Raw genomic sequence first — 57,671 nt, 5'->3', positions numbered from 1 at the left:
TTGTTTCCTCCTGCAAACTGTCGTTATGCGGATCACAGAGCGAGAAGTGCAATCAGACACATAACTGCTGTTATGATAGAAAATACGGCTACAACTCTTGTTTCTGACCATCCACATAATTCAAAATGATGGTGGATCGGTGCCATCTTAAAAATACGTTTTCCATGTGTTTTCTTGAAGTAAGTTACCTGGATGATAACGGACAGTACCTCTACCAGATAGATCAGTCCTACCAGAAGGATAAACAATGGCATCTGCATCATGTATGCAGCTCCTGCAACAAATCCTCCGAGTGCCAGAGATCCTGTATCTCCCATGAACACCTTCGCCGGATATACATTGAACAGTAAAAATCCCATCAGTCCACCCACAACTGCACAGGTGATCGGCTCAATTCCACTCTTTGTTCCGATAGAAACAACAGTAAAGAATACTGCAACGATCAGTGTCACGCTGGATGCCAGTCCGTCCAGACCGTCGGTAAAGTTTACACCGTTTACCGTTCCGATCACGGCAAAGAAAAGTACCGGGATCGCCAGCCATCCGATATTCAGATAATGATCGGTCCAGAACGGAATACGCATTGACAGGTTTACGTCTGTATAGTTTACAAGGTAATAAGTAAACACTGCGGTTACGACCACCTGCAGAGAAAATTTCTGCCATGGAAGAAGACCGTCAGAACGTCTCAGAACTACCTTGAGGTAGTCATCCAGAAATCCGATGATACCAAATCCCAGTGTCAGAAACACTACCGGGATCACCTTCGGGTAATCTTTTACGTAGAACAGGGATGTTACAACAGTAGCTATCAGAAAAATGATACCTCCCATGGTAGGGGTACCCGCTTTCTTCAGGTGCGACTGCACACCTTCCACACGTTCTGTCTGTCCCATCTTGAGTTTTCTCAGAAACGGGATGATGATCGGTCCCAAGATCACACTGATCACAAAGGAGATCAGTACAGGGATTACAACTTGATAATTCATCCTCACACCTCTTATCATTCTTTTGTTTTTTGTCATGTTTGATTATAAGGCTTTTTGGCGTATTTCGCAACCCTATGTTACGCTTCACTCTTCCTGATTCCTTCCATTTATCCCCATATATGGAAGAACGTTTTCAAAGATCGTCCGCACGACCGGCGCTGCGATCGTTCCGCCATAGTAAATGCCTTTGGGGTCGTGGATAATACACAGTGCCAGTACCTGGGGATTCTCAGCAGGTGCAAATCCAAGAAAAGAGGAGATATAACGGTTTGCACTTCTCGGAAGTGTCTGTGAAGTCGCTGTCTTTCCCCCGATCGTATAACCTTCGATCGCAGCATTTTTGCCAGATCCCTGCGAGACAACTTTTTCCAGAATATAACGGATTTTCTCGGAAGTTTCTTCCGAAAGGACCCCTGTCTTTACCGGATATTCCAGTTCCTGAATGACTTCTCCGTTTTCATCTTCCACCGCTACTCCAAAATGCGGCGTAATTCTTCTCCCACCGTTTATCAGGGAACTTACTGTCGTTGCAAGCTGGATCGGTGTGATCTGAAAAGACTGCCCGAACGAAACAGTTGCCAGTTCTACATTTCCCATATTTTTTGCCTGATGCATGATCGTACCTGCCTCTCCCGGAAGGTCAATACCCGTTTTTTCCAGAAGTCCAAATTTTCGGAAATATTTATAATATTTTTCCACGCCGAGCCGCAACCCTACTTCAATAAATACCGGATTACAGGAATTCTGCGCTCCTTCAACAAAATTCTGGGAGCCATGTCCTCTTCTGTTTGCACAGTGAATTCTCCTGTCATCTACCAGTTTGTAGCCCGGACAGTAAAAACGGTCTTCCATACTCACAACTCCCTCTTCAAGTCCCGCCGCCATCGTTATGATCTTGAAAGTTGACCCCGGTTCATAAGTATCATTCAGACAGGGATTTCTCCACATCTGATTCAGAAGTTCCTGCTTCTTCTCAGAACTTAACCCTGAGGTATCCACTTCTGTATTCAGGGTAAACGGCTGGTTCAGGTCGAATTCCGGTACATTCACACAGGCATAGATTTCTCCATTTTGGGGATTCATAAGAAGAATGGACACTCTCTCCGCTTCTTTCTCTTCCATAACTTTCTTTGCCGCCTGCTGGACATATTCCTGAATGCTGATATCCAGGCTAGTGCGAAGTGTGTTGCCTGCTTCTGGTTCTTCCCGGCTTTCTCCGATTCCATCCAGTTCGATTCCTCTGGCATCCGTCGTTGTGAGAATTTTTCCTGCTTCACCGCTCAAAATCTCTTCATATTGAACCTCAAGTCCGATGATACCCTGGTTGTCTGCCCCTGTGAATCCCAGAACTTTGGAAGCAAGTGAGTGATATGGATAATATCTTTTGTAGTCTTCATCCACTTTCACACCGGAAAGTCCTGTCTTTCGGATCTCATCTCCCACAGCTTTGTCGACATTTGTCTTTATTCTTTCTATAGAAGATACTTTTTCTACTTTTTTTCGGATGCTTTCTTCTGACAGTTCCAGTTTCTGCGACAACAAAGAAATGATTTTCTCCGGTTCTTTTATCTGGCTATGGATAACAGATACCGTACAGACCGTTTTATTCGAGGCAAGAACTTTTCCTCTGGCGTCCAGGATTTTTCCCCTTGCCGCCTTGATGGAACGTTCTCTCTCATGGAGATCCTGTGCTTTCTGGTAATAATAATCCGACCGAAACCCCATCAGATACACAAGCCGTCCTGCCAGCCCAAGCATCATTGCTGCACATAAAAGAAAAACGGTCCAGACTTTGCGTTTATGAAAAGTCCTGTTTTTTTTCATAAAAAAATCCCTCCGGAGGCTGTCATATCATTATATGTCCAGCCCCCGAAGGGAATCACTGCGCTTTAATCCAGTCCTGCTTCTTCGTTGGTAAGTCCTTCGCTCTCCATGTCGTTGTCCTGCATGGTATCTTCCTCATTGTCTTCCGGCGGTCCCGGAACATTCTCATCGGAAATTGCTTCCTTGAGAGTATTATCCGTCTGTTCAGAACTGCTCGCAATAGTAGTAGTTCCCAGATTCTGTGACTTCACATACTGTCCGTTCTCATCTGTAACATATTCTCCGTTGTCCTGAAGGAGATAACCACTCTCATCGATCCTGTTGCCATCCAGATCTACAAGGTTTCCATTTCCATCTGTGAGATTTCCACTTGCATCCACGCTGCTTCCGGATACGTCCACAAGATTTCCTTTGAATCCCTCCCAGAGTTCTGTCTTCGGAATAGTACCGTCCTCGGATTCATCCGGTGTAACATTCAGATACGGAAGAAGTTCTGACAGAATTCCCTGTGCAATGTACTGAGGATATTTACTGTCTGCCTGTTCCTCTGCATTCGGCTCATCGACAACTACATACAGAAGCACCTGCGGATCATCAACCGGTGCAAAAGTAATAAAAGAAACGATATACTTCTTGTTTCCTCGTGGAAGTTTCTCCGCTGTACCGGTCTTACCGCCTGAGCTGTATCCCTGCACCTTCGATGTACGGCTGGTACCTTCCTGTACACTGGCCTGCATGTAGGATCTGATATTTGCCGAAATATCAGAAGAGATCGTCTGCTTGAGAAGCACAGGGTCAATTGTTCTGACCGTTCCACCGCTGCTGTCCTTGATTGCAGTCACAAGATGCGGCTGATAATAACATCCACCATTGATAACAGAACACATCGCACTGATCTCCTGAAGCATCGTACAGGTAAATCCCTGTCCGAATGCGGAGCAGGCAAGCTCTGTCTCTCCCATGGTATCAGTTGTATGGATAACACCGGAACCCTCATTCGGAAGATCGACTCCTGTTCGTGAACCGAAATTAAACAGTGCCTGGGCCTTAAGGAAAGATTCTGTTCCCATTCGCGCTGCAATCTGCATCATGGCATCATTACAGGAGTTCGCTATAACTTCACGGAGCGTTTCTGTTCCATGTGCATCCGGCCACACCGCACATTTAATGTAGGTATCACCATTTGCACCAAATGTCTCTCCACCGTCGCAGTTGAACGTATCATTTACTGTGATCTTGCCTTTCTCAAGGGCTCCCGACATTACAATCGGCTTTACAACTGATCCCGGTTCAAATGCATCTGTTACACAGAAATTGCTCCACATGGCATTGAGAGCTTCTACTGTCTTCTTATCGCTCTTTTTTAGCTCGGCAATTTCTTCTTCAGAATATACCTGAGACATATCCCTCGGATTGTTCAGATCATATCTGTCACCGCCATCCATGGCAATGATCTCTCCCGTTGATGGTTTCATCGCAATTACACCGATGTTCTTGGCTCCCATGCTTGACTTGAAACCATTGACATATTTCTCTACGATCTGCTGTGCGCCTACATCCAGAGAAGTTTCGATACTTTCACCGGAAACAGGCTCCATGATCGTCTGTTCAGCATCTGAATCATTGTTGATATATCCGTATTTACGCCCATCTGTTCCCATCAGGGTACTGTTATAATATCCCTCCAGGCCGACATCGGCTGTTTCTCTTGAAAGCGTAAATCCAATCGTATCACAGGCAAGGGCATTAAAAGGATAAACTCTCAGATAATCCTCCTCAAACCAGATTCCCTGTACATTGGAACGCTCTTCCAGTTCTTTTTCTGAAAGGCCGCTGTCCTCATCTGGATCTGCATATTCCTCGAACGCCTTCTTTTCGTCCATGGTTACTTCTTTTTTGAGGACCTGGTACTGACTGGAGCTTGTAGCAGGATCCGTAAGTCTCTTGCGGATATCATCCTCGTCAAGTCCCAGAACTTCTACCAGTGCATTCACGGTTGCATCTACGTAATCATGATCCTCATCATTGACTTCTTTGCAGTCCATGATCACTGTATAAACCTTCTGGCTTGTGGCAAGGATATTTCCGTTTCGATCGTAAATATCGCCTCTCTTTGCCGGAAGCACACTGCTCTGATATGTCTGCTGTGCCTGCAGAAGCACCCGCTTTTTGTACTTGGTTCCGCTGGTGGCATTAATATAGGTAACTCTGCCTAACAAACAAACTAAAGCTAGTATTACTACTGCAAATAGTCCTACTAGCTTCAATTCCATCGTATGATAAATTTTTCTTTGAGGTTTTCTGGTTTTCCTCGGTCTGGTATTGCTCAAATTCTCACCTCTTGCTTTCAGGAACATCCTGATACTGTCTCACATAACTGCTGCTTGGTACACTGTAGGTTCTTTTCTGCGTGTCAGAAGGATAAGTCATTCCCAAACGCCCAATGGCAATCTTCTTAATCTGGTTCAGATCTGTCTCTGAAGTCACCTGACTCTCATAAGCATCGTTTTCTTCCTTGAGCTGTGACCATTCTGTTTCGAGACTTGCAACATTCTTAATCTTGCCTGTCAGTTCAGCCTTAAGCTGAAGATAATTGACACAGCAGAACAGTACTGCCACACTCATGACTGCCAGAAATGCAACAAATCCGCGCCCCATACTCATCGCAGCCCTCTCTCTGGTACGCTGACGCTGTGGATTTACCTTTGGCTTGCCAGCTGACACTGTCCGTGTCTCAATTCTGTTATTTCCCTGAGAAGGCTTACGGGAAGCCGCCGATCTGCGTGCCGGTACTTCCTGCAGTCTCCTCACTGTATTTCCATCTACATACATTCCTCGGGCATTTCTTGCATTTACCTTGCTTTTTCGGTTTGTAACTGCCCTGTTTGTCCTCTCCATTTACGCCTGTTCAACTCCCTGTATTGGTTTCAGTCTGAAAATCTTCGCTCAAAAATCCTTAGTTTTGCACTTTTTGATCTGGGGTTTTCTTCCTGCTCGGCTGTACCTGGAAGAATCGGCTTTCTGGTGATAACTTTTCCTTTGGATTTTTTGCCGCATACACATACCGGGAAATCGGACGGACATGTACATGGATTTTCATTTTTGCGGAAGATCGTCTTGACAATACGATCCTCCAGAGAATGGAATGTGATAATACAGATTCTGCCTCCGTCATCGAGAAGGTCGATCATTCCATCCAGTGACTCCCGCAGAACATCCAGTTCTCTGTTCAGTTCGATCCGGATTGCCTGAAAAGTCCGCTTCGCCGGATGTCCTCCGGTTGCCTGAATCTTCATCGGGATAGACTGGCGAATGATCTCGGTCAGTTCTCCGGTCGTGCGGAGCGGTGCCTGCTGTCTGGCAGCCACAATGTGTTTCGCTATATTCTTTGCAAATTTATCTTCACCGTAATCACGAATGATACGGTACAATTCTCTCTCTTCGTAACCATTGACAATATCAGCGGCGGTACGGCTCTGTCTCTGATCCATTCTCATATCCAGAGGTGCATCTACCCTGTAGGTAAAGCCCCGTTCCTCATTATCCAGCTGATAAGATGAAACTCCCAGGTCAAGAACAATTCCATTGACTTTCTGAATTCCCAGGTTATGCACTTCATTAGCCATGTAACAATAATTGCTGCGAATGATCGTCACTCTGTCCTCATAGGCAGCCAGCCTTTCACTCGCAGCAACTATTGCATCTTGGTCCTGATCTATGCCAATAAATCTCCCCTTGGCAGAAAGTCTGCGGCATACTTCACTTGCATGCCCTGCTCCTCCCAGCGTTCCATCCACGTAGATTCCTTCTGGCTTAATATTCAAGCCGTCAATGGTTTCTTCCAGTAATACAGATTTGTGTTTAAATTCCATATCCGTCTCCTGTTGGATTTCTTTCCGGCGAATGCTCAAATGATGATACCCATATCCTGCATACTTTCTGCAATACTATCCATATCATCATAATTGCAGTTCTCGCTCCACTTTTCTTTGCTCCAGATCTCGATCCGGTCCAGGTTTCCTGTGAGTACCACTTCTTTCTCCAGACCGGCAAACTCCCTCAGTGTCTGAGGTACAAGAATTCTCCCCTGCCTGTCCAGTTCACAGTTTGTGGCACCTGCTACAAAGAAACGTGTGAAGGTTCGCGCATTTTTATTTGTAAGTGGTAAGGCTCTGAGTTTTGTTTCAAATGCTTCCCATGCATCCATAGGGTAAATTGAAAGACAACCATCCAAACCTTTTGTCAGGATGAACTCTTCTCCCAGGAGTTCTCTGAACCTGGCGGGAATAATCAGGCGCCCCTTCGCGTCTATTATATGATTGTATTCTCCCATGAACATAAAACTCACCTGCTCTCAAAATACACGATTCTCCCCTTCGTGCATTTCAGGTGGAGCTGTCAGGTCTGCCACATTCCCTCCATTCCCCACCACTATTCACCACTTTCTACCACTTATGAAATTATTCTAACCCATTTACTGTTAAATTACAAGTGGGAATCTGAGTTTTTTTGGTGCAGATAAGGCTCTTTTCTGCCCTGAAAAAAGGGAAGATTTTCCCACTTCCCGTAGAAAAATCTTCCCTTTAAATTCTGTTATTTTATCTCGTCTTCTGTTTGTCCGGAATCTGAAATCGGTTTCGGTAATTCGTCTGATTTTTCTGTAATATCTGGCTCTGTTTCAGACGTTGACTCTCCTGTTTCTGAAAAAATCCCCCGAAATTCATCACTGACATCCTCAAAACTCTGCATATTCTGATAACCGCGTGACGACTTTTCTTCGGATGCATACCGTTCCTCCATCCTGCGTTTCTGAAACTTCTCACGTTTCTTTGAAAGAATACGGCGAACTGTTGCAACAATACTGAAAATCACAAAAATGCCAAGTAAAATCGGAATAAGAACAGGGAGATGCGTACCTGGGATATATGGTCTGCCCGACCGAAGCCATTCAATTCCCGCATTTCCCAGAGCATACCCTGCCAGATATCTCATGAAAATCTCACCCTGAAATTTCTTGCGCTTCGTATAGGCAAGAAGAATAACCAGAAGAAGCAGACACCACAGGCTCTCATAAAACCAGAGAGGATGTACCTGAACCCAGGAAACATCTCCGGCTTTGACCAGATGTTTCTGCATCTCTGATGTCAGTTCCATGCTCCCGACTGTCTCTACCGGAATCTGCATCGCAAAAATGCTGTCCGTAGATGTTCCGATAAATTCTCTGCTGAAAAAATTCCCCCAGGTTCCGATCATCTGACTGGATACCAGGCCGATACTGAGCGTATCTGCCATCCTTCCAAATGACAGTTTCCTGATTTTGCAGAAAACAGCCAGAGCAATCACCCCGCCTGCAAATCCGCCATAAAAGGATAATCCACCTGTACGCAGATCCCAGAGAGCACGTGTCGGTTCATCTGCAAAAAGTTTCCAGTTCAGTGCTATATAGCATGCTCTGGCACAGATTACGCCGAACACTACTCCTGGAATCAGTGCTTCCAGATAAAGATTCTGATCCTGATTCTGTCGTTTTGCCTGTAATACAACGACAGTAAGTCCAAGAAGCATTCCTGCCATCACAAGGATTCCATATATCGTGAGCTCAAATCCAAAAACCGAAACAGTTTTACCCACATATCCAAGGTCAATGCCCAGATGTGGAAAACGAATCGACATATTCATAAAACACCTTCATTATACGTTAAATCTGAACAGAATTACATCTCCATCCTGAACAATATATTCTTTTCCTTCCATGCGGACAAGTCCCTTTTCTCTTGCACCTGCATAAGAACCGCAGTCGAGAAGATCTTTGTAATTAACAACCTCTGCCTTGATAAATCCACGCTCAAAGTCTGTGTGGATCTTACCTGCTGCCTGTGGAGCCTTGGTTCCGATCTTGATCGTCCATGCACGTGTCTCATCCTCTCCTGATGTAAGGAAACTCATAAGTCCCAGGAGGCTGTAACTTGCTCTTACCAGTTTCTCAAGACCAGATTCCTTAAGTCCCAGATCCTCGAGGAACATTTTTTTCTCATCGTCATCGAGCTCGGAGATTTCTTCTTCGATCTCTGCACAGATCACGAATACTTCGCTCTTCTGCTCGGCTGCATATTTACGTACAGCCTGTACATGCTCGTTAGATGCTCCATCATCCGCAAGATCATCCTCACTTACGTTTGCAGCGTAGATCACCGGTTTCCAGGTGAGGAGATTATAAGTTCCCATCCATGCTTCCTCATCCTCAGATTCCAGTTCCATTGTGATTGCCATCTGTCCATCCTCAAGATGTGCTTTGACTTTCTGGAGGAAATCAAGTTCTTTGGCAGCTTCTTTGTCCATACGTGCTGTCTTGGTGACTTTGGCAATTCTTCTCTCAAGGATCTCGATATCAGAGAAGATCAGCTCAAGGTTGATGGTCTCGATATCTCTGAGCGGATCGATGCTTCCATCTACGTGGATGACGTTCGGATCCTCAAAGCAGCGTACTACGTGAACGATCGCATCTACTTCACGGATGTTTGCAAGGAACTGGTTTCCAAGTCCCTCACCTTTGGATGCGCCCTTTACAAGACCTGCGATATCAACGAATTCAATGACTGCCGGAGTTACTTTCTTGGAGTGATAAAAATCTCCCAGAAGTTTCAGTCTCTCATCCGGTACAGTAACAACGCCCACATTCGGGTCGATGGTACAGAAAGGATAGTTTGCTGATTCTGCACCTGCTTTTGTCAGTGAGTTAAATAATGTACTCTTACCTACGTTCGGTAATCCAACGATACCAAGTTTCATTGCTCTATTTCTCCATTCCGTTATTTATTTGATTGTATTTTTCTGCTTAATTTTAGCACACGTGTCATAAAAAGTCTATCATTTAGTCTCTTGACATGATCATGAGAAGTTTTCCTGTTTCAAAGGTGACTTCTGCTTCAGGATCTGAGATCTCATTGCTGACAGTCAGACCGCTGTCCTCAACTTTGAGAGTATAGCTGTTCAGAGGATATTTGAAGCCTTTCAGAGTTAGTCCTGTAACCTCTCCTTCGATCGGGAAGAAAGAGACATATTTCCCGAACTGCTCTTCTTTCTTAAGGATCATTCCGCTCTCGATCAGACTCATATAGTTGTATGCGTCAACAAGAACGATCTGTACCTGTTTTATTTTTCCAAGCATCAGAAGACCGAAATTTGCCATCAGATGATCGATGCGGTTTCCTGTCGCCCCCAGGATCATAATACGTTCTGTTCCCTGTTCGATCGCATAATTTGCTGCTGACTGTGTGTCGGAATCGTCCTTCTCTGGCTTCAGTCTGCGAATTTCCGTATGTTTGAGAGTTTCCATATATTTCGCGCCCTCCGCAGAAAGACTGTCAAAGTCTCCCACTGCCACATCCGGTTCCAGATCTGTTCCCATAAAGAATTCCACGCCACGGTCTGCTGCGATCAGACAGGTATTCTCTGTTTTGTTTTTTTTCAAAAAATCGAGGGCAAAATCTTTATGGATATTGCCCCCGCTTACGATGATCGTATCTTTCATATTATGCCTCAATTTAACTTTTCGCTGATATCCTGCATCTTCTGCTGGATTCTCTGTACATTTGATTCAAGATCACCATTAAACACGTAAGAACCTGCAACAAGAAAGTTTGCACCTGCACGCATTGCGGTTTCCATAGTAGAATCATTGATTCCTCCATCTACCTGAATGTCTACATTCAGTTCTTCTCTGTCTATGATCTCTTTGAGTTCCTGAACCTTTTCTGTACATTCCGGAATATACTTCTGTCCGCCAAATCCAGGCTGAACCGTCATGACAAGTACCATATCCACATCTTCCAGGAGATGGCTGATGTCATTGATCGGGGTCGCCGGTTTGATGGAAATACCAACTTTGACACCTGCATCACGAATCAGTTCGATCGCACGTTCCAGATCCTCGCACGCCTCTGCATGAATGGTAATAGAATCCGCGCCGCAGTCTACAAAATCCTGAATATAACGTTCCGGTGCGCTTACCATAAGGTGTACATCAAAAAACATCTTTGATTCTTTGCGGATAGAGCGGATCACCGGCATTCCAAAAGAAATACTCGGTACAAAATCTCCGTCCATAACATCAATATGAAGCCATTTCACTCCCTGTTTCTCCAATGTCTGAATCTGTTCGCCCAGACGGTTAAAATCCGCTGATAAAATAGACGGGCACAACTGATATTCCATTTAATATCTCCTTTTCTCTTTCAATTCTTCATATAAATTAAGATAATCTTCGTACCGGATCCTGCTGATCTCGCCCTGTTCAAGAGCTTCCTTTACTCTGCATCCCGGTTCGTGGATATGACGACAGCCCTGAAAACGGCACTGGTCATCATACTTGCGAAACTCCGGAAAATAGTCCTTGAGTTCCTGTTCTTCCATATCCATAAGATACAGGGAAGAAAATCCCGGCGTATCCATAAGAAATGTATTCTCTCCTACCGGGATAACCTGTGAATGTCTGGTCGTATGCTTTCCTCGTTTGAGTTTCCGGCTGATCTCACCTGTCTCCATCTGAACTTCTGCCTGGAGAAGATTCGTCAGAGATGACTTGCCAACGCCGGAAGGTCCTGCCACGACCGTTGTTTTACCTTTGAGGATTCTGTGAATCTCGTCAATACCCTCCTCCTCCAGTGCGCTGGTGAGAAGAACCTGATATCCACAGCTTTGGTAGGTCTGATAAAGCTCCTGTGTTTCCTTTTCTGTTGCAAGATCTTTTTTGTTAAAGCATATGACTGCCGGAATGTCTGCCTGTTCCATCATGATCAGGAAACGGTCCAGCAGCATGAAATTCGGCTTTGGATTGTCCATTGCAAAAATCACAAATGCCTGATCTACATTGGCAACTGCCGGGCGGATCAGGGAATTTTTGCGGGGGAGGATCCTGGTCAGGTTCCCCTCCCGTTCCTGTTCATTCAATACTGTAATCTCTACATTATCACCAACCAGCGGTTTCTGATTATCCTTTCGGAAAATACCCTTGGCTTTACATTCATAAAGCACTTCGTTCTCTCCGTAAACATAATAAAACCCGGCAATTCCTTTGATAATTTTACCCTGCATGAATTACTCTGCTTTCTTGAAAGTCAGTGGATAAGAACCAAGCTGCTGGAAGTTTCCGTCAATCAGCTCTGATACATACAATGTTCCTTCGCTGACTCCTGACGCACCTGTAATATCCAACGTATACGGGAATGTAATCGCCTCTCCGTCAACCACTTTAGTAGAAGTTGTTTCTCCGTTTACTTCCTGGATCAGTTCCAGACGAATTGCACCACCCTGATATCCATTTGGAGTATTCAGTGTCTGCGTACATTTCCATACTTCGCCGTTTGCAGCAGCTGTGCTCTGCTGCGCCGTATCTGCTGTGGAAGCACTGTCTGTTGTTGTATCTGTTGTAGTTGTTGTATCTGCCGGAGCCTGATTGCCGCTGCTTACTACGATAGAGATCGTTTCATCCGGATTGCCGTATGCGGTGTCCCCATCCTCTGAAGTTGCAGATGGATCCTGTGAGATGACCTGTCCTGCCGGCACTTCACTGCTCTGCTGTTCTGTAATCTGAATGTCTGCCCATTTACCAAGTGCAGTGATCGCTTCATTCTTAGTCATTCCTAATACATCCGGAATCTGTGCAGTATCACCATAATCCAGACCACGGCTGACTGTCAGGGTTACTGATCCGCCTGCTGTCATGCTTGTGCCAGTTTCCGGTGATACGGCCATAACATATCCTGGTTCTGTAAGCGGCCATCCACTGTCATCTGCTTCACTGTATTCTTTCTGTACAGTTACAGTAAGTCCAAGATCTTCCAGTGTCTGCTGCGCATCTACTCCTGTCTGGCCGGAAACATCTGGTACTGTGATTTCCTGCTGACCTTTACTGATATAATATTTCAGAGTTGTATACTGTTCAACTTTGGTTCCTGCCGGAATATCCTGAGAAGAAATTCGTCCCTTTTCCTGCGTGGAGTTCTCTTCTCCCATCATCTGCTTGCCAAGCTTTTCTTCTTCCAGAAGAGCAGAAGCCTCTTCCTCTGTCTTGCCTACCAGAACCGGAACAGTAACCATTCCATCTTCGTCTGCTGTATCTGCTGCCTGTTCTGTCTGCGGTGTGGTTTCTGCCCCATCACTTCCGATGATGCCGGCAGCCTTGCCGATCACAAAAATTGCCCCCACCAGGACAACTGCGCCTGCAAGAAGTGCAACGATAGTTACTGCTGAGTTCGGTCCCTTTTTCTTCTTTTTCCTGTCAGATTTCTTACCAGCCGGAGTTTCCTCATAGTCCTCGTCATCGCTGTCATAATCTGTATCATAAATTTCATCTTCCAGATCTTCTACATCTGATTTCTTTGAAGATGCACGTGGAGTATTCTTGATTTCTCCCAGTTCTTCGTCTGAGATCACCACTGTCTTGGCTTCATTGTCCACGGAAGATAATGTCACAAAATTTCCCTGAGGATCGATCAGTGAATGTTTCAGGTCTGCAATGACATCTTCCATTTTCTCGTAACGGCGGCCAACACTCTTCTGGGTACATTTCAGGATGATCTGCTCCAGACTGTATGGAAGATTCTCTGTGTACACACTCGGCGGTACCATCTCTTCCTGCAGATGCTTGATCGCAATAGCTACTGTAGTATCTCCGTCAAACGGAACCCTGCCTGTGACCATCTCATAAAGTGTGATACCAAGAGAATAGATGTCACTCTTCTCATCACTGTATCCGCCGCGCACCTGCTCCGGTGAGCTGTAGTGTACAGATCCCATCACATTGGAGCTGATCGTATTGGAAGATGCGGCTCTCGCGATTCCGAAATCTGTTACCTTCACTTTACCATCTGTAGAAATGATAATATTCTGCGGTTTGACATCACGGTGTACGATTCCATGGTTATGTGCTGCTTCCAGTCCCATAGATACCTGAATGGCAATACTGGTCGCTTCTTTGATGGAAAGTTTCCCCTTCTTGGCAATATATTCCTTAAGAGTGATTCCTTCGATCAGCTCCATGACGATGTAATATACACCGCCATCATCTCCTACATCAAATACATTGACGATATTCGGATGTGTAAGGCCGGCTGCTGCCTGTGCCTCGCTGCGGAATTTGCGGATAAAAGTTGTATCCTCTCTGAATTCCGGTTTTAATACTTTGACCGCAACAAAGCGGTTGAGTTTATGATCCTTTGCTTTATAGACATCGGCCATTCCGCCGGTACCTATTTTTCCTAAAATTTCATAACGTTCTGCTATGATCGTTCCCGTCTTTAACATTTTTCCACCTCATTCGTGAATGGTTCTACCAGTACAACTGCAATATTATCCTTACCACCGTTCTGGTTGGCTTCTCTCAGAAGTCTCTCACCCTTCTGCGGCAGTTCCTCATTCTGGTTCAGTATAATTTCTTCGATTTTGCTGTCTTCTACCATATTGCTCAGACCATCGGAACACATAAGGATGGTACTGCCCGGTTCCATCTTCAGGTCAAAAAAGTCAATATCTACGGTTCTCTCTGCACCAAGTGCTCTTGTGATGATGTTTTTGTCCGGATGATTTCTCGCCTCTTCCCGCTTGATCTCTCCGAGTCTGACCATCTCTTCTACAAGTGAATGATCCCTCGTAACCTGGCGAATCTTTCCCTGGATGATATACAGGCGGCTGTCACCAACATTTGCCACATATAGATAATGGCCTACGACCGTAGCCACCACGATCGTCGTTCCCATCCCGCGCAGTGCTTCTTCTCTCCTGGCGCATTCAAGGATCTCTGTGTTGGCTTTCTCAATGGCATGACGAATCACCTTGATTGGGTTGAAATCTGCATCCTTTTGAATCTCTTCTACCAAAGTCTGAACGGCATGAGAGGAAGCGTAATCTCCCGCATTATGACCGCCCATTCCATCGGCAACAACGAACAAATTCTGGAGATTTCCTACAGGGGTTTCGGAAACGAACACATAGTCCTGGTTCATCTTCCGCTTCTGCCCTACATCCGTAGCTGAATATACCCTCATGTCACTTCTCACTTTCTGTTTTTTCCATGTAACGTTTTCTTAACTGACCACAGGCACCGTCAATATCGCTGCCCATTTCCCTTCTAATAGTACCATTTATTCCGTATTTTTCAAGATTTATTTTGAAATTCTCAACAGCCTGTCGGGTAGAACGCACGAAAGAACGCTCTCTGACCGGATTGACCGGGATAAGATTTACGTGACAGTTCAGTCCCTTAAGACGGCCTGCAAGCTCTTTTGCATTCTCTTTACTGTCATTTACGCCTGCTACAAGGCTGTACTCAAAGGTGATCCTTCTGCCTGTCTTGTCAAAATAATTCCGACAGGCTTCCAGAAGCTCATCGATCGAGTATTTATTGGCGATCGGCATAAGCTCGCGCCTTTTCTCATCGTTCGGCGCATGAAGAGATACAGCAAGCGTCATCTGAAGTTTCTCGTCTGCAAGCTTGTAGATCTGTGGAACAAGGCCGCAGGTAGATACTGTCAGGTTCCTCTGGCTGATGTGGATACCGCCTTCTTCCGTCAGGATATGTATGAAGCGAAGAAGGTTATCATAGTTGTCCATCGGCTCGCCGGTTCCCATCACAACCACATTGGATATACGCTCGCCAAGTGATGTCTGGATTCTGTAGATCTGATCCAGCATCTCTGACGGAAGCAGGTTTCTCGTAAGTCCGCCGATCGTGGAAGCACAGAATCTGCATCCCATACGGCACCCCGCCTGAGAAGAGATACAGACAGAGTTGCCGTGCTTGTATTTCATAAGAACACTCTCGATCATATTTCCATCAGACAGGCGGAACAGATATTTCCTGGTGCCGTCTATCTTGGATATCTGGACATCCAGTGTCTCCAGAACCGTGATCGGATACTGCTCCAGCTTCTGCCTGAGGCTCTTTGGAATGTTTTCCATTTCGTCGTAAGAAGTGACCAGATGCTCGTGCAGCCAGCTGTAGATCTGCTTTGCGCGGAAAGGTTTCTCTCCGAGTTCTGCCATAAGCCCCTTCAGTTCTTCGACGGTCATTGATTTTATGTCTGTCATTTTTATTTCCTTCTGAATTTTGCCATAAAGAATCCATCCGTTCCGTGAACGCCTGGAAGCAGCTGCAGGTAGCCGAGGCTGGTCGTTTCGGATTTGAGTTCATCCGGAACAAACTCATCAATGCTTTCCAGTTTGAATGGATGGTTGTTCATAAACCACATCATATTTTCTTCGTTTTCTTCTTTGGCGATCGTACAGGTACTGAAGATCAGAACGCCGCGCGGCTTCACATACTCTGCTGCCTTGTCCAGAATGTTTCTCTGGAGGATCACCAGTTCTTCCTCTTTCTGTGCAGTAGAACGATATTTGATCTCTGGTTTCTTACCGATCACACCGTAGCCGGAACATGGTACATCTGCAAGTACGATATCTGCCTTGCACTCAGATTCCACATCGAACACTGTCGCATCCTGCACATGTGCCTGTACATTGATGGAGTCGGTGCGGTGGATATTTTCCTGGATCAGTTCAACCTTATACCGGCTGACATCTCTTGCATCCACGGTTCCAAAGCCTTCCATCTTGTCTCCCAGATGAATGCTCTTACCGCCCGGTGCCGCACACATGTCGATGATATAATCACCTTTCTGCGGGTTTGCGATCTCGGAAACAAGCATGGAGCTTACATCCTGTGCCACGATCTTACCCTCGATAAATGCATCCAGTGCAAGAATGTGGTTATAATCAGAAATCCTGAATGCATACGGAAGATACGGCGCCGGTTCTACCTTTACACCCTGGTTTCGGAGGCTTTCGCAGGTCTCCTCTACAGAATTCAGATATGTACGGCAGCGTACAGTGATCGGTTTTTCTTCCAGAAAATCCGCCAGCATCTTCTCTGTGACTTCCTCGCCATAATCATTCAGCCAGCGCAGAACAAGTGGTTCCGGCATGGAATATCTGACAGAAAGATAACGGACCAGATTTACCTTTCTCGAAGGATATTCAAGTTCATCCATCTGTCTCGCTATCGTCCGGAGCACGCCGTTCACAAAAGGTTTCAGGTTGTAAAATCCCTTTCGCTGGGCAAGTTTCACAGCCTCATTGCAAACTGCGCTGTCCGGCACTCTGTCCATGAATTTCAGCTGATACACCGCGCTCCTGAGGATCTCACGGATCGGCGGTTTCATCTTGTCCACGGTGATCTTTGAAAAAGAATCTATTATATAGTCAATGAGGATCCTGTATTCCAGAGTCCCCTCACAGACTCTGGTAATAAAGGCTCTCTCCTGCTTCGGAAGGAACTGATATTTGGAAAGCGCATTGCGGATCGCAATATGGCTGTGTTCTCCTTCTTCATTGATCTGAAGGAGGATCTCCAATATCATTTCTCTTGTATTGATACCACTAGTCATCTCGTCTTCCTCCTGCCAGTATCACAAGTCTCAAAAGTTGTAAAATAGATGCCGCAAGTGCTGCAACATATGTCATGGCAGCTGCAGTCAGCACCTTGCGGGCTCCCTTTGTCTCATCTGCCCCAAGGATTCCTGTGCTCTGAAGCATCTTGAGTGCTCTTGCAGATGCATTGACCTCAACAGGAAGTGTCACAAGCTGAAACAGCACTGCCAGTGAAAACAGCACGATACCTGCTGTTACCAGCGGGCGGATGCCTGCAAAAAGTCCGATCAGAAACAGCGGCCAGGAAAGACTGCTTCCGATATTTGCTGCCGGAACGATCGCGCTCCGCATCTCCAGCGGTGCATAGTTGGTCGCATGCTGGATGGCATGACCACACTCATGTGCTGCAACTCCGACTGCTGCCAGAGAAGTCTGACCGTAAATATCCTGGGAGAGATTTACCGTCTTTGTCCGCGGATCATAATGATCTGTCAGGCTTCCAGCTACCGGTCTTACCTGTACATCTGTAATCCCGGCACTGTAAAGGATCCTTCTGGCTGCTTCTTCTCCGGTAAGTCCTGATGCGCTTCTTACTCTCTTATAACGGGCAAAGGTGCTTTTGAGCTTTGCAGATGCCGCGAGAGACAGAAGCATTCCGATGATCAGAAGAAGATACGTCCAATCAAATCCATAGTATCCATATCCGTACATATTATCACTCCTTATGATCTGTCAGCATGGTTTCCTCAGTTACCTGATAGCCGCGAAGGAAAGCATCTGTTTCCATACGCTTCTTTCCCTCAAGCTGTACTTCGCGAAGGACGAGAACATCTTCTCCACAGGCTACGTGGATTCCTGTTTTATCCACCGCTGTGATCGTTCCCGGTGTGGTTTTTCCACCATTTGCGCCCTTTTCTACTGTGGATTTCCATACTTTAAGTGTTTTTCCATTGAGGAAGGTGTAGGCGCTCGGCCACGGGTTCAGGCCGCGGACCAGTCTCTCAAGTTCTTCGGCACTCTTTGAAAAATCCATAAGTCCCATTTTCTTGGTGATCATCGCTGCATACGGGGTCGGGCTTTCCTCCGGCTGTTTCTCATAAGTAGCAGTTCCGTTCTCTATAGAAGGAAGTGTCTCCATCAGAAGATCAGCCCCTGCCTGTGCAAGTTTATCAAAAAGACTGCCGCCTGTTTCCTCTGTCTCGATTGGTACAACGATCTTGGAGATCATATCTCCGGTATCCAGACCGGTTCCCATTCTCATGATCGTCACGCCGGATTCTTTCTCTCCGTCAATGACTGCCTGCTGGATCGGTGCTGCACCTCTGTATTTCGGAAGCAGGGAAGCATGGATGTTGATACATCCATATTTCGGAAGATCCAGGATTGTCTTCGGGATGATCTGTCCAAAAGCTGCCACAACGATGATATCCGGTGCAAGTCCTGTAAGTGTCTCCACAAATTCCGGATCACGTACTTTGGCCGGCTGGTAAACCGGAATTTCATGTTTCATGGCTTCTTCTTTGACAGGAGTTGGCATAAGTGTCTTGCCTCTTCCCTTCGGTTTGTCCGGCTGTGTCACAACTGCCGTGACCTCATATCCGGCTTTTACCAGTGCGGCAAGCGGCGGCACTGCAAAATCCGGAGTTCCCATATAAACTATTTTCATAATATGCTCCTTTTTTCGTCTGTTATTCGAAATCCTCAAATTCCTCATCCTCGTCATAGCTGGTTCTGTGAAGTTCTCCTTCTACCAGGTCTGTGTACATCTTGCCATCGAGGTGGTCGATCTCATGGCAGAAAGCTCTTGCGAGAAGTTCTGTTCCTTCGTAGATCACTTCTTCCATGTCTTCGTTCATTGCCTTTACTTTGACATAGTTCGGACGGGTCACCTGTCCTGCCATGCCCGGAACGCTTAAGCATCCTTCGTCTCCTGTCTGTTCGCCGGAGGTTTCAAGAATCTCCGGATTGATCAGGACGATCGGACCATCCCCGATATCAATAACTACGATTCTCTTGAGGATTCCGACCTGCGGTGCTGCAAGTCCTACTCCCATCGCTTCATACATGGTATCAAGCATGTCATCTACTAAAGTTACGATCTTTGGTGTAACTTCCTTTACCGGTTTGCTTACCTTTCTCAGTACCGGATCTCCTTCTGTTCTGATTGTTCTGAGTGCCATTTCTTTCTTCCTTTCTTTTGTCCTTTATATATTAGTGTACTGTATCACTCACATTTCGCAGAATGACGCAGTACACTAGTGTACTGTATCATTGACATTTCGCTAACTGAAAGTCAATGAGACAGCACACTAACTGTAATCAAACTGTATATATAATTTCCGGAAACCGGAATTTACTTCGATATATTTTTCTGCTTTATCCTTGATGTCCATCAGCACACGTTCTTCCTGATGTTTCAGGTAGATGACCTTGTGGTAGACATCGTTGATCTTCCCGACGGATGCATAGGCAGGACCGATCACGTGAAGGTGGTATTTTTCCCCGATCCGTTCTACGAATCGTCCGAGATAATCCATGCCCTGGCTCAAAAGTTCCTCATCTTCTCCCGCAGCAAGGATCGACAGCATATGTGCCGCCGGCGGATAATCCATCAGAAGACGGTAGCTCATCTCCTCGCGGTAAAAAGCTTCATAATCCTGGGTTGCCGCGGTCTGGATACTGTAATGTTCCGGATGGTATGTCTGGATCACTGCCTCTCCCGGCTTATTGCCCCGTCCAGACCTTCCAACTGCCTGAGTCAGAAGCTGAAATGTCCTCTCTGCACAGCGATAATCGGCCGCATTCAGAGAAAGGTCAGCCGCCACTGCACCAACCAGAGTCACATCCGGAAAGTCGTGTCCCTTGACGATCATCTGGGTTCCCACCAGGATATCCGCTTCATGGGCGGCAAAAGATGACAGGATCTGCTCATAACTTCCTTTATTTCTTGTAGTGTCGTAATCCATGCGGAGAACACGGGCTTTCGGAAAAGTCTTGTGAAGGACCTGTTCGATCTGCTGTGTTCCCGCTTTGAAACCGCCGATATAAGGCGAACCACAGGACGGACACTGCTCCACACGCGGTCTCTCATAGCCACAGTAGTGGCAGACCAGCTTTCCATTGTTATGTTCTGTCAGTGCGACATCGCAGTGTGGACACTTAAGAGCCTCCCCACAGGAACGGCAGGAAACAAAGCCCGCGTACCCGCGCCTGTTCAGGAACAGGATGGACTGCTCATTATTTCTCAGACGTTTCTCCAGGGAACCCTTCAGTTTACGGCTCAGGATCGAACGGTTCCCTGCTTTTAATTCTTCCCTGAGATCCACAACCGATACTTCCGGAAGCGGACGATCCTCAAAGCGGGCCGTCAGCTTCGTCAGCAGATATTCGCCGGAAACCGCCCTGCTGTATGCTTCCAGGGACGGCGTCGCTGAACCAAGGACCACATGTGCACCTTCCTGCGCTGCCCTCTGCACAGCCACCTCTCTCGCATGATAACGTGGACTGTTCTCACTCTTATAAGTCTGCTCATGTTCCTCATCAATTATGATAAGTCCCAGGTTGGAAAAAGGTGTAAAAAGAGCGGAACGCGGTCCCACCATGATCTGGATTTCTCCGCGCTTTGCTCTTCGAAACTGGTCATACCGCTCACCCATGGACAATCGTGAATTCAGGACCGAAACCTTGTCTCCAAACCATCCATAAAATCTGCGTACTGTCTGGTATGTCAGGGAAATCTCCGGGATTAGTACGATCACCTGTTTTCCCTGTGCTACTACCTGCTCGATCAGTTTCATATAAACCTGCGTCTTGCCGCTTCCGGTGACACCGTGGATCAATACCGGACGCGGAGTTTCCTTCTGCCATTCCTCCTGGATCTGGCAAAGGACTTCCTGCTGTGCCTCAGTAAGACTTGACAGTTTCTCCCTTGGGATCGAACCTTCCTCTATCGGAATGCGGTAAATTTCATCCTGCTGGATATGGACAAGTCCCTGCTCAACGAGAGGTGCGATCACTGCCGCAGTCATACCCAGTTCTTTCGAAGCTCTGGTATAGTCAAGTTTCGGTTCCTCGCAGAGTGCCCGAAGAAGTCTCGCTCTCGCTTTACATCTGCCTTTTTCGAGATTTTGTGCAAGGGCAAGGGCTTCTTCTCTGTCAATATTGAGAAGAACATAGCGTTTTTCTTTGGATTTGACTTTTTCTCTTACTGGAAGGACCGTCTTGAGTGCCTGTGCCATCGTGGAACCATATCGTTCTTTCATCCATGCAGCAAGGGCGATCAGTTTTTCCTCTGTTGTTTCCTCGCTGCTGCAGATTTCCTTAAACGGTTTGATCTTTACCGGGGCCAGCTTGGGCTCCCGGGAAAGTCCGATCACATAACCTCTGCGCTCATGATTTCCATTTCCAAAAGGAATGGATACCACCATTCCTATATGGATCTGGCTTTCCAGTTCCTGCGGAACGCGGTACTGAAAACTCCGATCCAGTTTCTCATGGGAAATATCTACAATGATATCTGCATACATCATTGATCTTTTTCCTGATCCTCCTTCAGAATCTCTGCAATCAGAACTCTTTCATCCATAGGATACTTCTTTCCTTTGATCTCCTGGTAATCTTCATGTCCCTTTCCGGCAAGGACAATGATATCGCCCGGCTCTCCATGATGGATCGCATAGGCGATCGCTTCCTTACGGTCACAGATCTCTACGTATTTGCCGTTTGTTTTGGCAATTCCTGTCTTGATGTCGTCGATGATTGCCTGTGGCTCCTCGAATCTCGGGTTGTCTGAAGTAATGATAGTCAGATCTGCCATTCTTCCGGAAACCTCACCCATTTCATAACGACGGGATTTTGCACGGTTTCCTCCACAGCCGAACAGGCACACCAGTCTGTGCGGATGATATTCTCTCAGAGTTGTGAGAAGACTCTCCAGCGCCATCGCATTGTGTGCATAGTCGATCATCAGAGTAAACTCATCGGATACCTTGATCATCTCGATACGCCCTTTGACTCTCGCTACTTTGAGAGCTTTGATGATGTTTTCCTGGGAAACCTTGAAATGACGGCAGATGGCGATCGCAGTCAGGGAATTGTAAATGCTGAATTTACCTGGAATATCGATTTCTACCGGGAAGTCCATAAGACCTTTGACATGGTAGGAAATTCCCAGATATCCCTTGCCGCCGACCATATGTGCATCTTCTGCGCGAAGGTCTGCCTCCGGTGAAAATCCATAAGTCTCCAGATTGCAGGTATGGCCTTCGATAATCTTCTCAAAGTGCTCATCATCGCGGTTTACGATGCCGACTTTGCACTGACGGAGAAGCATAGATTTGCAGGCAAGATAATGTGCGAAATCTCTGTGCTCGTTCGGTCCGATATGATCGGGTTCGATATTTGTAAAGATACCGTAGTCAAAAACAAAGCCCTGTGTTCTGTGAAGCATCAGTCCCTGTGAAGAAACTTCCATTACTACACAGTCACATCCTGCATCTACCATCTTGCGGAAATATTTCTGAACGACAAAAGATTCCGGAGTTGTGTTGGCTGCCGGGATCACCTCGTCACCGATGATCGCCTCGATGGTTCCGATCAGGCCGACTTTGTATCCGGCGTTTTCAAGGATGGATTTGACCATGTAGGTGGTTGTGGTCTTTCCTTTGGTTCCTGTGATTCCGATGGTCTTGAGCTGTTCTGCCGGATGTCCGAAATATGCGGCAGAAATGAACGCCATTGCATAGCGTGTATCTTCTACCTTGATCACAGTGACATCCTGCGGTGCTTCCACATCGTCCTGGACTACCAGTGTCTTTGCTCCTTTCGCAACTACATCCGGTACAAATTTATGTCCGTCCACAACTGCACCTTTGATACAGATGAACAGAGAATTCTCGATCACTTTGCGGGAATCATACTCTACAGTACTGACTTCCTGCTCCACGCTGCCCTGGCAGCAGGTATATTCCAATCTCTCTAATAATGATGAAACTTTCATATTTATTCTGATCCTCCTCACTTCGGGATATACTCCATTATAGGATATCACAGGTCGAAGTCTTTTTCAATGTCCGGTCTGTGTCCGTTTTTTATAAAAAGCGGTTCGAATTTTTTCTTGTCATATCCTGTAATGGGCTGTATAATAGTAGCGTAAAATATATGAAACAGGGGAGCTGGCTGAAGCTGGCTGAGAGGAAACTGACTGGTTTCGACCCATAACCTGATTTGGATAATGCCAACGTAGGGAAATACCGAAGATTTTTCAGGAGAATTTCCCCGCGGATTTCTCCTTTTTTTGCGCTAATTTTTCAGACCAGATGTTTCATAATTAACAAAGGAGGTCAAACCAATGTCAAAGAGCAATACACATGCCGCACAGAAGCTCGCCGTTGCCGGTGTACTGACAGCAGCAGCCGTAGTTGGAAGCTTCTTAAGTGTTCCGGTTGCCGGAAGCAAATGTGCTCCGGTACAGCATATGGTCAATGTATTCTCTGCCGTCCTTCTCGGACCGTGGTGGGGGATCGGCATTGCATTCTGTGCAAGCCTGATCCGAAATCTGCTCGGGATCGGAAGTTTTCTTGCTTTTCCGGGAAGCATGGTCGGAGCCCTGTGCTGTGGACTTATGTACCATTTCACCAGGAAATTAAGTCTCACCTGTGCTGCGGAAGCACTTGGAACCGGCGTTCTCGGCGGACTTGCCGCTTACCCGGTTGCACGTTTCGCCATGGGACTTGCCCCTGCCGGATTTACGGTATACATGATCCCGTTCTTTATCTCCACTCTGGCAGGCAGCATCCTCGCCTATGTGCTTCTCCGCATCTTCGAGAAAAGCCAGGTGCTTGACACAGTAATGAGGTAATTTATGGAAAGAAACGAAATTCTGGCTGCGATCCTTAGGAAACAACCAAAGATCCACTGTCTGACCAATCCGGTCACGATGAATGATGTTGCAAACATCCTTCTCGCTGCCGGCGGAAGTGCCGTGATGGCGCAGGATGAACAGGAGGCTGCTGAGATCACTACTTTCTGTCAGGGAACCCTTCTCAACACCGGTGTCCCTGATGAAGCCAAGATCCGGGCGTGCATCCTTGCCGGGAAACGTGCCAATCAGCTTGGTCATCCTGTTGTTCTCGATCCGGTCGGTGTGGGCGGAAGTTCTTTTCGCCGGAGAGAACTCCGGAAGCTTCTGGATCATGTGCATCCGGCTGTGGTCCGCTGCAATCAGGAAGAAGCGGCTGTACTCTGTTCTTTTCATTCGGAACAGGAAACACATTTTTCCCACGGCGGCGTGGAAAGCAGCCTGCATATGGATGCGCAGGACCTGACACAACTCGCGCGGACTGCTGCCAGACTTTATAACTGCACCTTTTTTATTACAGGAAAAACAGATGTCGTATCAGACGGCGAACAGACCATTTTGCTTAGTGGCGGCGATCCAAGGCTCTGCCGGATCACGGGCGGCGGCTGCATGCTCTCTGCCCTGTGTGCCCTGTTCTGTTGCAGCGAAGCATCTGCCTTCGAGGCAGCGTCCACGGCCGGTCAGCTCTGGAAGGAAATTTCAGAGGAAGCCGGAAGACATACAGATCAGAATAGCGGCGGCATCGGACAGTTCCACATGTCACTCATGGATATGACCGAGCAGAAAATATTTTTTTCCGCTCGTTTATAAAAAAATTATTTGCAACAGGAGGAGAACCACTATGAAAAAGAAAACAGTACTGACTATCGCAGGAAGCGATTCCAGCGGCGGCGCAGGCATTCAGGCGGATATCAAGGCGATCACCATGAACGGTGTCTACGCTTCCAGTGTGATCACTGCCCTGACTGCCCAGAACACTACCGGAGTATATGGGATTCTGGAAACACCGGCTGATTTTATCGCCGCACAGATGGATGCCGTATTTTCTGATATTTTCCCGGATGCCGTCAAGATCGGCATGCTTCCGTCCCCGGAGGCTATGGAATGTGTTGCTGCCAAACTCCGCCAGTACAAACCGGAACATATTGTCCTGGATCCGGTCATGGTGTCTACAAGCGGACATCGTCTGATGGAACCGGAAGCCGAAGAAACACTCAAGGCAGAACTTTTCCCGCTGGCAGAGCTCATCACACCGAATATCCCGGAGGCTGAGGTTCTGACCGGACTTCTCATCAATGATGACAGTTCCATGGAACACGCATGCCGGGAGCTTTTTGCAAGATTCCACTGTGCGATTCTTCTCAAAAGCGGACACAGAACCGACCATGCAAACGATCTCCTCTACACCGGAGACGAAACGCTCTGGATCAAAGGTGAACGTATTGACAATCCGAATTCACACGGAACAGGCTGCACGCTTTCCAGCACGATCGCAGCCAATCTCGCCAAGGGATATTCCCTCGGTGATGCTGTTGCCAAAGCCAAGGAATATCTTACAGAAGCACTCCGGGTAAACCTTGATCTCGGAAATGGTCACGGACCGGTAGACCATGCCCTCGGTGGACAGCATACTTCTTATTTTTACAATTAAACACTTTTAAATTTTACATAAACAGGAGGAAACTTATGACTCAGTATACAACTCAGATGGATGCCGCAAGAAAAGGCATCGTAACACCACAGATCAAAACTGTTGCAGAAAAGGAACACATGCCTGTAGAAAAAATGATGCAGCTCGTGGCAGAAGGTAAGGTTGCCATCTGTGCGAACAAACACCACATCTGCCTGAACCCGGAAGGTGTCGGAAGCATGCTCCGCACCAAGATCAATGTAAACCTTGGTGTATCCAGAGACTGCAAGGATTATGACATTGAAATGCAGAAAGTCATGAAAGCCGTAGACCTCGGTGCTGAAGCGATCATGGACCTCTCCAGCCATGGAAACACACAGCCATTCCGTCAGAAACTGACACATGAATGTCCGGCAATGATCGGAACTGTTCCGGTATATGACAGTGTCATCCACTATCAGAGAGACCTCTCTGAACTGACTGCTCATGATTTCATCGATGTGATCCGTCTGCACGCAGAAGATGGCGTTGACTTCGTTACTCTTCACTGTGGAATCACCCGCAAGACTATCGAACAGATCAAGAAGCACAAACGTAAAATGAATATCGTAAGCCGTGGCGGAAGCCTTGTCTTCGCATGGATGAGCATGACCGGCGAAGAAAACCCGTTCTATGAATACTTCGATGAGATCCTTGATATCTGTGAAGAGCATGACGTGACGATCTCCCTCGGAGATGCCTGCCGTCCGGGATGCCTTGCTGACGCTACTGATGTATGCCAGATCGAGGAGCTTGTCCGTCTTGGTGAGCTCACCAAACGCGCATGGGAGCACAACGTACAGGTTATGGTCGAGGGACCGGGACACGTTCCTCTCGATCAGGTTGCAGCCAACATGAAAGTACAGCAGACTATCTGCATGGGTGCTCCATTCTATGTACTTGGACCTCTCGTTACAGATATCGCACCTGGCTATGACCACATCACAGCAGCGATCGGTGGTGCCGTTGCCGCTATGAACGGAGCTGCTTTCCTCTGCTATGTAACACCGGCTGAACATCTGGCACTTCCGAATGTTGATGATGTTAAACAGGGAATCATCGCTTCCAAGATCGCAGCCCATGCGGCAGATATCGCCAAAGGTATCCCGCACGCCAGAGATATCGATGACAAGATGGCTGATGCACGCCGTGTTCTTGACTGGGATGCACAGTTTGCCTGCGCCCTCGACCCGGAGACAGCCAAAGCGATCCGCGACGACCGTCTTCCGGAGGACGACCACAGTGATACCTGCAGTATGTGCGGTAAATTCTGTGCTGTTCGAAGCATGAACAAAGCTCTTGCAGGAGAACACATTGATATCCTGTAATCTGTAATCTTATTTAATCTAGTTTCGCATCCGGCTGCGCACCCAGCCAGCCGCGAGAAGGGAACCGGGGATCATCATGAGCCACAAGACAGGCTTCATGGGATCCCCGGTTTTTGGATGCGTGGAAGCTGCCTGCCCTTTTTTCTCTGCATTCTGGTTTGGTGCACCTTCATCTGAAACTGCCTCTGGTTCTGGTGTTGGTGTCTCTGCTGTCCTGTATACCTCGATCTCAGTCTTTGATGTTACTTTTCGTTCCCCTGTTTCTGTTGTTGTCACGCTGACCTCATTTACAAGTTTCTGGTCTTTCAGTTTCTCCGGAAGCGTCACCTCCGCCAGAAGCCCCACAGAACACCCTGGCTCGATCTTCTCGATCCGTGCTTTCGTCCTGGCTTTGTTCAGTACGATCCCTTCTGCTTCCAGAAACCGCACCGGAACATTCTGAAGCTGAAATTTTTCTGTCGTTACCACGGAGTGAAGTGTCCTCTCCCCAGTGTTTCGGATGCATATCTGAAAAGTGACTTTATCTCCCGGCACTGCCATTGTGCGGTCAGCCGTCTTTGTGACCTGAAAATCTGCTTTGAGCGGGAGGATTTCTGTCTCACTGCTTTGTTCCACTGAGACAAGGCTTCGAAGTTCGCCCGTTTCTTCCTCTTCATACTCTGCAGTTCCATTCAGATACAGGCAGATCTTTCCCGACTGTGTTTCTGGAAGCTGTACAGAAAAATAAAATTCTTTTTTTATCCCTGTTTCCAGCTTTTCCAGTTTCAGGTTCTTTTCCTGGATTTCTGCATCTTCCGCTTCTTCCCATGTTCCCTCCAGCGATGTATCCGAAAAAGTGCTCTGAAGACAGATGTTTTTGAGAGGACATTTGCCCGTGTTTTCCACTGAGATCGTATAGAGCAGTTCTTTCCCTGCTTTGATCTGGGTCTGCTGCGGGGTTATCCACATTTTGTACGATGGTGTCTGATCCTTTTCCTCCGAATCGGTGAACGGCGGTATATCTGTTGCAGTGGGAGATTCTGTAATTTCCGGTATTTCGGTTATTTCCAGAGTTTCCGCTGCTTCCATTGTCCTTATCTCATCCACCACTTCTGCCAAATCCAGCTCCTGTTCTGTCTCAGACTCTTCGGGCGGATTTATTTCTTCCGCATCTTCCAGAAAAATATCACTTTCCGCCAACTCTGCTCCCAGAACCGCACTCCCACTTCCCATCAGAAGCGAACAGGACATGATAAGGGCTGCACCTGTCATTTTCCAGTTTCTCCATATTTTATTTTTCATAAAAACATACTCCTTTTTACTCTGCTTTACTGTTGTTTCTGTCCAGGAATATGTTCACACAGTCATAGGCATCTCCCCTTCCGTTCTGTTTACAGATCTAATCAAAAATGGAATGTTTTCGTCGAACGACGATAAGAAAAAATAACTCTCAAATGGAATCCTGCGAAATAAGATTCCGACTTAATGAATGTAACATGTTCTGCTCAGATATACAAGGATATCCTGTAATTATAAAATTTATTTAAGATTTATTTATAAAATTTCGATTTCTTTTAGAATCCGTACACAGTTTGCACACATTTATTTCTTATAATAGGTCTTGGATAGATGAATAACCACTCTCTATCTCCCCCCTCAAAAAAGTTAAGGAAACAGGTCGCCTGAGTTCAGGCGGCTTTTCCTTATGTCTTTATTTCTCCGGTGCAGGCGGGTATTCATTGCACAGAAGACGGTATGGCGGCTCGTCTTCCTCAATTTCCGGGAAACGACCTACTGGCGGTTCGAAGCGGTTGTCGGTATTGTCATCGTTACACTGGCTGACTTCTCCGATCAGGACTGCACCTGTTCCCGGTTCTACTTCAAAATCATGGTACATTCCCTGCATAATGCTGATGCTCATTCCCGGTTCCAGGCGGACCTGCGTGCCTGCCGGAACTACTCTGGTCTCTCCGTCGATATGGACTGTCACATCATTCTGCTTATCAATAGACTCATCCGGCAGAGAATTAAAAACACGGATCAGGATGTTTCCACCGCCTCTGTTGATGATATCCTCCATCTTGTACCAGTGAAAATGATTCGGAGCGTACTGTCCCTCTTTTAAATAGAGAAATTTTTCTGCGTATGGTTTTTTATATTTATCCTGCATCTTAAGATTTCCGTTACGGATCGTAAACAGTGAAAATCCTACTTCATCAAACTTTCCGAGACCATAATCTGTGATATCCCATCCCAGCATGTTGTCACGGATCTCATCAAACTCATGCCCCTTTGATTTCCATTCTTCCGGCGTGAAATCTGCAAACTTCGGAAGGAAATATCGATATTCCCTCAGCATATTTTCCAAGTCTTTTAATGCTTTGTTGATTTCTGATCTTTTCATAACTGCCGTCTCCTTTTTGTATTATTTTATCCTATCTAGTGTAGTGAGCATAATGCTCCATATGTTTCTGTACTCTTCTCCAGATTTCAAAGCATGCAGGTTCTTCTGTTTCTCCAGATCTTCTACGATATTTTTGCGGGAAGGAAGGGAACTCCATGGTTCTACACACATATAATCTACTTCCGCATGTGGCCAGTGCCAGAATCCCAGATAATCCATATCCGGAAATGCAACTCGAATCTCTTTCTCGCCTTTTTCACTGTTGATCCTTATTTCTTCTGGCATATTTTTTAATACGATCGCATCATTGTCGAACAATGTATGTTCCAGATTCAGGTATCGCCCCTGTACAAGCTGCAATGGTTCATCCTTTTCCAGTACAAAACAGTCCTCTGAAAGAAGGATGCGGCGTGGTTTGGCTCCCTCGCCAAAATCAATTCGATAATCTTCAAATTTCAGGTCATCTTCAAACGGGATCTGAAAACCCGGATGTCCTCCGATGCCAAAATATATGGTTTTGTCATCTGTATTTTTTACAAGATAAGTAATCGAAATTTTTTCATTTTCCAGTTTCCATGTAATATCCAGCACAAATTTAAACGGATATTGTCTTTCCGTTTCCGGTGAATCCTCCAGTCTCAGTGTCAGTTCCTCTTCTTTGTGTTCCACCAGGTTCAGCTCTGCAGTTGGAAGAAATCCATGTATATCCATATGATACGTCTGTCCCTGGTATGTATAACTCTGATCGGTCATCCTTCCTATATAAGGAAAAAGATTCGGTCCTCTGTCTGTCCATGTTGCAGCATCCCCCTGCCAGAGATATTCTCTGCCCTGTGCGTCACGGATCGACTGAAATTCCCCTCCTCTGGATGATATCTCCAGAGTTAGTTTCTGATTTTTGATTGTATAGTTCATGCTTTTAACCTCCTATTCTGTCAGTATATCATGCCAAGGGGATGTATTCTATCTTTTTATTGCAATTCCACGCCCATTCTTTTATAATATAGATAATTATTCACACCAAGTTATACCAAAACTGAAAAGAAACGAGGAATCCATATGAGCGAAAAAACCGTAGTTGTTGCTCTTGGTCACAAAGCCCTTGGCACAACACTTCCAGAACAGAAACTTGCTACCAGAGAAACTGCTAAAGCAATTGCAGATCTTGTAGAAGAAGGCACACGTGTTGTCATCTCCCACAGTAACGGACCACAGGTCGGCATGATCCACACAGCAATGAATGAATTCGGTAAAGCACATCCGGATTACACTTTTGCTCCGATGTCTGTCTGCTCTGCCATGAGCCAGGGTTACATCGGATATGACCTCCAGAATGCGATCCGTGCTGAGCTCATCTCCCGCGGTATTTACAAACCGGTTGCCACGATCCTGACCCAGGTTGTTATCGATCCATACGATGATGCTTTCGGTGAACCTGAGAAGGTGATCGGTCGTGTCCTCAACGCAGAGGAAGCGGAGGCAGAGGAAGATAAGGGTAACTTTGTTACCGAGACTGCACCTGGCGAATACCGCCGTATCCTTGCAGCTCCGAAGCCGCAGCGCATCGTCGAGATCGAGACAGTACGTGCCCTTACAGATGCCGGTCAGGTCGTGATCGCAGCCGGCGGCGGCGGAATTCCTGTTATGGAACAGGGAATCAACCTCCATGGTGCAAGTGCCATCATTGAGAAGGATTTTGCAAGCGGACTTCTTGCAGAGGAGCTGAACGCAGATACTCTTCTGATCCTCACTAGTGTTGAGAAAGTCAGCCTCAACAAAGATACTGACCATGAAACCTACCTCGGTGCGCTTTCCGCAGAAGAAGCACAGAAATACATCGATGAAGGTCAGTTTGCTGCAGGCTCCATGCTTCCTAAGATCGAGGCAGGTCTTTCCTTCCTCAGCAAAGGCGAAAACCGCCGTGCGATCATCACGGACATCGCTCACGCCAAAGACGGCTACAGAGAAAAAACCGGAACTATCCTCAAATAATTACGGTATATCCCCCAACCATATCAGAACGCTGCCCTGTGCATCCCGTGCAGGCGGCGTTCTTCTTTTGTGCATCGTATCAGCGTGTCATTTGTGTCGTTTAATCTAATCTTTCCACTTAGGCACTATTTCGTTAATATATATAGGAAGTATTTACTAGTTTTTTACACGCACAAATGACGATGAGGTGACTTATAATGACAGAATTAAATCCTTTGGATCGTATCCAGGAATTATGTGATGAGCGTAACTGGTCTTACTATCAACTGGCGAAAGTATCCGGAATCGCGTATTCCACGCTCAGTACAATGATAAACAAACATAATATGCCTTCCCTTCCTACTCTGCAGAAACTCTGCTCCGGGTTCGGCATCTCCATTACCGACTTTTTTGATCCAGGAAACAGCAGCAAAGGGCTTACTTCTGACCAGGCACAGTGTCTGAAACTTTTTACTGCACTGAGTCCGGAGGACAAAACTCTGGCGATCACCTATATGAAGGGACTGTCAAAAACCTTATAAAACCATCCAGATCCTGCATTTACGGGCTGCCATGTTACTGGCAGCTCTTTTTTGTCTCTCTCCAAAGCAGTCGCACAATTTTCAAAGTTTTCCCCTCCATTCATTGTTTTTTTCTGTCATTTCCTATATAATAAATAGCAGATTCGATATTTTTTCGCAGAAATGGAGTAGCAAAAATGGAACTAAAAAACAGAACTTTATCTAATTTTGCAGAACTGGTGCGGACCGGCGAATGCAAAAATTACCGTGGCAGGCTCAAAGTCGGCGTTGACCTTGGTACTGCTAATACCGTACTTGCTGTTGTGGACAGCAACAACCGCCCGATTGCCGGAGCTTCTGCTCCTTCCCATGCGATCCGTGACGGTGTGATCGTCAATTATTATGAATCCGTTCAGCTTGTCACCAAACTTAAAAATGAGCTTGAAGAAAAACTCGGCACGGAGCTTCTCTACGGTGCCGCAGCGATCCCTCCAGGAGTTTCCGAGGGCAGTATCAAAAGCATCGGCTATGTCCTCGAAGGAGCCGGTTTTGAAGTAACCAACATCGTAGATGAACCGACTGCTGCTTCTGCCGTGCTCAAGATCACTGACGGTGCAGTTGTCGATGTCGGCGGCGGCACTACCGGAATCAGCATCCTCAAGGATGGCAAGGTCATCTATACCGACGATGAGGCAACAGGCGGAAGCCACATGACCATGACCGTTGCAGGTCATTACAAGATTCCTTACGAGGACGCTGAAGTTCTCAAGACTGACCCTGAAAAGGAAGCTGAGATTTTTCCTGTTATCAAGGCTACTGTTGAGAAGATGGCAACAATCACCGAAAGATTTCTCCAGGGATATGAGGTCCCTGCGGTTTACGTCGTAGGCGGTTCTGCCAGCTTCAAAGAATTCACGACCGTATTCGAGAAGAAACTCAAACTTCCGGTCTACCGTCCTGTCCACCCGCTTCTTGTAACACCACTTGGCATCGCTTACTACTGCGAGCTGCCGCCGGTAACACCTAAGAAGAAATAAATTTCTCCTTATATACCAAAAAGAGTACAGACATGACTTTCACTTTCGTCATATCTGTACTCTTTTTGTATACTTAAAACTCTATCTGCTTACATAGATTTACGCTCTGCGATCTCGGCCATCTTCGCTTCATTCAATCGTGTGTCACCATGAACACGGCTATAGGAAAGATATCCGTTCATACGGTCGATCTTTGTCAGGTTACGTGAGCCGCATACCGGGCATACGTCCATTTCCAGCTCCTGGTGACCGCAGTCATCGCAGTAAGCCAGAGAAAGGTTTACACCCTCATAATAGCCCAGGTCCATCGCTCTGCGGATCAGGGTACGGATGGCTTCTTTGTTGTAGCCGATCGGATAACGGACATACTGGATCTTACCGCCGTTGCAGAGTTCCCAAAAACGTCCCTCCAGATCCTGTTTCTCAATCGGAGTCACATCCTCGGTAACATGGCAGTGGAAGCTATTGCTGACATACGGTCTGTCAGAAACACCCTCTACGATTCCATACATCTTGCGGAACTGCTCAACCTGAAGACCACAGAGGCTCTCTGCCGGTGTTCCGTAGATCGCATAGAGGTATCCGTCCTCCTGCTTGAACTGGTTTACTTTGTCATTGATATATTTCAGTACTTCCAGTGCAAACTGTCCATCCTCGCGGATAGATTTGCCGTTGTAAAGCTCCTGAAGCTCATTCAGGGCTGTGATCCCGAAGGAAGCTGTCATCGGTTTGAGGATCTTGCCGATCTTTTCGTTCGGTTTGAGATGACCGCCGTAGAAACCGCCCTCACAGTAAGCAAGCGGGTTCGTGGATGCTCTCATCTGTCCCAGGTACTCATAGGTGCGGATGTGGAGATTTCGGATCATCTGCAGGTAAAAATCAAGAACCTCGTAAAAATCTCTGCTCTCTGCTCTTGCTTTCGCCAGGATCATCGGAAGATGAAGACTGACTGCACCGATATTGAAACGTCCTACAAATACAGGCTTGTCATTCTCATCTGCCGGATACATGCCGCCTCTCTCATACCATGGACTTAAGAATGCACGGCATCCCATCGGGCTGATAACCTTGCCATACTGCTTGTACATGCTTGCGATATAGCCCTTGCCAGTCAGAGAAAGCCAGTCCGGATACATGGTCTTGGAGGAGCAGTCAACGCCCTCCTCAAAGATGTCCTCGCACGGTTTGCCCGGTCCATGAAGATTCTCATCATACAGAAATACGATCTTAGGGAAAAGAACCGGCTTCTTATGGCCTTTCTTACCCTGACCGCCCTTGTGCACCTGCAGAAGAGAAATATTACACATCTTCTCGAACTGACCTGTACCAAGTCCGAGTGTCACAGTAACAAACGGATAGTCACCACGGGAAGAACCTACCGTATTCAGCTTGTACTCGATTCCCTGCCATCCCTGATCAAAATCTCTTCTGACTTTGTCCAGCGCGTACTCGATAGCTCTCTCTTCTCTGCCGGTCCAGTTCTCGTCGGAGTATTTTATAAATTCGCTGACGTATTTGTCATAACTCTTCTGTGCGTATGGTCCGAGGATCTTGTCGACCTCCGGCACTGTAAAGCCACCGTACTGCTGTGCTGCTGTACTCAGGATGATATCACCCATGACATCAAATGCAGTATCCAGTGTCTTCGGCTCGTTGTACCAGACATTCCCCATCTCGAAACCGCCGCTTAAAACTGCCCCCACATCAAACAGGCAGCAGTTCATCGTGTCCAGTCGTGCAGACTGATCGTGAATATAGATGTATCCGTCCTTGCATGCCTGCAGCTCATTGCGGTTCATAAAAAACTTCCTGTATAATTCCTTGTTCAGTTCGTTAAAGATCAGGCTTCTCTTGGTAGCAACAAGAGCGCTGTCTGTATTTGCATTACTCTTGTCACCGATATAGCGGATTGCCTGGCTCTTGGTATAGACATCATCCATCATATGGATAAAATCCAGCTTGTAGTTGCGGTAATCACGGTAGCTCTTGGCAACCGCCGGATTCACACGCTCCAGTGCGCCCTCTACGATATTGTGCATCTCCTGGATCTCGATCTCATTCTTTCCAAGAGAATCTGCATGTTCCTGCGCGAACTGGCAGATAAATTCCTTCTCTTCATCTGAAAATTTATAAAGAATACGTGCGGCTGATTTATTTACCGCCTTGACGATCTTCTGCGGATCAAATTCTTCTCGCGTGCCGTCTTTTTTGATTACATAGATCATACCTTTGTCTCTCCTGTTTGCTGTAATATAAGGCTTTTCTATTCTTTTCGCCTTCCCCATATCTTGTATTGCTTATGAGAGTATACCACAACATCATGTAAAATAAAAGGGGATATTTCATTTTTTATTGTCTGAAATTTCCCCTTGTTTTTGCCATATTCTGAACATTCGTTTGCACCGCATAAAGTCACCTGTGGACCGTCGTCCAAGCATCATTTACGTGGTCAGATCATGCGGACAGTAACATTTATTTTAGACTCATTTTCAAAATAATGCAAGGTTAAAATTGCAATACCTTTAAATTCTTGCTATAATTAAGCCTAGTAAAATTTGAGGAGGAAATATTATGGATGAAATTAAAATCCCTGCCGGTTATCATTCAGATCTGAATCTGCATGATACACAGGTTGCAATTAAAACAGTCAAAGACTTTTTCCAGCAGACCCTCGCCCAGAAGCTGAATCTTCTCCGTGTTTCTGCACCGGTTTTTGTATCCCCGTCTTCAGGTCTCAACGATAACCTGAACGGCGTAGAACGTCCTGTAAGCTTTGACATCAAAGGACAGGAAGAAAACGCTGAGATCGTACACTCCCTTGCCAAATGGAAACGCTACGCACTCAAGAAATATGGCTTCGCTCACGGCGAAGGACTGTATACTGACATGATCGCGATCCGTCGTGATGAAGATCTCGACAACATCCACTCCGTCTATGTAGACCAGTGGGACTGGGAGAAGATCATCTCCAAAGAAGAACGTACCATGGAAACTCTGATCAACACCGTTCGCTCCATCTACAGCGTTCTCCGCAAGACAGAGAAATACATGGCTGTCCAGTATGACTACATTGAAGAGATCCTTCCTAAAGAAATCGCTTTCGTTTCCACTCAGGAACTGGTTGACATGTATCCTGACCTGACACCAAAGGAAAGAGAATACAAGATCGTCAAGGAGAAAGGTGCTGTCTTCCTTATGCAGGTTGGTAAGACCTTATCCAACGGAGAGCGTCACGACGGACGTGCCCCGGACTACGATGACTGGGAACTGAACGGAGATATCCTTGTATACTATCCGGTTCTTGATATCGCTCTGGAGCTTTCTTCTATGGGTATTCGTGTTGATGAGGATTCTCTTGACTCCCAGCTCACAGAAGCAGGCTGTGACGACCGCAGAGAGCTTCCATTCCAGAAAGCGATCCTTAACAAAGAACTGCCATACACCATCGGCGGCGGTATCGGCCAGTCCCGTATCTGTATGTTCTTCCTCCGCAAAGCTCATATCGGTGAAGTACATGTATCCATCTGGCCGGAATCTGTGCGCAAAGCAGCAGAGGAAGGCGGAGTAAATCTGCTGTAAAACCTTCTTGTTTTTCAGGATTTATAGTGATTTTTCACCAATTTTTAATATTTAAACAATTGACATTCTGTACCCTGCATACTATCATAATAAGAGCATCTGAACTATAAACCAAGCCAGATACACTGAATGAGTATAGAAAGACAGAGGTACTGATTGTGAATATTTTGTTTTTTTTAACACCTAAGAGTGACGTTGCTTATATATTTGAGGACGAAACACTTCGTCAGACCGTCGAGAAGATGGAGCACCGAAAATTCTCCTGTATCCCAATCCTTAACAAAGAAGGTAAATACACCGGAACGATCTCCGAGGGAGATCTTCTGTGGGGAATCAAGCGTCTCAACATCAATATCACAGACCTGAAGCAGATGGAGGATGTTTCCATCATGGCGATCCCGCGCCGTGCCACTTACAAGCCGGTTCATGCGGACGCAGATATGGAGGATCTTCTGGATCGTGCCATCAACCAGAACTATGTTCCTGTCATAGATGACAAGGGGTCTTTTATCGGCATCATCACCCGTAAGGAGATCATAAAATACTGTTATAAGGAAATGAAGGAATTAAGTGCCCTTCGTGCCCAAATGGAAGAAGCCGAATAACAGGATTTTATTCCGTAATCAAATAGAACCGGTTTCCCGTGTGCTTTATCCTGCACCGGAGCCGGTTCTTTTTTATCTTCTTTTATCGTCCAGATCAGTCCGGGATGACCGGCACTGCATCTTTCGGGATCGGGCATACATATCCATCTTTTGTACGTTTTTCAAACTCTGCTCTTGCTTCATCCAGAAGTGAAGTATCTTCAAACAGATCGATCGCGGTCGCTGCGAGGACTTTTCCTGCACACAGGGCTGCTTTATGACCGATCTCTGTGCGGTCACAGGAAACATTCTGCCAGCTGTGTCCCGGGCAGCCGTTTGGCCATGCCGCAACGTGGATCTGTGCTGTCGGGGTCAGCCAGCTTACATCTCCAACATCCGTAGACCCTGCTTTGAACGCATCTTTCTGATAGAGAGGTGTCAGGAATGCATTCATTGCATGTCCATATTCTTTCTGCATCTTCTCCACCTGTTCTTTCGCTTCCTCGTCGTTTTCTGCCGCAACACCAGGAACCGCGCTGTGATCGTAGGTTTCTGCGAGTGCATCCGCGAAAGCATTCTCCTCGTCTGTGTACTGCGGAACGCCCAGTTCTTTGAAGTTTTTATAGAGGACGCGCTCAAGGGCAAAGTTGCTCACGGTATCGGCGAGTCCGTCGATAAATTTCTTCTCGTAAGTAGTCTCCGTCATCAGAGCCGCGCCTTCTGCGATCTTGTCGACACGTTTCTGGAGTTCTACCGCCTCAGCCACATGATTGGAACGTACCATATAGAGGACGCTTGCACGAGGCTGTACCACGTTCGGGCTGCATCCGCCTGCGTCTGTGATCGCATAATGGATCCTTGCCTTGTCGCTCATATGCTCTCTCAAAAACTGCACGCCAATATTCATAAGTTCTACTGCATCAAGGGCGCTTCGTCCCATCTCCGGGGCTCCTGCCGCGTGAGAGGCGATTCCTGTAAACTTGTACTGTGTCTGGATACAGGAGTTGGAGGAACCAGTTGCAACTTCATTGACGTCTTCCGGATGCCAGGTAAGGGCTGCGTCGAGTTTTTTCCAGACTCCGTCACGCGCCATGAATGCCTTTGCAGCACCGCCCTCTTCTCCCGGGCAGCCATAGAGGATCACGGTTCCGGAAATGTCATTTTTCTCAAGATATGCTTTCACTCCAAGTGCTGCCGCAAAAGCTCCTGCACCAAGGATGTTATGTCCGCATCCATGGCCGTTACCGCCGACGTGGATCTCTTTTCGCTCAGTTGCACCTGCTTCCTGAGAAAGCCCTGAAAGCGCGTCATACTCTGCGAGGATTCCGATATACGGACGTCCGTGGCCATAAGATGCCGCAAAAGCCGTCTCGATATTGCTGGTTCCACGCTCCACTTCGAATCCCTCTTTTTCCAGAGCTTCGCAGTAGGTTTCGGCTGACTTAAATTCCTGGAGGGAAAGCTCTGCAAATCCCCAGATCTTATCTGCGATACCGGTGATCAGAGTTTTTTTTTCTTCGATCGTCTGCAGTGCAGACTGTTTTTCTGCTGTCATAATATAATACCTTCTTTCGACATGATTTATCTTTATTCACGAAAAGGCAACCAGAATCTTCCGGTTACCTTCTCGTTGATCTTTGTTGATTTTATAAAACTTTGGATAAAAATTCCTGCAGACGCGGGTTGCTCGGGTTATCAAAGATTTCTGACGGTGTTCCGTCTACGAGAAGTTTCCCGTCTGCCATAAAAAGTACACGGTTTCCAACCTCTCTTGCAAATCCCATCTCGTGTGTTACCACGACCATGGTCATGCCTTCCTTCGCAAGTTCTTTCATAACATCCAAAACCTCTCCTACCATCTCCGGGTCAAGTGCGGAAGTCGGCTCGTCAAACAGCATGACTTCCGGTTCCATTGCAAGTGCGCGGACGATCGCAACACGCTGTTTCTGTCCGCCGGAAAGCTGGATCGGATATGCATTGGCACGGTCAGCAAGTCCTACACGCGCAAGAAGCTCCAGAGCTTTTTTCTCGGCATCTTCTTTGGAAACACCTTTGACCTTCATAGGTGCCAGGGTCATGTTGTCAAGGATCGTCATATGCGGGAACAGGTTAAAATGCTGGAACACCATTCCCATTTTCTGACGAAGATCGTCGATGTTGAGCTTTACAGTCTTGCCGGAAGCGTCCTTGTATTTCTTCTTGGTGATATCCACACCGTTGAAGATGATCTCACCGTCTGTCGGCTCTTCCAGAAGGTTCAGGCTTCGAAGAAAAGTGGATTTACCGGAACCTGACGGTCCGATGACTACCATAACATCACCTTTGTTGATGTTGACTGTCACATCATCCAGAGCCTTGATCGCGCCCCTGTGATAATGTTTCTTGAGGTTTTTTACCTGGATCATACTATCGTTTGTCGCCATGGCTCATTCTCCTTTCGAAATATGCGATCAGTTTGGAGGTCGGGAAGCACAGGCAGAAATAGATCGCTGTTGCTACCAGCAGAGGCTCGATGATGATAAAGGTCGCACCTTTGACTGCGTTTACTGCAGACATGATATCCTGTACACCGATGGTGTATGTAATCGCAGATTCCTTGATGATAACAACGAATTCATTTGCAATCGCCGGAAGGATATTCTTGAGTGCCTGCGGAAGAATGATGTAACGCAGGTTCATTGTCTGAGAAAGTCCCAGAGAACGGGCTGCCTCTGTCTGTCCCTGATCGATGGACTGGATACCTGCACGGATGATCTCACAGAGGTAAGCACCGGAGTTCATTCCAAGTGCAACGACACCAGGGAAAAATCTGTTGAATTTGATAAATCCAAACATCTGGAAAGACGGAAGGTCGATCATTCCGAACACACCATAGTAGATGATGAAGATCTGTACCAGTACAGGTGTGGAACGAAGGATCTCAACGTATGCAGTTGCGATAAAAGAAAGGGGATTGAATTTTGAGAGCCATACCAGCGGTCCTCCCTCTCTCAGATGTCCATTACGGTCTACTGCGAGAGCGCGGAACGGACGGATGTTTGACATACGCATCAGCGCAAGGATCAGTGCGAGCACAAAACCGATCGCAACGGTGAACAGGGATAACAGTACAGTTACCAGAAGTCCCTGTCTGAACAGCTGTGCATATGGGGCAATTTTGCCAAAATTAGATAATTTAATAAAACTGTCCATAAAAATTCCTTTCTTAATAATGTAATAAATTGATCGTCAGCAAAATTCCTCCCCATCAGTTCTGGGGAGGAATCCATTATCCATTGCTTGTATTACCAGTCAGGTTGATCTGCTTATTCAGCATCTTCTGCAGTGTCATCTGTCTCCGGAACTGCACCGTTGTCGTCCAGTGTTCCTTCATATGTCTGACCTGCTGCAAGCTCTGTTGCATCTGCGATGAATTTGTCCATGGAACCGTCATCAAGTGCATCTGCGATCGCTGCGTTTACAGCTTTGAGAAGTGCATCGTTTCCTTTTGAAACACCGATTGCAGATCCTACGGTATCATACGGTACATCACATACGATCACAAGATCCGGATAGTTCTTCTGATAGCTCTCTGCTACTGCTGTCTCGATGAATGCACCATCCATCTTACCTGTCAGAAGCTCTGTGATAAGGTCAGTAACCTTAGGAAGAGATACGATATCAGCATCCGGTGTGTTCTCGTTTGCAAGATCAAGCTGGATAGAACCTGTCTGTGCTCCGATGGAGTAATCCTTGTTGTTTGCATCTTCAAGAGATTTGAACTGATCTGCTTTGTCTTTGACAGTTACGAAGGACTGTCCACCCTGATAGTACAGGTCTGAGAACTCCATAGCATCCTCACGTGCCGGATCTGGGGAAAGACCAGCCATGCCAAGGTCTACGTTCTTCTGAGCAAGTTCGCTTAATACACCGTCAAAGTCCATCGGAACTACTTCCAGTTCCAGTCCCATCTTGTCTGCGATGTACTTAGCCAGATCCATGTCAAATCCTGCCAGTGTCGGGTTGCCGTCATCATCGATAGAATAGAATTCATACGGTGCAAAGTCCGGGCTTGTTGCTACTGTAAGTTTGCCATCTGTAACGGTCTCTACATCGTCTGCTGCAAATGTCGGTACTGCCATAGATACAGTCATAACTGCACCAAGAGCGATTGCTGTGATTTTCTTTAAGTTCATCTTCTTTTCCTCCTCGTTTTCCTGGAATATTTATGCAGAAAAAATGCATAATTCCTCTTCATTTTTCTTATTGTATCATAATCCGCAGAAAATACAAGCAATTCTTTCTTTTAGTGCAATACAAAAATTTTAGCATTGTCGCTTTTTACGCAGAAATGCACTTCTCATACTTGCATATTTTTCTGTATTTTCTTATAATAGAAAGAAACACTTTCATAATTTAAAATATTGCAGTAAATTTTTCCTGTTTTTTCGGATTATTTTCTGTAATCTTTTTTCGAAGGCAAAGGGGGAAGAGTTATGGGAATGAATCAGACACCTGCTTCTGAACGGGTACATATCAGTTTTTTTGGAAAAAGAAATGCCGGGAAATCGAGTGTGATCAATGCTGTGACCGGACAGGATCTTGCGATCGTTTCTTCTGTGATGGGAACTACGACGGATCCTGTATACAAATCCATGGAACTGCTGCCGCTTGGCCCTGTGGTTGTCATTGACACACCGGGGATTGATGATGAGGGCGAACTTGGTGCGCTTCGCGTGCGCAAAAGCTATCAGGTCCTGAACAAGACGGATATTGCGATCCTGGTCGTGGACAGCACCACTGGAAAGGGTGAAGAGGAATTTGCGCTTCTTCATAAATTCCATGAGAAGCACATTCCGTATCTTGTTGTTTACAATAAGATTGATCTTCTTTCTGTCGAAGAGATCAAGAATCTCGCAATGTCAGTCCGCGCCGGGGAAGTTCTGGCCAGTGCAGCTGATGGCATGAACATCCAGGAACTAAAAGAAAAGATCGCCACTCTGAAACCGGAAGATACACACCAGTATCCACTGATCCAGGATCTGATCGAGCCGCTTGATCTGGTGATCCTGGTCGTCCCGATCGACAAGGCCGCACCGAAAGGCCGTCTGATCCTGCCGCAGCAGCAGACGATCCGTGATATTCTGGAACGTGGCGCACTTTCCCTTGTTGTGCGGGATACGGAGTTAAAAAGTACTCTGGATCATTTTCTGGCGCAGGGTGTCTGTCCGAAACTGGTTGTCACTGACAGCCAGGCATTTGCGCGTGTTTCAAAAGATGTGCCGGAGAATATCACTCTGACTTCGTTTTCTATTCTTTTTGCAAGATATAAAGGAGAACTGGAGACACAGCTGAAAGGCGTTGCCGCACTTTCTTCTATCGAGGATGGCGACCATATCCTGATCGCAGAAGGATGTACGCATCATCGTCAATGTGGAGATATTGGAACCTGCAAGATGCCTGAGTGGATCCGAAACTATACAGGAAAAGAACCTGTATTTGAATTTACTTCCGGCACAGAATTCCCGGATGATGTTTCTTCCTATAAAATGGTCGTTCACTGCGGCGGCTGCATGCTGAATGAACGCGAAATGAAATACCGCATCGCATGCTGCCAGGATCAGGGCGTGCCGATCACGAATTATGGTATTCTGATCGCACAGGTGACTGGAATTCTGAAACGCAGTCTCGGACCGTTTCCAAAGATGCAGGAGCTGGTTCCGTAGATTCCGGATTATTATAGAAAGTGTTTAGGCGTTATTCATAAGAATTTTGAGTATTTTTTAGTTAATCTTCACAAAACTATAACATTTTTCCGTTATACTATGGTTCTATGGTGCTGGAAAGTTTATCCAGCGTTTTACTAAAGATATTGCAACTGAATGGGGAGAATATTTAATAAACAGGAGGATTTATATGAAATTTACAAAAATGCACGGGATCGGCAACGATTATGTATACGTGAATTGCTTCAAGGAAACAGTAACCAATCCGTCTGCGGTGGCAAAATTCGTCAGCGACCGCCATTTCGGAATCGGATCAGATGGTCTAATTCTGATCAAACCGTCTGATGTGGCAGACTGTGAAATGGATATGTACAATCTCGATGGCTCTCAGGGTGCTATGTGCGGAAATGGGATCAGATGCGTTGCCAAGTATGCTTATGATTACGGCATTATCGACAAAACCAGCATCTCTGTTGCAACCAAGAGCGGTATTAAGTATCTGGATCTGACACTTGGGGATGACGGCAAGGTTGCCCTGGTTAAAGTAAATATGGGCTCACCGATCCTGACTGCAAACCAGATCCCGATTGTTTCCGGCAAAGAGCAGGTCATTAACGAGCCGCTGGATGTGGATGGTACTACTTACCGTATCACAGGTGTTTCTATGGGAAATCCACATGCGATCGTATATATGGATGATATCGACAATCTCGAAATCGAAAAAATCGGCCCGAAATTCGAAAATCACATTGATTTCCCGGACCGTATCAACACAGAATTTGTCAAAGTCATCGACCGCCACACGCTCCAGATGCGTGTATGGGAGCGCGGTTCCGGCGAAACCCTCGCCTGCGGCACCGGTGCCTGCGCCGTAGCCGTAGCCTCCACTCTGAACGGACTCGTCGATGAAGGTGAACCAGTCACCGTCAAACTCCTCGGCGGCGACCTCCAGATCCTCTGGAACCCCCAGGAAAACCTTGTATATATGACAGGACCGGCTACTACCGTTTTCGATGGGGAGATTGATCTTTCATTTCTTAAGTAGTCTGTAACAGAAAAAAGCACTGAACTCATGACATCATCATGATTTCAGTGCTTTTTTCTTATTATTCCACATTATTTTTCAATTCATATTCTGCCTCTATTTTTGTTTTTTCATTCTCAAGTTCAAGGCGAATCTTTTCGTACTTCGTAGCGAATTCCCTATCTGTCATTTGTTCTGCTTTGAATTGCTCTAATGTTTTCATATTTTCACAGTCCTTCTCGATAAACGTGATTTATAGTTGCCTGAGCGTGCTCCAGTTCTTTCTTTTTGATAATCGCTTCGCGGTCGATCAGGATTGCGAGCATTTCGTCTACTACGTCCTCCGGGCGGGGATCAGAGACCCGGTAGAGGTAGCCTAACATCCGCGTAGCCGTATAATCCGTATTCATCTGCCTATAAGCAATTTCCCGGCAAAAGTCGTCCGGATACCCCTTTTCGCACAACACATGATAAAGTTCATCTGATCTGGATTCCATTCTCCTACACCTCCATTCCATCTTCACCACTACAAATAAAAAAAGAAACAAAAAAAAGATGGCATCACCCTCTACGAAAACCACCTTAACTCAATCATAACCTCACAATTTTCAACCTCAGTAAAGTCAACACCCTCCCGTCCTCCACAACGAAGAACTCTGTATCTTTCCTACTACCATTCGTCCCGTCGAAAGCCCAGGCGAGGGGTGTGCCGAGGGGACTGCGAAGTCCCCTTGGCGATTATTTTCGGCTTCTCAAGCCAAACATTTCCTCTTCCTAAGAGAAATACTTCTCCTTTATGATCTCCACCGGCATCTCCTCACCCGTCCAAAGCTTGAAGGACGCAGCTCCCTGATACAGCAGCATATACATACCGTTACCAGTCTTGCATCCTGCTTCCTTTGCTTCACGGAGCAGTCTTGTTTCCTGCGGATTGTAAATTACATCGAATACAAACAGATCCTTATGGAACATACTTGTATCTGTGATGATCGTTCTGTCTACATTCGGAGCCATTCCAACAGAAGTACCATTTACAAGGATTGCGCTCTCTGCGATAGAAGCACGAAGTACTTCCGGATCTGAGAAGTCATGCAGAGTTACCTTGCAGTCTGTGCGCTCATTCAGTTTCGCAACGATCTCCTCAGCTCTTCCGAAGAAGTTGTCTCTCACGTTAAACACATTGATCTCTGCTACGCCATCCAGTGCAGCCTGTACCAGAATCGCTGTAGCTGCTCCGCCGGCACCGAGAAGAGTCATTTTCTTGCCGATGATATCTACACCGTTCTCAGCAACTGCTCTCATAAATCCAACACCGTCTGTTGTGTAAGCAGTCAGCACGCCGTTATCATTAACGATCGTATTGCATGCTCCTGAAATCTCAGATGCAGGAGATACTTTATCTGCAAGTTTGCACATGATATTCTTGCCCGGCATGGTAATGTTCCAGCCTCTTGCGCCCATGGTACGAAGCCCCTGAACTGCTTCCGGCATCTTATCTTCCGGTACATCAAATGCAAGATATGTATAATCCAGCCCCAGCTGATCGCATGCTTCATTGTGCATTTCCGGAGAAACACTGTGTGCGACCGGGCTTCCAAGTAAACATAATAATCCGGTGTGTCCTGTGATATGTTTTGACATAATCCATATTCCTTTCCGCGTATCAAAATTTGGCGATTTCGCTCACCTGTATATAGCTCTCATTATACACACTTTAAAGTGATAAAGCAAGCAGAACATTTAAAAAAGCCACAGAGACGAAGTTTCATCCCCATGGCTTTCCTGGTTTCTATTTAGATTCCAAGTTTTTCTTTCATGTAATCTACCGGAGTATCTTTTCCAGTGTAAAGTTTGATGGCGATGAGTGCCTGGAACAGCATCATGCTCATACCATTGTAAACTTTTTCGCATCCTGCTTCTTTTGCCTGTTTCATCATAACAGTTTCGCGTGGTGCGTAAACTGTGTCAGTTACGATCAGATCTTTCTTGAAGAAAGAAGTGTCCGGGATGTTGGAAAGGTCTTCCAGTGGGTGCATTCCTACACCTGTTGCATCGCAGAACAGATCTGCTGCATGCATTTTTTCTTTGAGGAGGTCATGATCTGCAAGGTCATTCATTGTAGCTTTGCAGTTTGTGTTCTTGTTGATCAGGTCAACGATCTCTTCTCCACGGCTGTAGAATTTATCTTTGATGTTGAAGATCTCGATCTCTGCGATTCCGTCAAGAGCTCCGCGTACTGCGATTGCTGTAGCAGCTCCGCCGGTTCCGATCAGAACCATCTTCATTCCTTTGAAATCAATGCCTTCTTCTTTGAGTCCCTGCCAGTATCCCATACCGTCAGTGTTGTAGCCTTTGAGTTTTCCTGTAACCTGTCCGTTTTCGTCACGCATGTTTACAACTGTGTTGATAGCACCGCATAATTTGGCAGCTTCATCAACTTCGTCCAGATATTTGTGAACAACAGTTTTGTTCGGCATGGAGATGTTGGATCCAAGCATTTTGAGAGCACGGATACTCTGAACAGCGTCTTTGAGGGAATCGTTGTCTACTTCAAATGCAAGCTGGATAACGTCATCGCCGTTTTTGTCGTATGCGAGGTTATGAGTTGTCGGAGACTGTGTGTGACGGATCGGGTAAGCCATTAATCCTACTAATTCTGTATGTCCTGTTACGTTTGGCATGATTTTTTCCTCTTTTCTTTTTAATAAAAACTTTGCTCCCTTGGTATCATTTATTCAAGTGGTTCCAGATGCAGGAATCCCTGAGACTCCAGTACGTTCAGTACTGCACGGCCTTCCATGGTACCTTCCATGATACGGCGGGCACGAACGGAATCACCGATGGTGTATACATAAGTATCTGTATCATTGAAAGCTTCTTCAAGTTCCGGAAGTACCGGGTTGTTGGAACGCATTCCAAGGCAGTTGAAGCCGAGGTCGAATTCCATATCCTTGATCTGTCCGTCCGGAAGTTTTACTGTGAATGCATTTTCCTTCACTTCCTGAAGTGCTGTGTTTACATATTCCTTAACACCATATTTGTCGTGAGTCTCACGCATGGAACATTTGGTGATCGGGTCTGCAAGCATACCGATCTGAGGAAGCATATCGATGATCGTACACTCTGCTCCGCGAGGTGCAAAATATTCGATAACGTCAAGTCCAACGGATCCACCGCCGACTACAACGACCTTTTTGCCCTTACATGCTTCATCCGGATATTTGCCGGCGTTCAGGTTGTTGATCATATCAAAGATCGTAGCCACGTTTCCGGCCTCGATGTTTTCTTTGAGACCTTTGATCGGCGGGACAAGCGGTACAGAACCTGTTGCGTTTACAACGATGTCCGGTTTGAACTGTTTTACTTTGTCAACAGTTGCTTCTGTGTTTAGGAAAACATAAAGATTCTTCAGTCTGGCTGCACGGGCTTCCAGATATTTCGGGAAATCTTTCATACGGGTCTTGCTCGGAAGATCTGAGATGAATGTGGAGAGACCTCCAAGGTGATCCTTCTTCTCCAGAACGAATACGTTACAGCCTACTTCTGCTGCTGTACATGCAGCTTCCAGACCTGCTGTACCACCACCAACAACTACAACATTGCAGTTCTTGTTGACTTTGAGTGCTTTATAGATATCGCCTTCCGGTACAGCCGGGTTGACTGTACAACGGATCGGACGGTTAACACCGATACGGTTTCCGGCACATCCAACATTACATGAGATACATTTACGAAGAAGATCTTCCTCGCCATTCTCAACTTTCTTAACCCAGTTTGGCTCTGCGATAAGGCCACGTCCCATTCCGACGATATCTACATCGCCGCTCTCGAGAACTTTCTCGACGATCTTAGGATCACGGTAGTTACCTGCATTGATAACCGGTTTCTTGAATTTGTCCTTTACGGCTCTTGCCATGTAGGATCTCCATCCATCCGGAAGGTAGTTGGAGTCGATCTGATACTGAAGAGATGGGTTCAGGGCACAGGAAACATCGTACATATCTACGAACTCATCGAGATATTCCAGATATTCCAGAGTGTCTTCCAGAGTGTTTCCACCCGGTACTCTCTCTTCTGCGGAGATACGAACAATGATCGGGAACCAAGGTCCTACGTTCTTACGAACTTCTTCGAGTACCATACGCGGGAAACGAAGACGGTTCTCTACGGAACCTCCGAACTCGTCTGTTCTCTTATTATAGTAAGGGGAGATGAACTGGCTCATCAGATAAGAATGTCCGCAGTGGATCTCGATCGCATCGAAACCGATCGCCTGGACACGCTTTGCAGCCTCTCCATATTTCTTAACAGTTGTAAGGATTTCTTCCTTTGTCATCGGACGCGGAACTTCTCCGCCGGCCTTTGTCGGGATATTGGAAGAAGAAACGGTCTCCATTCCGGTTCTTGCAGAAGAGGCTGAAGCTCCGGCGTGGTTTACCTGGATCGCTACTGTAGCACCATTCTTATGAAGGTTTTCTACGAGCTGATAATAACGCGGCATAAAGCTGTCGTGGTCGATACGGATCTGGCTGGTGCCGTTGGATCCTACCGGATACTCAATGTTGGCATTTTCCAGAATGATTAAACCTGTGCCGCCTTTTGCGCGGAGTGAGTAATAATTCATGTGACGGTTACTCATCTCACCGCTTGTCTCACCATAGTTTGTTCCCATCGGGGTCATTGCGATACGGTTCTTGATAGTAGTTCTTTTGATTGTTATAGGTTCAAAAATCTTTGGGTATTCACTCTTCATGAAATAATCTCCTTATTCATTTAACATCATATTCATAATGTGAGTGGCCATCCTTTGTTTGTGACACCTTTATCATAACTCTTTGTATTAAAAATTAACAATATCTTTCAAATAAATTTTTGATACGTTTTCGGTATCATTTGCATCATCTGCCTGCTGTTCCTTCATATATTTGATAAAACGCTCCACTGCCGGCAGACGATATCTGTCTTTCATCCAGAACATAAAAACCTGGCGGTAGATCTCGAGCCCCATGATCTTGTGGATCTTGATGCCGTCTGCATTCAGAAGTATATCCGTCTGCGGCATCAGCGCGATACCAAAATTCTCCCTTACCAGAGATACTATAGAATATTCATCCGGACATTCCACGATCGTATTCGGATTTACCTGATATTTCCTGTACAGATACTTGGCATAAGTTCCCATCCAGGATGCACTCTCATAGCCGATCACCGGGTAATGGTCCAGTTCCACCAGCGGAACTTCCTGCATCTCTGAAAGGGGATGTTCCTTCGGCGTGATGATCACCAGCTCCTGTGCGCTGAGCGGAAAAAACTCCATATCATCCATCTTGAGATAACCGCCGAAACCAACGTCCAGCTCGCCTGTACGAACCTTCTCGGCAATTGCCGGTGTATGATTCTGCCAGAAATTAAAGACTACGTTCTTATTTTCTTCCTGGTTCAGAAATTTCCTTACTTTATGAGGAATATAATGCCCCGCAAGCGGAAAAATATAACCGATATCGATCTTTCCGCCATCTGAAGAAAGTTCCTGCATTTTCCCCACTGCCACGTCACAGTCTCCTGCAATCCTGTCTGCATGTTCCAGAAAAAGCTTGCCCGCTTTTGTAAGTGTTACGCCCCTGCCTTTTTTTTCAAATAAAGCAACTCCCAGCTCGCTCTCGAGGGCTGCCATGGAACGGCTCAGAGACGGCTGCGAAATATACAGTTCTTCTGCTGCCTGATGATAATTTTCCAGCCGTGCGACCTTCTGAAAATACAAGATCTGATTCAGTGTCATGATTGATTCCTCCTATATAAATATATTCCCCAATATCCTGTCCCGGATTTCTACTTTCATTAATCATTATAATTTTGTTCCTAGTATATCACATTAATGCATTCAATGCATTGGTTTTTCGCTTTAAAAGCATTAGACTACACGAATTGTACCTGTTAAAATACAGATAAATGTTATTTTTTTAACAGGCTTTTGATAAAAGCTTTTCATTTAAAAAAGGCATTCATTGTTTGTGACAGAACAAAACACAAGTAAAAAAAACAAATGTTTCACAGAAAAAGGAGAGAACCATGAACAAAAAGTACCTGCCAAGTGCATTGATCCTGTACTTGAACTATTTTATCCACGGTGTTGGATGTTCTATCTTAGGACAGGCAGTTATTAAGGAAGCTCTGGCAACCGCATGGGGTGTGGAAGCCATGGCAATCACCGCAATTTCAGCAGCATTAGGTCTTGGACGACTGATCGCCCTTCCTTTTGCAGGCCCGCTTTCAGACAAATTAGGACGCCGTATTTCCACAGCGATTGGAAGTGCTTCCTATGCGATCTATCTGGTCGGTCTGGCACTCGCATTTAATGCCGGAACAAACGGCGGATACACAATTGCTTATGTATGCGCGATCGTCGGCGGTATCGCAAACTCATTCCTTGACACAGGTATCTACCCGGCAGTTTCCGAGATCATCTACAAAGCTCCTGGCGTTGCTACAATGGGAATCAAATTCTTCATCGCTATCGCTCAGATGATGCTTCCATTCGTACTCGGTGCAACCGTAGCTACTACTGCTGCAGGACTTACTTCCTACAACCGTTTATTCTTCGGATGTGGAATCATCTACCTTGTACTTTTTGTACTGGTATTCCTGTTCCCGCTTCCGGATGCAGACCAGAAAGCAGCCGGCAAGAAAGAAGGACTTATCGACAGCCTGAAACATACTCATTTCTCACTTGAATCCATAGCTATGATCCTGATCGGATTCACCTGCACAGGTACTTTCCAGTTATGGCTGAACTGTGCACAGAACTTTGCAAAAGAAAACGTAGGCTGGGCTGACCCGTCTATCATGCAGACCTATTACTCAGCAGGAACCCTGATCGCACTTGTTGTAACAGCACTGCTCACAAGAAAGATCAAAGACGTTCGTTTTATCGTGATCTACCCGGTTATCTGCCTTGCAACTCTGATCGTTGTACTTATGGGACAGAGCCAGACACTTATGATCGCCGGTGCATTCATCATCGGATGGGCAGGCGCAGGCGGACTTCTGCAGATTGCAACTTCCGTATGCAACATGCTCTTCCCTAAAATCAAGGGAACTGTAACCGCGCTCGTTATGATCGCATCTTCCCTCTGCAACTACACGATCCTGACAGCAGCATCCAAAATGCAGCCATCTCAGGTTATGACAATGAACATCGTTCTTACAGCAGTCGGTGTTGTACTTGGACTGTATGTAAACATCCGTTACAAAAAAATGGTTGCACTTGCTGAAGCAGAGAACTAAAATGAAAACCAAGGGTGAAAAGCCAACTAAATAGAAAGGACCCAAATCATGAATACAGTAAAAATCCGTGATATCGAGATCGGCGCAGGCGCACCGAAGATTATCGTTCCTATCGTTGGTGTTACAAAAGAAGACATCATCGAAGAAGCAAAAACCTTTGATTCTATTCCGGTTGATGTTGTTGAATGGCGTGTAGACTGGTTTGAAGGCGTTTTTGATTTTGCAAAAGTAGAAGATGTACTCAAGGATCTTCGTGCAGCACTTGGAAACATCCCGCTTCTTATGACATTCCGTACTTCCAAAGAAGGCGGCGAGAAAGCGATCGAGCCGGAAGCTTATGCAGAACTCAACATCAAAGCAGTTCAGACCGGATATGTAGATCTGATCGACGTAGAGATCTTCACAGGTGATGAGATTGTTAAGAAGATCATCGACGGTGCTCACGCAGCAGGCGTTAAGGTTATCGCTTCCAACCACGACTTCTTCAAGACTCCTGCAAAAGCAGATATCATCTATCGTCTCCGCAAGATGCAGGACATGAACGCAGACATTCCGAAAATTGCAGTTATGCCACAGAACAAGAAAGACGTTCTCACACTTCTGGCTGCAACAGAGGAAATGGCTACAGACTATGCAGACAGACCGATCATCACAATGTCCATGGCGGGCACCGGCGTTATCAGCCGTCTCTGCGGTGAAGTATTTGGTTCTTCCATGACTTTTGGTGCAGCAAAGAAAGCATCCGCACCGGGACAGATGGGAGTAAACGATCTGAACACAGTCCTTGGACTTCTTCATAACGCTATGTAATATAGCCAAATCGCATTATATAATATTTACTTCTTGAAAACACCGGTATTTTTATTTACAATAGAAATACCGGCGTTTTTATAACTGTAAAGCATTAAACAGTTATTGTGGAAAAGCATCTATATTTACTTTTAAGGGAGGTCATCCATGAAAAAAACACTTCACTGGCTGGACGAAAACCTTGAAGAATTTATTCTGGTCATTTTTCTGATCGCCATGACACTGATCATGGGTATTCAGGTATTATGCCGATACGTTCTTGGAATGTCCCTGTCCTGGTCTGAGGAACTCACCAGATACCTGTTTATCTGGTGCGGCTTTTTGAGCGTCAGCTACTGCAGCAAGAAATGCCTGTCGATCAAGATCGAACAGTTTGTTGCAATTTTCCCACGCAGAGGCAAGGCGATCTTCAAGGTTGTGAACCACACCTTCGAACTCATCTTCTTTATCTACATGATCCCGTTTGCCTGGTCCTATATGATGTCTTCTGTGCACAGCGGACAGCTTTCCCCGGCCTGCGGCATCCCGATGTATTACATTCAGGCGGCTCCGTTCGTATCTTTCATCCTGGTCGCATTCCGCGTCCTGCAGCGCTGGATCATCGAGTTCCGCGTAGCAAGAGGTGAAAATGTCTTTGACCCGGCTCACCCGGAGCGCAACACACCAGAGTCCTTCATCCAGGCAAATGCAGAATCTCCTGCTGAACAGGCCATCGGTGCAGGAATTGACAACCGTATCAACACCATCAAGAATTCAAATGAGGAGGAACACTAATGCCAGTCGTTGTTTTATTTATCATTTTTGTTTTATTACTGGTCATCGCTGTTCCGGTATCGATCACACTGGGAATTACATCTGTTCTTCCTTCCATCTGTGATCCTTCCTTTACGGTAGGTGCCAAATATCTGATCCGTGCGATGTTCGGCGGTCTGGATTCTTTCCCGCTGCTCGCCGTCCCAATGTTCGTATTGTCCGGTATCATCATGGCAAAAGGCGGCATCTCCAAGAAATTATTCGATGTTTTCGCTTACTTTCTTGGTAAATTCACAGCAGGAATGCCGTGTGCCGTTATCGTAACCTGCCTTTTCTACGGTGCGATCTCCGGATCTGCTCCGGCTACTGTTGCAGCCGTAGGAAGTATGACCATCCCGATCCTTACCAATCTGGGATATGACCTGACATTTTCCACTGCAATCGTTGCCGTTGCCGGAGGCCTGGGGGTTATCATCCCTCCGAGTATCCCGTTCATCATGTACGGTATGGCATCCGGTGCTTCCGTCAGCGACCTGTTCCTTGCCGGAATCGTCCCTGGTCTCATGATCGGAGCCCTGCTCATGATCTATGCGATCTATCACTGCAAACGCTACGGCGAGGACAAAGCCAAGATCCATGCCGAAGTTCAGGAGCTTCATGACAAAGGACTTCTGAAAGTGCTCAAAGAAAGCTTCTTCGCTCTCTTGAGCCCGGTCATCATCCTTGGATGTATCTACAGCGGTGTCGCTTCTCCGACAGAAGCCGCTGTTATCTCTGTATTTTATGCACTGATCATCAGCCTTTTTGTATACAAGAGCATCCATATCCGCGATATCTGGGGAATCCTGGTGGAAGCGATCCGTACTTTCACCCCAATCCTCTTCATCCTGGCTGCTTCCACTGCATTCTCCAGAGTCCTGACTCTGATGCAGGTTCCACAGACAGTCAGTGAATTTATCCTGAACAACTTCCACAGCCCGGTCGCGATCCTGCTGATCATCAACCTGTTCCTCCTGATTGTCGGAATGGTTATGGATACCACACCGGCAATCCTGATCCTTACACCGATTCTGCTCCCTATCGTGCAGGCGATCGGTATGGACCCGATCCAGTTTGGTGTGATCATGGTTGTAAACCTTGCCATCGGATTTGTTACTCCTCCAATTGGAGTCAATCTGTTCGTTGCAAGTTCCCTTACCGATGTTCCAGTCATGGCAATCGCCAAAAAAGCCATGCCAATGATCGTATTCTTCCTGATCGCCCTTCTTCTGATCACTTTTATTCCGGCGATCTCAATTGGAATCTTATAGGAGGAGAAAGATGAAAAAATTTACTACTTATAATTCAGACAAAAAAATCCGTCGTATCCTCCGTACAGTCCCGGTACTGGCTGCAGCTGGAATCCTGAGCGTTGCCCTTACCGGCTGCGGCTCTTCCGATGAAGAAGTACAGCGTTATTCCTGGCCGCTGGCAACCGCCAGCCCGGAGGATACCGTAACACAGATCTTCGCCGAGAAGTTTGCAGAAGAAGTCTCAGACTTAAGCAACGGCAAAATGAAGATTCAGGTTTACGCAAACTCCACCCTCGGCGGTGACCGTGACCTTCTGGAGACCTGTGCAGACGGCGACATTCCGTTTGTCGTTCAGAATACTGCACCTCAGGTTTCCTTCATGAGCGACCTTGCTGTATTTGACCTTCCGTGCGTATTCGATTCTCTGGATGACTGCCGTAAAAAGATCGACGATCCACAGTTCAACAGCCTGATCAGCGACGTCTATACCGAAGGCGGCTATCATCTTCTTGGTATGGCAGACCAGGGCTTCCGTGTTATGAGTACAAACAAACCGGTCAACAGCCTTGCAGACTTTAAAGGCCAGAAGATCCGTACCATGGAAAACAGCTACCATCTTGCTTTCTGGAAAGCGCTTGGTGCAAACCCAACCCCGATGAGTTTCAGCGAAGTGTACATCGGCCTGCAGCAGCACACCATCGATGCACAGGAAAACCCATACGAGGTCATCGTTTCCAACAATCTCTATGAACAGCAGGATTATGTTGTAGAAACCAACCATCTTCCGCATCTGATCTCCCTGATCGTCAATGACGATTTCTTCAAGGATCTTCCGGAGGATGAACAGGAGATCATGACAGAGGCTGCCCAGCTTGCCACAGAATACGCAAGAGAACAGTCCGATGCCAGAATCGCAGACAAAGTCGCCGTGATCGAGGACAGCGGAACACAGATCATCAAACTTTCTGATGAGACACGCAAAGAGATCCGCGAGGCTTCTCAGGGCGTTTACGATTCCATCAGGGAAAAGATCAATCCCGATATCTATAATTCCTATATGGAAGGGATCGAGCAGTAACTTTCTGCCGGTCATCTAAATCAAAGCCTTCAAAAAGGAACCCCGCACAGCCTGTTCCAAAGCGCTGTACGAGGTTCCTTTTCTTATTACATCTCTTTTATTCTTTTACATTCAGATATACATCTTCTTTTGAATGGAATCCTCCATCCACGATGACTTCGTCCATGTTTTCTGCAGTCACTGCGATCGGTGTGATCTTGTAATATGGGATCTCGCCGGAACCGTCATCTGTGGTCTCTGTGACCGGGATCTCACAGTCTTTTGAGGTAATGTCTGTACCGTTTCCGAGTGCCACTGCGAGGATCGCCGCTGTGCTTGCCTCCTGCTCGATCGGTTTGTAGACTGTCATGGTCTGTGTCCCCTCTACAATCCGCTGGCAGGCTGCCAGGTCTGCATCCTGCGCAACCAGTGCCACCTGTCCTGCGAGACGGTTTTCTGCCAGGACTTTGACTGCCTGGCTTGCCAGATCATCATTGCCGCACATCACGCCCACAATGTCGTCTGTCACCTCAAGGCCTTTGTTTACATGCGTTGCTGCCATCTCAGCGAGCCAGTTATCACAGTATCCTGTATAGGCGATCTTGAGTTTGCTTCCTTTCAGAGCCTTACGGAAACCAAGTTCTACCTCCTCTACATTTTTGTCCGTAGGAGAACCGTTGATCGCGAAGATATTTCCACCGTCCGGGCATGCCTCGACCAAAGCCTCTCCCATCAGGGTTCCTACCATCTCATTGTCGATCGTGATATAGAGGTCTGCATCCACATTTGCGATCATCCGGTCATAGCAGACTACTTTGATCCCCTTGTCCTTCGCTTCTTTTACCACATCATACAGAGCATCTCCGTCGATCGGGATGATCACGATCACGTCCATTTCCTTCTGGATAAAGTATTCGATCTGTGAGATCTGTTCATCCACATCACCGCCTGCCACCTGGACATTTACTTCTGCCCCAAGCCCCTGTGCCGTAGATACGAACATATCCCGGTCGCGAAGCCATCTCTCGATCACAAAGGAATCAAAACTGAGTCCGATCTGGAGTTTCTTTTCTTCTGTTGTTTCTTTTTTTGTTGTCTCAATTTTCTGTGTTCCGCATCCTGTCACGCAAAGAACAAACATCAGGGCAGTTATAAGAAGAGCTATCCCTCTTTTCTTTTTCATTTTCCGTACCTCGTCTTGAATTCACTTGGAGTCATGTCTGTCTGCTTCTTAAAGATCCTGCTGAAATAGTTCGGGTCTGTATAGCCGCTCTTTACGCCGGCTTCTTTGACGCTGACTTCCGGCTGTTTCAGGAATTCTTTCGCTTTTTCTATTCGGATCCTAGTGAGATATTCAATGAAGTTCTCGCCCGTTTCCTCCTTGAAGATCTTGCTGAAATAATAAGGGCTGATATTTACCTGACCGGAAACTTCATCCAGTGAAATGTCCTTGCTGAAATTTTCCTGGATGTAGAGCATTGCCTTTTTGACAGCGGAATTCGACTGTTCCTCTTTCTGATCACGGATGGAACGACAGATGTTGACCATCTTATCCAGAAACCAGCTTCTGAGTTCTTCGTAACCGCTGCATGCCATCGCTACATCCAGATAATCCCGCCTGTAGCTGAATCCATAGTTGACAGCACCTGCCTCAAAAGCGATCTTTTCGCCCCAGATAATGTATTCCAGAACCTTCAGACGGATGTTGTTCATATCCTCCGCGTAATGTTCCAGCATCCAGTCAAAGAACGTATTCAGCTCCTGTACACATTTCTTTTCGTCCCCATCACCAAGATAACGGAAGATCCGTTTCTCCATATCGACAGGAAACTCCTCATCATAAACACCGTTCTGCGAAAGGTCCTCGATATGGATCACTCTGCTCTTGCTTCCGTTCAGCGCGCGGAGTGCTTCACGGTAAGAGCGCTCCAATTCCCGCATAGGTCTGATCCTGCCAAGTCCGATACGAAATCTGGCATCGATCCTGTTTTCCAGCCTTGACACAAGATTTCTCGCCTGTTCCACGAGGTCGATCCTTTCTTCATATGGATTCTCAGGCAGGCTGCACGGCACGATCACCGGAATACGGTTTGACATCACCGATCCCACTGCACAGGAAAAAGAGGATTTCACCACATCCCTCAGCTCATCATAAAAACTCTGTGCTTTCACATTCATTCCGACAGGGCTTATCAGCCTACCATTTTCATACGACTGGCCAAACTGGATGACCATGACATAGCCCTGTTTTTCCTCGATATCCAGAAGCTGCCGGTAGTAGTCTGCTGTCTGTTCCTCCTGCTGGAACAAAAGGCTTCCTACAAAGCTGTTTTCCACAACAGGGATGACCGTTTCCAGTTTTTCCTGGATCTTCAACAGGTTGCTTCTCTGATTTCTCTTCTTATCCACCTTCTCGATGGCTTCTTCCACCGCGGAGATGATCTTTGCCTTGGAGATCGGCTTTGTCAGATAACGCTCCACGCCAAGATCGATCGCCTCTTTTGCATAATCAAACTTGTCATAAGCAGATACTACATAAAAAAGTGCTGTCGTATTGAATTTTCGTATTTCCCGCATT

Annotated in this window: 52 protein-coding genes and 1 riboswitch (1 of these 53 only partly in view); of the genes, 16 read left to right on the top strand and 36 right to left on the bottom strand. The window is 46.5% G+C overall.

Annotation, left to right across the window (positions count from 1 at the left end; genetic code table 11):
* Positions 1–32: 32 nt before the first annotated feature.
* The 20 genes from mraY to WMO75_RS02065 all read right to left on the bottom strand — a co-directional run bounded on the left by mraY (position 33) and on the right by WMO75_RS02065 (position 23,235).
* The gene (gene mraY, locus WMO75_RS02160; RefSeq protein WP_022215335.1) at positions 33–989 is read right to left on the bottom strand and encodes a phospho-N-acetylmuramoyl-pentapeptide-transferase; all 957 of its coding nucleotides are present in this window, start codon (positions 987–989) and stop codon (positions 33–35) included.
* 84 nt (positions 990–1,073) lie between these two features.
* On the bottom strand, positions 1,074–2,813 hold the full coding sequence (locus WMO75_RS02155) for a peptidoglycan D,D-transpeptidase FtsI family protein (RefSeq protein ID WP_022215336.1): 1,740 nt from the start codon (positions 2,811–2,813) through the stop codon (positions 1,074–1,076).
* Positions 2,814–2,878: 65 nt separating this feature from the next.
* The gene (locus tag WMO75_RS02150) at positions 2,879–5,143 is read right to left on the bottom strand and encodes a peptidoglycan D,D-transpeptidase FtsI family protein (protein WP_349077524.1); all 2,265 of its coding nucleotides are present in this window, start codon (positions 5,141–5,143) and stop codon (positions 2,879–2,881) included.
* Positions 5,144–5,147: 4 nt separating this feature from the next.
* Positions 5,148–5,711, bottom strand: a complete 564-nt coding sequence (locus tag WMO75_RS02145; protein ID WP_022215338.1) for an FtsB/FtsL family cell division protein — start codon at positions 5,709–5,711, stop codon at positions 5,148–5,150.
* A 29-nt stretch (positions 5,712–5,740) separates the two neighbouring features.
* On the bottom strand, positions 5,741–6,685 hold the full coding sequence (gene rsmH / locus WMO75_RS02140; RefSeq protein ID WP_022215339.1) for a 16S rRNA (cytosine(1402)-N(4))-methyltransferase RsmH: 945 nt from the start codon (positions 6,683–6,685) through the stop codon (positions 5,741–5,743).
* Positions 6,686–6,720: 35 nt separating this feature from the next.
* The gene (mraZ, locus tag WMO75_RS02135; protein ID WP_022215340.1) at positions 6,721–7,152 is read right to left on the bottom strand and encodes a division/cell wall cluster transcriptional repressor MraZ; all 432 of its coding nucleotides are present in this window, start codon (positions 7,150–7,152) and stop codon (positions 6,721–6,723) included.
* A 254-nt stretch (positions 7,153–7,406) separates the two neighbouring features.
* Positions 7,407–8,492: a prolipoprotein diacylglyceryl transferase gene (locus tag WMO75_RS02130; protein ID WP_022215341.1), complete on the bottom strand. Its 1,086-nt coding sequence runs from the start codon at positions 8,490–8,492 to the stop codon at positions 7,407–7,409.
* 12 nt (positions 8,493–8,504) lie between these two features.
* Positions 8,505–9,602, bottom strand: coding sequence for a redox-regulated ATPase YchF (ychF, locus tag WMO75_RS02125; protein ID WP_022215342.1), 1,098 nt, complete (start codon positions 9,600–9,602; stop codon positions 8,505–8,507).
* An 82-nt stretch (positions 9,603–9,684) separates the two neighbouring features.
* Complete coding sequence (locus tag WMO75_RS02120; RefSeq protein WP_022215343.1) at positions 9,685–10,344, bottom strand: thiamine diphosphokinase; 660 nt, start codon at positions 10,342–10,344, stop codon at positions 9,685–9,687.
* Between the two features lie 8 nt (positions 10,345–10,352).
* The gene (rpe, locus tag WMO75_RS02115) at positions 10,353–11,027 is read right to left on the bottom strand and encodes a ribulose-phosphate 3-epimerase (protein WP_118252087.1); all 675 of its coding nucleotides are present in this window, start codon (positions 11,025–11,027) and stop codon (positions 10,353–10,355) included.
* Positions 11,028–11,906 (bottom strand): ribosome small subunit-dependent GTPase A, encoded by an 879-nt coding sequence (gene rsgA, locus WMO75_RS02110; RefSeq protein ID WP_022215345.1) that lies wholly within the window; start codon positions 11,904–11,906, stop codon positions 11,028–11,030. It lies immediately after the preceding gene.
* Between the two features lie 3 nt (positions 11,907–11,909).
* Positions 11,910–14,117: a Stk1 family PASTA domain-containing Ser/Thr kinase gene (gene pknB, locus WMO75_RS02105; RefSeq protein WP_118252088.1), complete on the bottom strand. Its 2,208-nt coding sequence runs from the start codon at positions 14,115–14,117 to the stop codon at positions 11,910–11,912.
* Positions 14,111–14,857: a Stp1/IreP family PP2C-type Ser/Thr phosphatase gene (locus WMO75_RS02100; RefSeq protein WP_022215347.1), complete on the bottom strand. Its 747-nt coding sequence runs from the start codon at positions 14,855–14,857 to the stop codon at positions 14,111–14,113. Before WMO75_RS02100 ends, pknB begins: the two co-directional genes overlap by 7 nt.
* Position 14,858: 1 nt before the next feature.
* The gene (gene rlmN, locus WMO75_RS02095) at positions 14,859–15,899 is read right to left on the bottom strand and encodes a dual-specificity RNA methyltransferase RlmN (RefSeq protein WP_022215348.1); all 1,041 of its coding nucleotides are present in this window, start codon (positions 15,897–15,899) and stop codon (positions 14,859–14,861) included.
* A 2-nt stretch (positions 15,900–15,901) separates the two neighbouring features.
* The gene (gene rsmB / locus WMO75_RS02090; protein ID WP_022215349.1) at positions 15,902–17,254 is read right to left on the bottom strand and encodes a 16S rRNA (cytosine(967)-C(5))-methyltransferase RsmB; all 1,353 of its coding nucleotides are present in this window, start codon (positions 17,252–17,254) and stop codon (positions 15,902–15,904) included.
* Positions 17,247–17,948: a zinc metallopeptidase gene (locus tag WMO75_RS02085; RefSeq protein WP_022215350.1), complete on the bottom strand. Its 702-nt coding sequence runs from the start codon at positions 17,946–17,948 to the stop codon at positions 17,247–17,249. Before WMO75_RS02085 ends, rsmB begins: the two co-directional genes overlap by 8 nt.
* A gap of 4 nt (positions 17,949–17,952) precedes the next feature.
* Positions 17,953–18,903, bottom strand: a complete 951-nt coding sequence (gene fmt / locus WMO75_RS02080) for a methionyl-tRNA formyltransferase (protein ID WP_118252089.1) — start codon at positions 18,901–18,903, stop codon at positions 17,953–17,955.
* 22 nt (positions 18,904–18,925) lie between these two features.
* Positions 18,926–19,417 (bottom strand): peptide deformylase, encoded by a 492-nt coding sequence (def, locus tag WMO75_RS02075; RefSeq protein WP_022215352.1) that lies wholly within the window; start codon positions 19,415–19,417, stop codon positions 18,926–18,928.
* 129 nt (positions 19,418–19,546) lie between these two features.
* On the bottom strand, positions 19,547–21,766 hold the full coding sequence (priA, locus tag WMO75_RS02070) for a replication restart helicase PriA (RefSeq protein ID WP_022215353.1): 2,220 nt from the start codon (positions 21,764–21,766) through the stop codon (positions 19,547–19,549).
* Positions 21,763–23,235, bottom strand: a complete 1,473-nt coding sequence (locus tag WMO75_RS02065) for a UDP-N-acetylmuramoyl-L-alanyl-D-glutamate--2,6-diaminopimelate ligase (RefSeq protein ID WP_022215354.1) — start codon at positions 23,233–23,235, stop codon at positions 21,763–21,765. Before WMO75_RS02065 ends, priA begins: the two co-directional genes overlap by 4 nt.
* Before the next feature lie 158 nt (positions 23,236–23,393).
* A riboswitch (TPP riboswitch) is annotated at positions 23,394–23,501 on the top strand.
* Positions 23,502–23,586: 85 nt separating this feature from the next.
* Between WMO75_RS02065 and thiW the strand changes: the two genes are divergently transcribed.
* The 4 genes from thiW to thiC are packed head-to-tail and all read left to right on the top strand — an operon-like array spanning position 23,587 to position 27,093.
* The gene (gene thiW / locus WMO75_RS02060) at positions 23,587–24,096 is read left to right on the top strand and encodes an energy coupling factor transporter S component ThiW (RefSeq protein WP_022215355.1); all 510 of its coding nucleotides are present in this window, start codon (positions 23,587–23,589) and stop codon (positions 24,094–24,096) included.
* Positions 24,097–24,099: 3 nt separating this feature from the next.
* Entirely contained in the window at positions 24,100–24,906 is an 807-nt protein-coding gene (gene thiM / locus WMO75_RS02055; protein WP_118252090.1) for a hydroxyethylthiazole kinase, read from the top strand.
* 31 nt (positions 24,907–24,937) lie between these two features.
* Positions 24,938–25,747: a bifunctional hydroxymethylpyrimidine kinase/phosphomethylpyrimidine kinase gene (thiD, locus tag WMO75_RS02050; protein WP_118252091.1), complete on the top strand. Its 810-nt coding sequence runs from the start codon at positions 24,938–24,940 to the stop codon at positions 25,745–25,747.
* Positions 25,748–25,782: 35 nt separating this feature from the next.
* Complete coding sequence (gene thiC, locus WMO75_RS02045) at positions 25,783–27,093, top strand: phosphomethylpyrimidine synthase ThiC (RefSeq protein WP_349077520.1); 1,311 nt, start codon at positions 25,783–25,785, stop codon at positions 27,091–27,093.
* A gap of 18 nt (positions 27,094–27,111) precedes the next feature.
* On the opposite strand, the gene WMO75_RS02040 is transcribed toward thiC, so the two are convergent.
* The 3 genes from WMO75_RS02040 to WMO75_RS02030 form a co-directional block, all read right to left on the bottom strand.
* Entirely contained in the window at positions 27,112–28,374 is a 1,263-nt protein-coding gene (locus tag WMO75_RS02040; protein WP_118252092.1) for a COG1361 family protein, read from the bottom strand.
* A gap of 409 nt (positions 28,375–28,783) precedes the next feature.
* Entirely contained in the window at positions 28,784–29,476 is a 693-nt protein-coding gene (locus WMO75_RS02035) for a D-lyxose/D-mannose family sugar isomerase (protein WP_118698621.1), read from the bottom strand.
* A 21-nt stretch (positions 29,477–29,497) separates the two neighbouring features.
* The gene (locus tag WMO75_RS02030) at positions 29,498–30,391 is read right to left on the bottom strand and encodes an aldose 1-epimerase family protein (protein WP_227222223.1); all 894 of its coding nucleotides are present in this window, start codon (positions 30,389–30,391) and stop codon (positions 29,498–29,500) included.
* Between the two features lie 144 nt (positions 30,392–30,535).
* On the opposite strand from WMO75_RS02030, the gene arcC reads away from it, so the two are divergent.
* The 3 genes from arcC to eutJ all read left to right on the top strand — a co-directional run bounded on the left by arcC (position 30,536) and on the right by eutJ (position 33,005).
* A complete protein-coding gene (gene arcC, locus WMO75_RS02025; protein WP_022215362.1) occupies positions 30,536–31,468 on the top strand; it encodes a carbamate kinase in 933 nt (310 codons plus the stop codon).
* Between the two features lie 197 nt (positions 31,469–31,665).
* Entirely contained in the window at positions 31,666–31,989 is a 324-nt protein-coding gene (locus WMO75_RS02020; RefSeq protein ID WP_022215363.1) for a helix-turn-helix domain-containing protein, read from the top strand.
* Positions 31,990–32,165: 176 nt separating this feature from the next.
* Positions 32,166–33,005 (top strand): ethanolamine utilization protein EutJ, encoded by an 840-nt coding sequence (gene eutJ / locus WMO75_RS02015; protein WP_022215364.1) that lies wholly within the window; start codon positions 32,166–32,168, stop codon positions 33,003–33,005.
* Positions 33,006–33,094: 89 nt separating this feature from the next.
* Here the strand turns inward: eutJ and nrdD are convergent, their stop codons facing one another.
* A complete protein-coding gene (nrdD, locus tag WMO75_RS02010; protein WP_349077519.1) occupies positions 33,095–35,230 on the bottom strand; it encodes an anaerobic ribonucleoside-triphosphate reductase in 2,136 nt (711 codons plus the stop codon).
* Positions 35,231–35,576: 346 nt separating this feature from the next.
* Between nrdD and asnA the strand changes: the two genes are divergently transcribed.
* Together asnA and WMO75_RS02000 are read left to right on the top strand one after the other, a co-directional pair.
* On the top strand, positions 35,577–36,584 hold the full coding sequence (gene asnA, locus WMO75_RS02005; protein ID WP_227222225.1) for an aspartate--ammonia ligase: 1,008 nt from the start codon (positions 35,577–35,579) through the stop codon (positions 36,582–36,584).
* Between the two features lie 158 nt (positions 36,585–36,742).
* Positions 36,743–37,189, top strand: a complete 447-nt coding sequence (locus WMO75_RS02000; RefSeq protein WP_022215367.1) for a CBS domain-containing protein — start codon at positions 36,743–36,745, stop codon at positions 37,187–37,189.
* 94 nt (positions 37,190–37,283) lie between these two features.
* Here WMO75_RS02000 and WMO75_RS01995 read toward each other — a convergent pair whose 3' ends face one another.
* The 4 genes from WMO75_RS01995 to WMO75_RS01980 all read right to left on the bottom strand — a co-directional run bounded on the left by WMO75_RS01995 (position 37,284) and on the right by WMO75_RS01980 (position 41,343).
* Positions 37,284–38,723, bottom strand: a complete 1,440-nt coding sequence (locus WMO75_RS01995; protein WP_227222226.1) for a M20 family metallopeptidase — start codon at positions 38,721–38,723, stop codon at positions 37,284–37,286.
* A gap of 91 nt (positions 38,724–38,814) precedes the next feature.
* On the bottom strand, positions 38,815–39,591 hold the full coding sequence (locus tag WMO75_RS01990; protein ID WP_022215369.1) for an amino acid ABC transporter ATP-binding protein: 777 nt from the start codon (positions 39,589–39,591) through the stop codon (positions 38,815–38,817).
* A complete protein-coding gene (locus WMO75_RS01985) occupies positions 39,575–40,360 on the bottom strand; it encodes an amino acid ABC transporter permease (protein WP_022215370.1) in 786 nt (261 codons plus the stop codon). The genes WMO75_RS01990 and WMO75_RS01985 overlap by 17 nt, the downstream gene beginning before the upstream one ends.
* A gap of 113 nt (positions 40,361–40,473) precedes the next feature.
* Positions 40,474–41,343 (bottom strand): transporter substrate-binding domain-containing protein, encoded by an 870-nt coding sequence (locus WMO75_RS01980; protein ID WP_022215371.1) that lies wholly within the window; start codon positions 41,341–41,343, stop codon positions 40,474–40,476.
* A gap of 300 nt (positions 41,344–41,643) precedes the next feature.
* Here WMO75_RS01980 and hydF point away from each other — a divergent pair, with 300 nt between their 5' ends.
* A complete protein-coding gene (gene hydF, locus WMO75_RS01975) occupies positions 41,644–42,873 on the top strand; it encodes a [FeFe] hydrogenase H-cluster maturation GTPase HydF (RefSeq protein WP_118698617.1) in 1,230 nt (409 codons plus the stop codon).
* 190 nt (positions 42,874–43,063) lie between these two features.
* Complete coding sequence (dapF, locus tag WMO75_RS01970) at positions 43,064–43,918, top strand: diaminopimelate epimerase (RefSeq protein WP_118698616.1); 855 nt, start codon at positions 43,064–43,066, stop codon at positions 43,916–43,918.
* A gap of 61 nt (positions 43,919–43,979) precedes the next feature.
* Here the strand turns inward: dapF and WMO75_RS01965 are convergent, their stop codons facing one another.
* The 6 genes from WMO75_RS01965 to WMO75_RS01940 all read right to left on the bottom strand — a co-directional run bounded on the left by WMO75_RS01965 (position 43,980) and on the right by WMO75_RS01940 (position 49,676).
* A complete protein-coding gene (locus WMO75_RS01965) occupies positions 43,980–44,120 on the bottom strand; it encodes a hypothetical protein (RefSeq protein WP_158565281.1) in 141 nt (46 codons plus the stop codon).
* Positions 44,121–44,124: 4 nt separating this feature from the next.
* Entirely contained in the window at positions 44,125–44,394 is a 270-nt protein-coding gene (locus WMO75_RS01960; RefSeq protein ID WP_118698615.1) for a hypothetical protein, read from the bottom strand.
* Between the two features lie 277 nt (positions 44,395–44,671).
* The gene (aroE, locus tag WMO75_RS01955; protein WP_118698614.1) at positions 44,672–45,538 is read right to left on the bottom strand and encodes a shikimate dehydrogenase; all 867 of its coding nucleotides are present in this window, start codon (positions 45,536–45,538) and stop codon (positions 44,672–44,674) included.
* Between the two features lie 152 nt (positions 45,539–45,690).
* Positions 45,691–46,581 (bottom strand): quinate/shikimate dehydrogenase, encoded by an 891-nt coding sequence (locus WMO75_RS01950; RefSeq protein ID WP_334290851.1) that lies wholly within the window; start codon positions 46,579–46,581, stop codon positions 45,691–45,693.
* A gap of 47 nt (positions 46,582–46,628) precedes the next feature.
* The gene (locus WMO75_RS01945) at positions 46,629–48,650 is read right to left on the bottom strand and encodes an oxidoreductase (RefSeq protein WP_118698613.1); all 2,022 of its coding nucleotides are present in this window, start codon (positions 48,648–48,650) and stop codon (positions 46,629–46,631) included.
* Positions 48,651–48,737: 87 nt separating this feature from the next.
* Positions 48,738–49,676: a LysR family transcriptional regulator gene (locus WMO75_RS01940; RefSeq protein WP_022215379.1), complete on the bottom strand. Its 939-nt coding sequence runs from the start codon at positions 49,674–49,676 to the stop codon at positions 48,738–48,740.
* Positions 49,677–49,966: 290 nt separating this feature from the next.
* Between WMO75_RS01940 and WMO75_RS01935 the strand changes: the two genes are divergently transcribed.
* The 5 genes from WMO75_RS01935 (at position 49,967) to WMO75_RS01915 (ending at position 55,114) form a co-directional block, all read left to right on the top strand.
* Entirely contained in the window at positions 49,967–51,181 is a 1,215-nt protein-coding gene (locus WMO75_RS01935) for an MFS transporter (RefSeq protein ID WP_022215380.1), read from the top strand.
* Positions 51,182–51,229: 48 nt separating this feature from the next.
* Positions 51,230–51,991 carry a type I 3-dehydroquinate dehydratase gene (aroD, locus tag WMO75_RS01930; RefSeq protein ID WP_349077518.1) on the top strand — a complete coding sequence of 254 codons (762 nt, stop codon included), beginning with the start codon at positions 51,230–51,232 and terminating at the stop codon, positions 51,989–51,991.
* Positions 51,992–52,138: 147 nt separating this feature from the next.
* Complete coding sequence (locus tag WMO75_RS01925) at positions 52,139–52,765, top strand: TRAP transporter small permease (protein WP_022215382.1); 627 nt, start codon at positions 52,139–52,141, stop codon at positions 52,763–52,765.
* On the top strand, positions 52,765–54,054 hold the full coding sequence (locus WMO75_RS01920) for a TRAP transporter large permease (RefSeq protein ID WP_022215383.1): 1,290 nt from the start codon (positions 52,765–52,767) through the stop codon (positions 54,052–54,054). Before WMO75_RS01925 ends, WMO75_RS01920 begins: the two co-directional genes overlap by 1 nt.
* 10 nt (positions 54,055–54,064) lie before the next feature.
* Positions 54,065–55,114, top strand: a complete 1,050-nt coding sequence (locus WMO75_RS01915) for a TRAP transporter substrate-binding protein (RefSeq protein ID WP_118698612.1) — start codon at positions 54,065–54,067, stop codon at positions 55,112–55,114.
* 97 nt (positions 55,115–55,211) lie between these two features.
* Here WMO75_RS01915 and WMO75_RS01910 read toward each other — a convergent pair whose 3' ends face one another.
* Together WMO75_RS01910 and WMO75_RS01905 are read right to left on the bottom strand one after the other, a co-directional pair.
* The gene (locus tag WMO75_RS01910) at positions 55,212–56,276 is read right to left on the bottom strand and encodes a substrate-binding domain-containing protein (RefSeq protein WP_118698611.1); all 1,065 of its coding nucleotides are present in this window, start codon (positions 56,274–56,276) and stop codon (positions 55,212–55,214) included.
* Positions 56,273–57,671, bottom strand: partial view of a response regulator gene (locus WMO75_RS01905; protein ID WP_022215386.1) — the 3' portion only. The gene runs 197 nt beyond the window's last position; the window shows 1,399 of its 1,596 coding nt (coding positions 198–1,596); its start codon lies off the right edge, out of view; its stop codon occupies positions 56,273–56,275. Before WMO75_RS01905 ends, WMO75_RS01910 begins: the two co-directional genes overlap by 4 nt.

This window comes from Blautia intestinihominis (assembly GCF_040096655.1).
Taxonomy (GTDB): Bacteria; Bacillota; Clostridia; order Lachnospirales; family Lachnospiraceae; genus Blautia_A; species Blautia_A intestinihominis.
This window is presented reverse-complemented; position numbering and strand designations above follow the sequence as displayed.

Excerpts from the sequence above, each read along its gene's own strand:
- mraY (WP_022215335.1), bottom strand. The coding sequence starts at position 989 with ATGAATTATCAAGTTGTAATCCCTGTACTGATCTCCTTTGTGATCAGT.
- WMO75_RS02155 (WP_022215336.1), bottom strand. The coding sequence starts at position 2,813 with ATGAAAAAAAACAGGACTTTTCATAAACGCAAAGTCTGGACCGTTTTT.
- WMO75_RS02145 (WP_022215338.1), bottom strand. The coding sequence starts at position 5,711 with ATGGAGAGGACAAACAGGGCAGTTACAAACCGAAAAAGCAAGGTAAAT.
- rsmH (WP_022215339.1), bottom strand. The coding sequence starts at position 6,685 with ATGGAATTTAAACACAAATCTGTATTACTGGAAGAAACCATTGACGGC.
- mraZ (WP_022215340.1), bottom strand. The coding sequence starts at position 7,152 with ATGTTCATGGGAGAATACAATCATATAATAGACGCGAAGGGGCGCCTG.
- WMO75_RS02130 (WP_022215341.1), bottom strand. The coding sequence starts at position 8,492 with ATGAATATGTCGATTCGTTTTCCACATCTGGGCATTGACCTTGGATAT.
- ychF (WP_022215342.1), bottom strand. The coding sequence starts at position 9,602 with ATGAAACTTGGTATCGTTGGATTACCGAACGTAGGTAAGAGTACATTA.
- WMO75_RS02120 (WP_022215343.1), bottom strand. The coding sequence starts at position 10,344 with ATGAAAGATACGATCATCGTAAGCGGGGGCAATATCCATAAAGATTTT.
- rpe (WP_118252087.1), bottom strand. The coding sequence starts at position 11,027 with ATGGAATATCAGTTGTGCCCGTCTATTTTATCAGCGGATTTTAACCGT.
- rsgA (WP_022215345.1), bottom strand. The coding sequence starts at position 11,906 with ATGCAGGGTAAAATTATCAAAGGAATTGCCGGGTTTTATTATGTTTAC.
- pknB (WP_118252088.1), bottom strand. The coding sequence starts at position 14,117 with ATGTTAAAGACGGGAACGATCATAGCAGAACGTTATGAAATTTTAGGA.
- WMO75_RS02100 (WP_022215347.1), bottom strand. The coding sequence starts at position 14,857 with ATGAGGGTATATTCAGCTACGGATGTAGGGCAGAAGCGGAAGATGAAC.
- rlmN (WP_022215348.1), bottom strand. The coding sequence starts at position 15,899 with ATGACAGACATAAAATCAATGACCGTCGAAGAACTGAAGGGGCTTATG.
- rsmB (WP_022215349.1), bottom strand. The coding sequence starts at position 17,254 with ATGACTAGTGGTATCAATACAAGAGAAATGATATTGGAGATCCTCCTT.
- WMO75_RS02085 (WP_022215350.1), bottom strand. The coding sequence starts at position 17,948 with ATGTACGGATATGGATACTATGGATTTGATTGGACGTATCTTCTTCTG.
- fmt (WP_118252089.1), bottom strand. The coding sequence starts at position 18,903 with ATGAAAATAGTTTATATGGGAACTCCGGATTTTGCAGTGCCGCCGCTT.
- def (WP_022215352.1), bottom strand. The coding sequence starts at position 19,417 with ATGGCACTCAGAACAATCAGAACAGAAGGAGATCCGGTACTGAGAAAG.
- priA (WP_022215353.1), bottom strand. The coding sequence starts at position 21,766 with ATGATGTATGCAGATATCATTGTAGATATTTCCCATGAGAAACTGGAT.
- WMO75_RS02065 (WP_022215354.1), bottom strand. The coding sequence starts at position 23,235 with ATGAAAGTTTCATCATTATTAGAGAGATTGGAATATACCTGCTGCCAG.
- thiW (WP_022215355.1), top strand. The coding sequence starts at position 23,587 with ATGTCAAAGAGCAATACACATGCCGCACAGAAGCTCGCCGTTGCCGGT.
- thiM (WP_118252090.1), top strand. The coding sequence starts at position 24,100 with ATGGAAAGAAACGAAATTCTGGCTGCGATCCTTAGGAAACAACCAAAG.
- thiD (WP_118252091.1), top strand. The coding sequence starts at position 24,938 with ATGAAAAAGAAAACAGTACTGACTATCGCAGGAAGCGATTCCAGCGGC.
- thiC (WP_349077520.1), top strand. The coding sequence starts at position 25,783 with ATGACTCAGTATACAACTCAGATGGATGCCGCAAGAAAAGGCATCGTA.
- WMO75_RS02040 (WP_118252092.1), bottom strand. The coding sequence starts at position 28,374 with ATGAAAAATAAAATATGGAGAAACTGGAAAATGACAGGTGCAGCCCTT.
- WMO75_RS02035 (WP_118698621.1), bottom strand. The coding sequence starts at position 29,476 with ATGAAAAGATCAGAAATCAACAAAGCATTAAAAGACTTGGAAAATATG.
- WMO75_RS02030 (WP_227222223.1), bottom strand. The coding sequence starts at position 30,391 with ATGAACTATACAATCAAAAATCAGAAACTAACTCTGGAGATATCATCC.
- arcC (WP_022215362.1), top strand. The coding sequence starts at position 30,536 with ATGAGCGAAAAAACCGTAGTTGTTGCTCTTGGTCACAAAGCCCTTGGC.
- WMO75_RS02020 (WP_022215363.1), top strand. The coding sequence starts at position 31,666 with ATGACAGAATTAAATCCTTTGGATCGTATCCAGGAATTATGTGATGAG.
- eutJ (WP_022215364.1), top strand. The coding sequence starts at position 32,166 with ATGGAACTAAAAAACAGAACTTTATCTAATTTTGCAGAACTGGTGCGG.
- nrdD (WP_349077519.1), bottom strand. The coding sequence starts at position 35,230 with ATGATCTATGTAATCAAAAAAGACGGCACGCGAGAAGAATTTGATCCG.
- asnA (WP_227222225.1), top strand. The coding sequence starts at position 35,577 with ATGGATGAAATTAAAATCCCTGCCGGTTATCATTCAGATCTGAATCTG.
- WMO75_RS01995 (WP_227222226.1), bottom strand. The coding sequence starts at position 38,723 with ATGACAGCAGAAAAACAGTCTGCACTGCAGACGATCGAAGAAAAAAAA.
- WMO75_RS01990 (WP_022215369.1), bottom strand. The coding sequence starts at position 39,591 with ATGGCGACAAACGATAGTATGATCCAGGTAAAAAACCTCAAGAAACAT.
- WMO75_RS01985 (WP_022215370.1), bottom strand. The coding sequence starts at position 40,360 with ATGGACAGTTTTATTAAATTATCTAATTTTGGCAAAATTGCCCCATAT.
- WMO75_RS01980 (WP_022215371.1), bottom strand. The coding sequence starts at position 41,343 with ATGAACTTAAAGAAAATCACAGCAATCGCTCTTGGTGCAGTTATGACT.
- hydF (WP_118698617.1), top strand. The coding sequence starts at position 41,644 with ATGGGAATGAATCAGACACCTGCTTCTGAACGGGTACATATCAGTTTT.
- dapF (WP_118698616.1), top strand. The coding sequence starts at position 43,064 with ATGAAATTTACAAAAATGCACGGGATCGGCAACGATTATGTATACGTG.
- WMO75_RS01965 (WP_158565281.1), bottom strand. The coding sequence starts at position 44,120 with ATGAAAACATTAGAGCAATTCAAAGCAGAACAAATGACAGATAGGGAA.
- WMO75_RS01960 (WP_118698615.1), bottom strand. The coding sequence starts at position 44,394 with ATGGAATCCAGATCAGATGAACTTTATCATGTGTTGTGCGAAAAGGGG.
- aroE (WP_118698614.1), bottom strand. The coding sequence starts at position 45,538 with ATGTCAAAACATATCACAGGACACACCGGATTATTATGTTTACTTGGA.
- WMO75_RS01945 (WP_118698613.1), bottom strand. The coding sequence starts at position 48,650 with ATGAAGAGTGAATACCCAAAGATTTTTGAACCTATAACAATCAAAAGA.
- WMO75_RS01940 (WP_022215379.1), bottom strand. The coding sequence starts at position 49,676 with ATGACACTGAATCAGATCTTGTATTTTCAGAAGGTCGCACGGCTGGAA.
- WMO75_RS01935 (WP_022215380.1), top strand. The coding sequence starts at position 49,967 with ATGAACAAAAAGTACCTGCCAAGTGCATTGATCCTGTACTTGAACTAT.
- aroD (WP_349077518.1), top strand. The coding sequence starts at position 51,230 with ATGAATACAGTAAAAATCCGTGATATCGAGATCGGCGCAGGCGCACCG.
- WMO75_RS01925 (WP_022215382.1), top strand. The coding sequence starts at position 52,139 with ATGAAAAAAACACTTCACTGGCTGGACGAAAACCTTGAAGAATTTATT.
- WMO75_RS01920 (WP_022215383.1), top strand. The coding sequence starts at position 52,765 with ATGCCAGTCGTTGTTTTATTTATCATTTTTGTTTTATTACTGGTCATC.
- WMO75_RS01915 (WP_118698612.1), top strand. The coding sequence starts at position 54,065 with ATGAAAAAATTTACTACTTATAATTCAGACAAAAAAATCCGTCGTATC.
- WMO75_RS01910 (WP_118698611.1), bottom strand. The coding sequence starts at position 56,276 with ATGAAAAAGAAAAGAGGGATAGCTCTTCTTATAACTGCCCTGATGTTT.